Source organism: Thermomonas sp. S9, assembly GCF_024704365.1.
Lineage (GTDB): Bacteria > Pseudomonadota > Gammaproteobacteria > Xanthomonadales > Xanthomonadaceae > Thermomonas.
Genome location: NZ_JAJDFY010000001.1, coordinates 1969854 through 2025869 on the forward strand (window position 1 = coordinate 1969854; position 56016 = coordinate 2025869).

The window sequence follows — 56016 nt, forward strand, 5'->3', positions numbered from 1 at the left end:
ACTCCAGCGCGGCGAACGCAACGCCGCGCGGCGGCAGGTGCAGGATGCCGTCCCGCAGGTGGCCCGCCTCCGGGCCGGGAACCGCAAGCAGCTCGCCGGCGGCGAATGCCGGCCACGCCACCGGCGTGGACGACAGGTTGAACACTGCCAGCAGGCGCTGGCCGGCGTGCTCGCGCACGAACGCCAGCAACGGCGGCGGCGCGTCCAGGAAGCGGATCCCGCCTTCCACCAGTGCGGGCTGCTGGCGGCGCCAGTGCAGGAAGGCGCGGGTGGCGTGCAGCACCGAGCGCGGGTCCTGTTCCTGCGCGGCCACGCTACGCGCGCGGTGGGCCGCGGGAATCGGCAGCCACGGCGTGCCGGTGGTGAAGCCGGCCTGCGCGCTGGCATCCCACGGCAGCGGCGTGCGGCAGCCGTCGCGGCCCTTGAAGTTCGGCCAGAACGCCTTGCCGTAGGGGTCCTGCAGCGCCTCGAACGGTACTTCGGCCTCGGGCAGGCCCAGCTCCTCGCCCTGGTACAGGCAGACGCTGCCACGCAGCGCGCACACCAACGCCACCAGCTGCTTGGCCAGGGCGTCATCCGCATCGACACCGCCCCAGCGCGTCACCGCGCGCTGCACGTCGTGGTTGGAGATCGCCCAGCACGGCCAGCCCGCGCCCAGCTTCGCTTCCAGCGCTTCCACCGTGGCCCGGATATAGGCCGGGCTGGCGTCCTCGGTCAGCAGCTCGAAGCTGTAGCCCATGTGCAGCCGGCCGGGCGCGCAGTACTCGGCCATGGTCGCCAGCGAATCCTCGGAGGAAATCTCGCCCAGCGCGCCCACGTCCGGGTAGCGGTCCATCAGCGCGCGCAGCTCGTGCAGGAAGCCGAGGTTTTCCGGCTGGGTGTTGTTGTACCAGTGGTACTGGAAGGCGTACGGGTTGTCGGGGCTGAACCCGCGCCCGGTGCGCAGCGCCGCCGGCTTGGGCGGGTTGTCGCGCAGCTGCGCATCGTGGAAGCAGAAGTTGATCGCGTCCAGGCGCAGGCCGTCCACACCGCGGTCGAGCCAGAACTTCACGTTGTCCAGCTGCGCCGCGCGCACTGCGGGATTGTGGAAGTTGAGGTCCGGCTGCGATGCGAGGAAGTTGTGCAGGTAGTACTGCCCGCGCCGCGGCTCCCACTGCCAGGCCACGCCGCCGAAGATCGACAGCCAGTTGTTGGGCGGCGTGCCGTCGGGCTTCGGATCCGCCCACACGAACCAGTCGGCCTTGGGGTTGTCGCGGCTCTGGCGGCTTTCCTGGAACCAGGGGTGCGCGATCGAGCAGTGGCTGAGGACCTGATCGATCATCACCTTCAGGCCCAACGCGTGGGCCTTGGCCAGCACGCGGTCGAAATCGGCCAGGGTGCCGAACAGCGGATCGACATTGCGGTAGTCGGCGATGTCGTAGCCGAAGTCGGCCATCGGCGAGGTGAAGAACGGCGAGATCCAGATCGCGTCCACCCCGAGGCTGGCGATGTGGTCCAGGCGCGCCAGCAGCCCCGGCAGGTCGCCCACGCCATCGCCGTTGCTGTCGCTGAAGCTGCGCGGGTAGACCTGATAGATCACCGCGCCGCGCCACCCGTTGCCTGCTGCCATCCCTGCCACCCGTGCTGTCGTCGCCTGCGACTATGCCGGCTGCCGCGTGAGGATGCGGAAAGCCGGCGCGCTGAATACGTTTACACGGCGAAGCACGCCATGCCTGCGCTATATGTACGCAGGATGTACGCAGGCCGCGCACGGGTGGCCGGAATCGCCACCGCCATCGGGGATGCCATGCACGCTGCCATCGCAAGGGACAAACCGCCGCTTTCGTTCTGGCAGATCTGGAACATGTGCTTTGGCTTTCTCGGCATCCAGTTCGGGTTCGCGCTGCAGAACGCCAACGTCAGCCGCATCTTCCAGACCCTGGGCGCGGACATGGACGCGCTGCCGGGGCTGTGGATCGCCGCGCCGCTGACGGGGCTGCTGGTGCAGCCGGTGATCGGCTATCTGTCCGACCGCACCTGGACCGGGCTCGGCCGCCGCCGCCCCTACTTCCTGGCCGGCGCCCTGCTGGCCTCGCTGGCGCTGGTGCTCATGCCGGCCTCGCCAGCCCTGTGGGTGGCCGCCGGCCTGCTGTGGGTGCTGGACGCTTCGATCAACGTCTCGATGGAACCCTTCCGCGCCTTCGTCGGCGACCAGCTGCCGATGTCACAGCGCGCCAAGGGCTATGCGATGCAGAGCTTCTTCATCGGCATCGGCTCGGTGACCGCCAGCCTGCTGCCGTGGCTGCTGGAGAAATGGGGTGTGACCAACACCGCCGGGCCCGGCGAAGTGCCGGACACCGTGCGCTATGCCTTCTATACCGGCGCAGGCGTGCTGCTGGGCGCAATCGCCTGGACAGTACTGCGCACCCGCGAATACCCGCCCGGGCAGCTTGCCGCGTTCGACCAGGCCGCTCCGTTGGACCGCACGCTGCTGGATCGCACGCGCGCCGCCCGTTTCGGCCTGCTGTGGTTGCTGCTGGGTGCGCTGGGCCTGGCCGGCGTGGCCTGGCAGGACCTGCCGCGCGAGCTGTACCTGCTGGGCGCACTGCTGGCCGCCTACGGCGTGGCGCTGCTGGCGCTGACCGTGGTCGGCCGCGACAGCGGCTTCGCCCAGGTGATGGGCGACATCTACGCCATGCCGCTGGCGATGCGGCGGCTGGCAGTGGTCCAGTTCTTCTCGTGGTTCGCGCTGTTCGCGATGTGGATCTACACCACCGCCACCGTCACCCGCGTGTATTACGGCAGCAGCGACACTGCCTCGGCCGCCTACAACACCGGCGCCAACTGGGTGGGCGTCCTGTTCGCGGCCTACAACGGCTTCGCCGCGCTGGCCGCGATCGCGATTCCGTGGATGGCGCGCCGCTTCGGCCTGCGCGGCAGCCATCTGCTCAATCTCATCCTGGGCGGGATCGGACTGGCTTCGATTCCGTTCCTGCCCGACGCGAACTGGCTGCTGCTGTCGATGGTCGGCATCGGCATCGCCTGGGCCTCGATCCTGTCGCTGCCCTACACGCTGCTGTCCGACAGCGTGCCCGCCGCCAAGATGGGCGTGTACATGGGCATCTTCAATTTTTTCATCGTCATCCCGCAACTGGTGGCGGTGGCCACGCTGGGCTATATCCTCAAGCACCTGTTCGCCGACGACCCGGCGAAGATCCTGGTGCTGGGCGGTGCCAGCATGCTCGTCGCCGGGCTGTGCGCGCTGCGCGTGCCCGAACCTGCCGCCCACGCCTGAGACAGAGACCGACCATGCATCCGCTCCGCACCGCCATTGCATCCTGCCTGCTGGCCGTCACCACCAGTGTCTGCGCGGGCCACACGCCCGCACCAGCGGCCTCCGCGACCGACTACTACGGCACGCTGGAGCCGTTCGCGCGCGAGGCGGTGTATTTCGTGATGACCGACCGCTTCGTCAACGGCGATCCCGGCAACGACCACCGCGACCAGGGTGGCAAGTACCGCACCTTCGACATCCCGGAGCCTCCTTGCGCAGGCGTATCCGGGAACGTCGGCTATCTCGGCGGCGACTTCAAGGGCCTGGCCGATCATCTGGACTACATCCGCGGCATGGGGTTCACCGCGGTGTGGATCACCCCGATCGTGGACAACCCCGACCAGCACTTCACCGGCGGGAAACCGGCGACCTGCGGCAGCGTTCTGACCGATCACGGCATGGCCGGCTACCACGGCTACTGGGGGGTGAACTTCTACAAGGTGGACGAGCACCTGCCCAGCCCCGGCATGGACTTCCAGGACCTGGCCGCGGCGATGCATGCCAAAGGCATGAAGCTGGTGCTGGACATCGTGGCCAACCACGGCTCGCCGGCCTGGGGCATGGCCTTCGACCAGCCCAAGTTCGGCAAGGTGTACGATCGCGACGGCCATTTGATCGCCGACCACCAGAACCTGCCGCCGCAGAAGCTCGACCCGGCGCACAACCCGCTGCACCGCTTCTACAACACGCGCGGTCCAGTCGAGGACGGCAAGGGGTCGATCTTCGACGGCAACCTGGCCCAGCTCTCGGATTTCAACGAGAACAATCCGGCGGTGCTGGAGTACCTGGCCGGTGCCTACGCGCAGTGGATCGAGCAGGGCGCGGACGCCTTCCGCATCGACACCATCGCCTGGATGCCGGACAGCTTCTGGGAGAAGTTCACCCAGCGCATCCGCGCCAGGCATCCGGGCTTCTTCATGTTCGGCGAGGATTTCAACTTCGACGCCAACGCCATCGCCCACCACACCCTGCCCGGCCACGGCCAGACCAGCGTGCTCGACTTCCCGTTGCAGCAGGCGATGCGGGAAGTGTTCGGCCGCCAGCAGGCCGGATTCGAACGGCTCGCCCCGGCGCTGCATCTTACGGGCGGGCCCTACGCCAACCCCTACGAGCTGGCCATCTTCTACGACAATCACGACATGGCGCGGCTGGACGCCAGCGACGCCGGCTTCATCGACGCCCACAACTGGCTGTTCACCGCGCGCGGCATCCCGGTGGTCTATTACGGCTCGGAGATGGGCTTCATGCGCGGGCGCCCGGAACACAACGGCAACCGCAACTACTTCGGGGTGGAAGGCATCCGCGCCGCGCAGGCCAGCCCGATCTTTGCTGCGCTCACCCGCATCGCCAACGTGCGCAAGGCCTCGCCCGCTCTGCAGCATGGACTGCAGCTGAATCTCGAACTGGCCGGCGCCCGCGCCGCGTTCTACCGCGTGTACCAGCACGCCGGGCAACACCAGATCGCGCTGGTGCTGCTGAACAAGGGCGATGCGCCGGAACGCTTCCACATCGACCGTCTTCTGCAGCCTGGCCATTGGGTCTCCGCGCTGGACGGCAGCACCCGCGACATCGCCGCTGGCGACGCGCTCACAGCCGAAGTGCCGGCGCACGGCGTGCAGGTGTTCCTGCTGGATGCGCAGGCGACGCAGCCCGCGCTGGTGGCCGCATTGGACGAGGCGATGGCTGGCGCGCGGCGGCCGCGCTGAGGCTCAGCCGCCGCTGGAGGCGCGGACCTCGAGGACCGGTTCCAGCATCACGCTGTGGGCCGGCTGGTCGCGCACCTGCTTGAGCAGGGTCTCCACCAGCAGCCCGCCGGCGCGCGAGGTGTCCTGCACCACGGTGGTCAGCGGTGGATCAGCGAAGCGCGCCATCGGGGTGCCGTCGAAACCGACCACCGCTACGTCCTGCGGCACCCGTAAACCGGCCTCTTTCAGCGCATGCAGCGCGCCGATCGCGATCAGGTCGCTGGCAGCGAACAGCGCGTCGAACGCCTGTCCGCGTGCCAGCAGGGCGCGGGTGGCGGCGTAACCGGCTTCCTCGGTGCTGTCGGCATCCACCTGCAGCGCGCGCAGCATGCACAAGCCGGCTTCGCGTAGCGCGGCATCGCACCCCTGGTAGCGGGCGAAGAACTCCGGGAACCGCGAGGACGCATGCCCGATGAAGGCGATCCGGCGGCGGCCGCACTCCAGCAGGTGGCGGCCGGCCAGCATCCCCCGGCGGCGTTGTCGCAGCCGATCGAGATCCCCGGCTGGTCGGGCTGCACCTGGCCCCAGCGCACGAAATGGGTGCCCTGCTCCACCAGCTTTTCCAGCGTGCTCTCGTAGGCCAGGTAGTCGCCGTAGCCAAGCAGGATCAGCCCGTCGGCCTTCATGCTGTCCTCGTAATCGGCATGCCAGTCGTCCGAGAGCTGCTGGAACGACACCAGCAGGTCGTGCCCGTGGCGCGCGCAGGCGCGGGTGATCGAGCCCAGCATGGACAGAAAGAACGGGTTGATGTGGGAATCGTCGGGCGTCGGATCCTCGAACAGCAGCAGCGCCAGGGTGCCGGCGCGTTGGGTGCGCAGGCTGGAGGCGTGCCGGTCCACCTTGTAGTTCAACTCGCGCACCGCCTGTTCCACCCGGCGGCGGGTCTCGGCGTTCACCAGCGGGCTGCCGGCCAGCACGCGCGAGACGGTGGCCTGCGAGACCCCGGCCCGGTGCGCGATGTCCAGCGATGTCACCCGGGTCTTCTTGCGGGAGCGACGCGGCTCGGTCATCCCCGGAGTTTAACCAATGCGCCCCGCTGGCCGCCCCCGCTGCGCGCCGGCGTTGGCCGGCAGGCACCGGCGCGCACACGGTGCCGCCATGTCGCCGCAATCAATAGCAATAAACTATTGATTTCATTTAAAAATGAAACTTCACCTATCGATTGATGCGCACTACAGTCACGAAGTCGGCCGACGCTGGATTCCCGGTGCACCCAGGCCCACACCACCCAACCGACCATCGACCAACGGAGAGGACCATGGCTATGAACGAATCCAAGCACGGCGGCAAATGCCCGGTGATGCACGGCGCGATGACCGCCGCGGGCACCAGCAACACCAGCTGGTGGCCGAACGCGCTGAACCTGGACATCCTCCACCAGCACGACAGCAAGACCAACCCGCTGGACAAGGGGTTCAACTACCGGGAAGCGGTGAAGACGCTGGATGTGGCGGCGCTGAAGCGCGACCTGCGCGCGCTGATGACCGACAGCCAGGACTGGTGGCCGGCCGACTGGGGCCACTACGGCGGCCTGATGGTCCGCATGGCCTGGCACGCGGCCGGCACCTACCGCGTGGCCGACGGTCGCGGCGGCGGCGGCACCGGCAACCAGCGCTTCGCCCCGCTCAACAGCTGGCCGGACAACGTCGGCCTGGACAAGGCGCGGCGCCTGCTGTGGCCGATCAAGAAGAAGTACGGCAACAAGCTCAGCTGGGCCGACCTGATCATCCTGGCCGGCAACGTGGCCTATGAGTCGATGGGGCTGAAGACCTACGGCTTCGCCTTCGGCCGCGAGGACATCTGGCACCCTGAAAAAGACATCTACTGGGGCTCCGAGAAGGAATGGCTCGGCCGCGACCGCTACGCGAGCGACGATCAGCCGGAGTCACTGGAGAACCCGCTGGCCGCGGTGCAGATGGGCCTGATCTACGTCAATCCGGAAGGCGTGGGCGGCAAGCCCGATCCGGCCAGGACCGCACTGGAAGTGCGCGAGACGTTCAAGCGCATGGCCATGGACGACGAGGAAACCGCCGCCCTGACCGCCGGCGGCCACACCGTGGGCAAGATGCATGGCAACGGTCGCGCCGAACGCCTGGGTCCCGTGCCTGAAGCGGCCGACGTGGACAGTTCCAGGGGCTGGGCTGGGCCAACCCGGACATGCAGGGCAAGGCCGCCAATGCCATGTCGTCGGGTATCGAGGGCGCCTGGACCACGCATCCCACCCAGTTCGACATGGGCTACTTCGAGATGCTGTTCAACCACGAATGGGAGCTGCGCAAATCGCCCGCCGGCGCCTGGCAGTGGGAGCCGGTCGATATCAAGGAAGAGGACAAGCCGCTGGATGCCAGCGACCCGAGCAAACGCCACAACCCGGCGATGACCGATGCCGACATGGCGTTGAAGGTGGACCCCATCTACAACGCGATCTGCCGCAAGTTCATGGCCGATCCGGAGTACTTCAAGGACACCTTCGCGCGCGCCTGGTTCAAGCTGACCCACCGCGACATGGGGCCGAAGACACGCTACATCGGCCCGGAAGTGCCGCAGGAAGACCTGATCTGGCAGGACCCGGTGCCGGCCGGCCGCAAGGATTACGACGTGGCCGCGGTGAAGGCGAAGATCGCCGCCAGCGGGCTGTCGGTATCCGATCTGGTCAGCACCGCCTGGGACAGCGCGCGCACCTTCCGCCAGTCCGACTACCGCGGCGGCGCCAACGGCGCGCGCATCCGCCTGGCCCCGCAGAAGGACTGGGAAGGCAACGAGCCGGCGCGGCTGGCGCGGGTGCTGGCGGTGCTGGAACCGATCGCGCGTGAAACCGGCGCCTCCCTGGCCGACGTGATCGTGCTGGGCGGCAACGTCGGTCTGGAACAGGCGATCAAGGCCGCCGGCTTCGACGTGCCGGTGCCGTTCGCGCCCGGTCGCGGCGATGCCAGCCAGGCGCAGACCGACGTGGACTCCTTCGCCTATCTGGAACCGGTGGCGGACGGCTACCGCAACTGGCTGAAGAAGGACTATGCGGTGAGTCCGGAGGAACTGCTGCTGGATCGCACCCAGCTGATGGGTCTGACCGCGCCCGAGATGACGGTGCTGGTCGGCGGCATGCGCGTGCTGGGCACCAACCACGGTGGCACCAACCACGGCGTGTTCACCGACCGTGTCGGCGCGCTGACCAACGACTTCTTCGTCCATCTCACCGACATGGCCTACAGCTGGGTCAAGGCCGGTGACCACTACGAACTTCGCAACCGCAAGACCGGCGCAACGAAGTGGACCGCCACCCGGGTGGATCTGGTGTTCGGCTCCAACTCGATCCTGCGCGCCTACGCCGAGGTGTATGCCCAGGACGACAACCGCGAGAAGTTCGTGCGCGACTTCGTGGCGGCCTGGACCAAGGTCATGAACGCCGACCGCTTCGACCTGCACGCCTGATCCCCTCGCAGGCAGTCATGGCAACGGCCGCGCAAGCGGCCGTTGCCATTTGCCAGTCACGGCGCGCCAATCAATTCAGCCCCAAGCCGCCAGCGCCTGCGCGAGGTCGTCCCACAAGTCCTCGACGTCCTCGATGCCCACCGACAACCGCAGCAGGCCGGGGGTGATCCCGGTGGCCACCCTCACCGCGTCGTCCACCATGCGGTGGGTCAGGCCGGCCGGATGCTGGATCAGGGTGTCCACCGAACCGAGGCTGACCGCCGGCGTCATCACCTTCACCGCGGCCATCGCGGCCGCCGCCGCGGCGTGGCCGCCATGCAGTTCGAATGCCAGCAGACAGCCGGGGCCACGCATCTGCGGGCCGAGCAAATGCGCGCCGTGCGCGCCGGCCAGGCCGGGATAGAACACCCGCGCCACCGCCGGATGCTGCTGCAGCCGTTGCGCCAGCACCTGCGCGTTCGCCTGCGCCGCCTCCACCCGCAGTTTCAGGGTCGGCAGCCCGCGATGCAGCAGGTAGGCGGCCAGCGGATGCAGCAGCGCGCCGGTGGCCGCACGCACGGTGCGCAACGGCGCCGCATGGGCCTCGCCGCAGCAGATGACCCCGGCGATCACGTCGCCATGACCGCCGAGGAACTTGGTCGCGCTGTGCAGCACGTAGGTAGCGCCAAGCTCGGCCGGGCGCTGCAGCACCGGGGTGGCGAAGGTGGAATCCACCAGCACCGGCACGTCGCCGGCGGCCGCCACCACCGCGCGGATGTCCACCAGCTGCAGGGTCGGGTTGGCCGGGGTTTCGATCACCACCAGCGTGGTGTCGGCGCGGCGCCTGATGGCGATCTCGCTGGCCTGCACGAACTCGGCCTCGAGCCCGCACAGGCCGCTGGCCAGCAGGTGGTCGGAGGTGCCATACAGCGGTCGCACCACCAGCACGTGCCGGCCGTGCTGCGCGCGCGCCAGCAGCACCGCGGTCATCGCCGCCATCCCGGAGGCGTAGGCGACGCAGGCCTCGGTGCCCTCGAGCGCGGCGATCGCGGCCTCGGCGCGGGCCACGGTGGGGTTGCGCAGGCGCGCATAGATCGGGTTGGCGGCCGTCGCGCCGCCGCCGACCAGCGCATCGAAACTGGCGCTGCCCACCGCGAGGTCGGCGATCGGATAGGTGGTGGACAGGTCCAGCGGCGGGGCGTGCACGCACAGGGTGTCGAAGTCGTCGCGGCCGGCGTGGACGGCGGTGGTCTGGAAACGGTGCATGGCGGCCTCTCGTGCGATGGGTTGCCGCTATCCTAGAATCGACTTCGGTCATGATTACCGCAGCCGAACGATATTTCGATTTTCCGGAGAATCCGCATGCTCGACCGAATCGACTACGCGCTGCTGCGGCTGCTGCGGAAGAATGCGCGCCTGCCCAACAAGGATCTGGCTGAAAAAGACCGGGATCGCGCCGTCCACCGCACTGGAACGGGTGCGGCGGATGCGCGAGGCGAGGATCCTGCTGGGCTACCATGCCGAGATCGCACCCGAGGCCATCGGCATCGGTCTGCAGGCGATGGTGTCAGTGCGCCTGGCGCGCCATTCGCGGGCGCTGGTGGACGGCTTCCATCGCCATCTGCTGGGCCTGCCGGAAGTGCTGGCCTGCTACCACGTGGCCGGTGCCGACGACTTCCTCGCCCACGTCGGGGTGCGCGACAGCGAGCACCTGCGCCAGTTCACCCTGACTGCCTTCACCGAACGCGAGGAAGTGGCGCACATCGAGACGCGGCTGATCTTCGAGTTCCAGCGCAACGTGGACCTGCCGGCGTTGCCGCCGGCCACCGGCTGATCGCCACTGGAATCACTACTGGAACAGGCGGTAGGTGCGGGTGGAGACCTCGCTGATCCAGCGGTAGTAGCTGACGCGCCAGCGCCGGCCCACGTTCGGCTCCCACGGGTCGTACACCATCAACGTGGTGCCGCGCCCGCTGGGATCGTTGTCGCCGCGCACACCCACCACCAGGGTCATGTGCCCGGGACTGCCCTCGAAGCCGCCGGGAACGCGCTTGAGGTAGCCGCCCGCGTTCCACAGGGTATCCACCATCACCGGCCCCTGCCGCACCATCGCGGCGAACGCCTGCGGGGTCCACGACGCCGGGGGATAGAAGCGCAGCCCGTGCGCGCGCGCGTAGCGTTCGGTCAGCGGCAGCCAGTTGGCGAGATCGGAGGCGTTGTGCAGCCCGCCCGCGTCGTCCCACATGTCGGATGGCGTGGCGGCCTTGACTGCAGCCACACTGCTGCGCTTGAGCATCGCGGTGGACGCCGCCCAGCAGGTGGTATTGGTCGGCTGCGGGATGAATGGCCGCAGGTGCTGTACCGGCGGATAGGCCTCGGCATCGAACAGCGCGTTCTGGGTGCAGGGGCCGGCCTCGCCGTCCACCACCAGCCAGGCCTGGTCCTGGTAGCGGCGCACCGCCTCCTGCGTGCGCGGCCCGTAGCGGCCATCCGGCTGCAGGCTGCAGCCGGGCAGTTTGCGATTCAGCGCCTCCTGCAGGCGCCGCACCTCGGGCCCGCTGGCCCCGTTCCTGAGCACCGTCATCGGCTTCTCCACCGGCAATCTCGCGATGCCGCGCAGGATGCGGGGGCGTGGGCGCCGCCGCCATTCCCGAAACGGCCTATGCGCCCCTTGCGTTCGGCATATCGGCATGGGGAAGGCCGCTTGGCCGCGCGCGGTGACGGCGGCAGGCGGGCTACAGCGCGTCGATATCGCCCAGCGCGCGGATCAGGCGGCGGGCGCGCTTGTCCGGCTTGGTCCCGGGCGGCTGGAAGCCGGCGCGCTCGGCCGCATGCTGCGCGCGCGCGAGCTGGCGTGCCTGGCGCGAGGCCTCGGATTCGCGGTACAGGGCCTGGGCGACGCTGGCCGGGCCGCGCGTATCGCTGAGCGCCAGCACTTCGATCTCGAACCGCTCCTCCGCGCGCTGCACGATGAGCGCATCGCCCACCCGCACGCCGCGCGCGGGCTTGGCGCGCTGCCCGCCGACCTCCACCTTGCCGGTTTCGATGGCGTGCTTGGCCAGCGCGCGGGTCTTGAAGAAGCGCGCAGCCCACAGCCACAGGTCGAGGCGGACGCTGGCGGTATCGTCTGGGATCGGCATGCGGGGCGTTCCTGCGCGCCGGAAACGCAGACGGCCACCCGAAGGTGGCCGTCGCGGGGCGCCGTGAGGGTCGCGGAAACCGCCTTACTCGGCGGCGGAAGCGGCAGCGGCGGCCTTGGCCTTGGCGTTGCCGGCCAGGTCTTCCTTGATGCGCGCCTTCTTGCCTTCCAGGCCACGCAGGTAGTACAGCTTGCTGGCACGCACGTCGCCGCGGCGCTTCACCTCCACCGAGTCGATCGCGGCGCTGTGGGTCTGGAACACGCGCTCGACGCCGTAGCCGTGGGAAATCTTGCGCACGGTGAACGCGGAGTTCAGGCCGGCGTTCTTCTTGCCGATCACCACGCCCTCGTAGGCCTGCACGCGCTCGCGGTTGCCTTCCTTCACCTTGACGTTGACGATGACGGTGTCGCCGGGGCCGAAGTCGGGCAGCTTGCGCGCCCCCTGGGCGGCTTCGAAGTCCTGGACGAGAGTGTGGATCGAGGGCTTGTTCATGGGATCAACCTGTTGAATGTGTTGCGTGCACGGCACGCGCCTGTTGGAGTCGTTGTTGCGCGAGTGCACGTGGACCCGCGTCATGGCACTGGTGTGGCGGATGAATCTGTAGCAGCTGGAGCTAGGTCCAGCCGCGCATTATAGCGGGAAATTCCGTTGCGTGTCGCGCGCTTGCAGGCCCCGGCACGCGCCCGGCTCAGGCATCTCCGTCCGGCGGCTCACCGGCCGCCGCCAGCCACTGCGCCCGGAAGGCCTCCAGCAGGGCGCGGTCGGCCTTCGACAGCGCGGCCTCGTCCAGCAGGTCGGGGCGGCGCAGCCAGGTGCGGCCCAGCGCCTGCTGCCGGCGCCAGCGCGCGATTTCGGCGTGATTGCCGGACAGCAGCACCTCCGGCACCCGCCCCAGCGGGTGTTCCACCGGACGGGTGTAATGCGGGCAGTCCAGCAACCCGTCGCCCTCGAAGCTGTCCTGGGCCGCGGAGTCGGCATCGCCCAGCGCGCCCTCCAGCAGCCGCGCCACCGCATCGACCACCACCGCCGCACCCAGCTCACCGCCGGACAGCACGTAGTCGCCGATCGACACCTCCTCGTCCACCTCGGCCTGCAGCAGGCGCTCGTCCACGCCCTCGTAGCGGCCACACAGCAGGATCAGGCGCGGCAGCGCCGCCAGCGCGCGCACCTTGCGCTGGTCGAGCCGGCGGCCCTGCGGACTGAGGTACACCACCCGCGCCGGCGCCGGATCGGCCGCGCGCGCGGCAGCGATCGCGGCGCGCAGCGGATCGATCAGCATCACCATGCCCGGTCCGCCGCCGAACGGGCGGTCGTCCACCCGGCGGTAGCCGCCCTCGGCGAAGTCCCGCGGGTTCCAGCCGTGGATCGCCAGCAGCCCGCGCTCGCCGGCACGCCCGACCACGCCGTGCGCGGCGAGCTGGGCGACGAACTCGGGGAACAGGCTGATGATGTCGAAGCGCATGCCGGCAGGCCGCCTAGAAATCCGCGTCCCAGTCCACCGTCACCAGGCCGGAGGCGAAATCGATGCTGCGGATGAAATCCGGTTGCACGAACGGGATCATGCGCTCGCGCTCGCCCTGCGCCACCAGCACGTGGTTGGCGCCGTTGTCGAACAGGTAGGCCACGTGCCCGAAGTCCGCGCCTTCGACATTGACCACGCGCAGGCCCTCCAGATCCACCCAGTAGTACTCGCCGGGGGCCGGCGGCGGCAGCGCGCTGCGCGGCACCAGCACCTCGGTCCCGCGCAGGGCGTCGGCGGCATCGCGGTCGGCGATCCCCGGCAGGGAAGCGATCAGGCCCTTGGCGCCGGCACGCACTTTTGCACCCTCGCACACACGCTCGCCGCCGCGCGCATCGCGCAGGGTCCACGGCTGATAGCGGGCAATGGCGCGGGCCGGTTCGGTGTAGCTTTCCAGCTTGACCTCGCCACGCACGCCGAACGCACCGTGCAGTCGGCCCACGGCGATCATCCGCTGACCGGCTGACGGTGCGCTCATCGGGATCGTCGCATCCGGCGACGCCGCCGCACGGGCGTCGCTGCGGTGGATCAAGCCGCTTTGGCGGCCGCCTTGTACAGGTCGGCGACCTTGTCGGTCAGCTGGGCGCCGTTGTCCACCCAGTACTTCAGGCGCTCCAGGTTCAGCTCGACGCGCTTCTCCTGGCCCTGCGCCACCGGGTTGTAAAAGCCCAGGCGCTCGATGTTGCGGCCGTCGCGGGCGCTGCGGCTGTCGGTGACGATGATGTGGTAGAAGGGACGCTTCTTCGCGCCACCACGGGTGAGACGGATCTTGACCATAGCGTTTCGGTGTTGCCCAGCGGCCGGGATGGCCGGGTAAGCGGAGCATGATAACCGGTTTTCCATCCCAAACCAAGGCTCACAAGGCCGGCTGACGCCGCGGGATGGCGCGATCAGGCGCGCGCGAACACCAGCGCGGCGTTGGTGCCGCCGAACCCGAAGCTGTTCGACATCACCACGTCCAGGTGCGCATCGCGGCTCTCGCGCACGATCGGGAAGCCCTCCGCCTGCGGATCGAGGATCTCGATGTTGGCCGAGCCGGCGATGAAGCCGTCGCGCAGCATCAGCAGGCTGTAGATCGCCTCGTGCACGCTGGCCGCGCCCAGCGAATGGCCGCTCAGCGCCTTGGTGGACGACAGCAGCGGCACGGCATCGCCGAACACCTCGCGCACCGCTTTGAGCTCGACGATGTCGCCCAACGGGGTCGAGGTGCCGTGGGTATTGAGGTAATCCACCGGGCGATCGACGTGGGCCAGCGCCATCTGCATGCAGCGCACCGCGCCTTCCCCGCTGGGCGCGACCATGTCGGCGCCATCGCTGGTGACGCCGTAGCCGACCAGCTCGGCGTGGATGCGCGCGCCGCGCGCCACCGCGTGGTCCCAGTCCTCCAGCACCAGCATGCCGCCGCCGCTGCCGATCACGAAGCCGTCGCGGCCGGCGTCGTACGGGCGCGAGGCGCGCTCGGGCGTCGCGTTGTAGCCGGTGGACAGCGCGCCCATGGCGTCGAACATCACCGTCATCGTCCAGTCCAGGTCCTCGCCGCCGCCGGCGAACACGATGTCCTGCACGCCATGACGGATCAGGTCCGCGGCCGCACCGATGCAGTGCGCGGAGGTCGCGCAGGCGGCGCTGATCGAATAGCTGACGCCCTTGATGTGGAAGGCGGTGGCCAGGTTGGCCGAGACCGTGGAGCACATCGTGCGCGGCACCATGTACGGGCCGACCTTGCGCGCACCGCGGGTGCGGGCGATGTCGGCGGTCTCCACCTGCCAGCGGCTGGAGCCGCCGCCGGAGCCGGCGATCAGGCCGGTGCGCGGATGGCTCACCTGCCCCTCCTCCAGCCCCGCATCGGCGATCGCATCGCGCAGGGCCAGGTAGCTGTAGGCGGCGGCATCGCTCATGAAGCGCTTCAGTTTGCGGTCGATCGCGGCCTCGAGGTCGAGCTGGACCGCGCCGCCCACCTGGCTGCGCAGGCCGCGCTCGACCGCATCGGGCAGCGTGCGGATGCCGGAGATTCCCTCGCGCAGCGCGCGCGCGACGGTATCCAGGTCGTTGCCGAGGCAGGACGTGATGCCCATGCCGGTGATCGCGACGCGACGCATGTCAGAGGCTTTCCGTGGAGGTGAACAGGCCGACCCGCAGGTCCTTGGCGGTGTAGATCTCGCGGCCATCCACCAGCGTGCGCGCATCCGCCTGCGCCACCACCAGCTTGCGGTTGATGACGCGGGTGATGTCGATCTCGTAGCTCACCACCTGCGCAGTGGGCAGCACCTGGCCGCTGAACTTGACCTCGCCGCAACCGAGCGCGCGCCCGCGCCCCGGCGCGCCCAGCCAGGTCAGGTAGAAGCCGACCAGCTGCCACATCGCATCCAGCCCGAGGCAGCCCGGCATCACCGGGTCGCCGAGGAAATGGCACCGGAAGAACCAGAGGTCCGGGCGGATGTCCAGCTCGGCGCGGACGAAGCCCTTGCCATGCGCGCCGCCGTGGTCGTTGATCTCGACGATGCGGTCGAACATCAGCATCGGGTCGGCCGGCAGGCGGGCAACGCTGTTGGGGAACAACTCGCCGCGGGCGCTGGCCAGCAGCTGCTCGCGGGTGAAGGAAGACGCGCGGGTCATGGACCGGCCCAAGGGGAAAGGGTGTCGATTCTAAACACCGCCCCGCCACATACCTAGACGTATGCGCCCGCGCGCGGCGCTGGACGCCGGCACCGGCATCGAGACCGGCACTGAAATCGTGTGCACCGCAATCCCACCGCCGAAGCGTATTAAGCTCGGACCCCCAAGGCTGGAACCGATGTCCGTGACGCTTGCCACGCCCGCTTCGCTGTTGACCGTGTTCGGCGCCACCGGCGACCTCGCGCGGCGCATGCTGCTGCCCTCGCTGTACAGCCTGCAGGCCGAACGCCTGCTGCCGGAGGGCATGCGCATCCTCGGCACCGCGCGCAGCGAGCTGGACCGCGCGGGCTTCGCGCAGCTGGTGGCCGACAGCATCCAGCAGCGCATCCCGGGGCACGAACGCCGCGAGGACGCCCTGCGCGGCCTGCTGGAGCGGCTGGACTACCTGCCCGCCAGCGCCGACGACGATGCCTCGATGGCGGCGCTGGCCACGCGCGTGCAGGCCCTGCGCGCGGGCGACGTGCTCTACCACATGAGCACCGCGCCGAAGTTCTACGGCCCCGCCTGCCAGGCGCTGGCCGCACACGGCGTCGCCGGCCCCGGCACCCGGGTGATGCTGGAAAAACCCATCGGCAGGGACCTGGCCAGCGCGATCGCGATCAACGACGCGGTCGCGCGCGCATTCGACGAGGCGCGCGTATACCGGGTCGACCACTACCTCGGCAAGGAGGGCGTGCAGAACCTGATCGCGCTGCGCTTCGGCAATGCGCTGTTCGAGCCGCTATGGAACGCCCGTCATATCGAACAGGTGCAGATCACGGTGGCGGAGACCGTCGGCGTGGAAGGCCGCGGCGACTATTACGACGAGGCCGGCGCGCTGCGCGACATGCTGCAGAACCACCTGCTGCAGCTGCTGTGCCTGGTCGCGATGGAGCCGCCGGCGCGGTTCGATCCGAGCGCAGTGCGCAACGAGAAGATCAAGGTGCTGCGCTCGCTGCGGCCGATCGACGCCGGCAACGTCGCCACCGAATCGGTGGCCGGCCAGTACACCGCCGGCGCGATCGACGGCGTGGCGGTGCCCGGCTACGCGGACGAGCTGGGCCGCCCCAGCCGCACCGAGACCTTCGTGGCGCTCCGCGCGCAGGTGGACAACTGGCGCTGGTCGGGGGTGCCGTTCTACCTGCGCACCGGCAAGCGCCTGGCCGCGCGCAGCACCGAGATCTTCATCCAGTTCCGCAAGGTGCCCTACTCGATCTTCGGCGGGCGCGCCGCCGCCGACATGCGCCCGAACGGGCTGCTGATCCGGCTGCAGCCGGAGGAACGCATCGAGCTGCAGCTGATGAGCAAGACCCCGGGCCTGGACCGCAGTGGCCTGCGCCTGTCGCAGGTCGCGCTGGACCTGGATTTCCACCAGGAGTTTTCCAGCGCGCGCCGGCGCATCGCCTACGAGCGCCTCTACCTCGATGCGATCGAGGGCAACGGCACCCTGTTCGTGCGCCGCGACGAGACCGAGGCCGCCTGGCAGTGGGTGGACGCGATCGCCGCCGGCTGGCGCAATACCGGCATGCTGCCGCGCCCCTATCCCGCCGGCACCTGGGGGCCGGGCGCCGCGATCTCGCTGGTGGACCGCTCGGGCCACGGCTGGCGCGAATGAGCGGACGCGCGGCGATGGCAGGCATCGAGCACCTCTATCCCGACACCCCCGCGCTGGTCGCCGGGGTCGCCGCTGCATTCACGCAGGCCTGCCGCGACGCCATCGCCCGCCGCGGCCACGCCTGGCTGGCGCTGGCCGGCGGGCGCACGCCGCTGCCGGTGTATGCGCAGCTGGCGCAGGCGCTCCGCGGCGCGCGGATCGACGCCGTGCCCACCGACGAGCGCTGCGTCCCGCACGACCACCCGGCCTGCAACCTGCGCCAACTGCGCGTGGCTTTCCCCGCCGCGCTCCCGCTCACCGCCGCGGATGGCGCCATCGACGCCTCGCTGGCACAGGCGCGCGCACTGCTCGCCGCGCATCCTGCGCCGTTCGATGCGGTGCTGCTCGGGATGGGCGCGGACGGCCACATCGCCTCGCTGTTCCCGGGCGCCGCCAACCTGGCCGACGGCCTGGCGCTGGACAGCGGCGTGGACGCCATCGCCACCCTGCCCGACCCGCTGCCGCCGGAGGCGCCGTTCGCGCGCATCAGCCTGACCCTGCCGCGCCTGCTGCGCGCAGACGGCGTGCACCTGGTCGTGACCGGCCACGACAAGCGGGCGGTGCTGGACCAGGCCCGCCGCGATCCGCATGCGCCTTTCCCGGTCGCCGCGCTGCTGCATGCCGGCGCGCCGATCCACCTCCACTGGAGCCCCTGATGACCCCCCACTGCACCCCGTCGTCGAACGCGTGACCGCCCGCATCGCCGGGCGCAGCCGCGCCACCCGCGCCGAGTATCTGGCGCAGATGGAGGCGGCGCGCGCCCAGGGCCCTTACCGCCACCGGCTTTCCTGCGGCAACCTCGCGCACGCCTTCGCGGCGGCCGGCGAGGACAAGCCGGCCCTGCGCGCCGGCCGCGGCCCCCACATCGGGATCGTCACCGCCTACAACGACATGCTCAGCGCGCACCAGCCGCTGGAACACTACCCGGCGCTGATCCGGATGGCCGCGCGCAACGCCGGCGGCAGCGCGCAGGTGGCCGGCGGAGTGCCGGCGATGTGCGACGGCATCACCCAGGGCCGCGCCGGCATGGAGCTGTCGCTGTTCTCGCGCGACGTGATCGCCATGGCCACCGCGGTGGCGCTGTCGCACGACTGTTTCGACGCCGTGCTGTGCCTGGGCGTGTGCGACAAGATCGTGCCGGGCCTGCTGATCGGTGCGCTCCGCTTCGGCCACCTGCCGGTGATCTTCGTGCCGGCCGGTCCGATGCCTTCGGGCATTCCCAACAAGCAGAAGGCGGAAGTGCGCCAGCGCTATGCGCTCGGGCAGGCCAGCCGCGAGGAGCTGCTGGACGCCGAGGCTGCCTCCTACCACGCGCCCGGCACCTGCACCTTCTACGGCACCGCCAACTCCAACCAGATGCTGATGGAAGTGATGGGCCTGCACCTGCCCGGCAGCGCCTTCGTGCCGCCGAACACGCCGCTGCGCGATGCGCTGACCGTGGCCGCCACCGAACAGGCGCTGCGCATCACCGCGCTGGGGCAGGAGTACCGGCCGCTGGCGCACACCATCGACGAAAAGGCCATCGTCAACGCACTGGTCGGGCTGGCCGCCACCGGCGGGTCCACCAACCACACCCTGCATCTGGTCGCCATCGCGCGCGCGGCCGGGCTGCTGATCGACTGGGACGATTTCGACGCGCTTTCACGCGCCACCCCGCTGCTGGCGCGCATCTATCCCAACGGCGCGGCCGACGTGAACCAGTTCGAAGCCGCCGGCGGCATCGGCTTCGTCATTTCCCAGCTGCTCGACGCCGGGCTGCTGCACGAGGACATCGCCTGCGTGCACGGCGGCAGCCTGCGCCGACAGGCGATGCAGCCGTATCTGGAGGACCTGGCCCTGCGCTGGCGCGCCTCTCCCGCGCAATCGCGCGACCCCGACATCGTGCGCCCGGCCGCCGCGCCGTTCGACGCCGAGGGCGGGCTGCGCCGGCTGCAGGGCAACCTCGGGCGCGCGGTGGTCAAGATTTCCGCGGTCGCGCCGGAATTCCGCCGCATCCAGGCCCCGGCGCGCATCTTCGACTCCCAGGACGCCCTGCTGGCCGCCTTCCAGGCCGGCGCACTGGAGGGCGATTTCGTCGCGGTGGTGCGCGGCCAGGGCCCGCGTGCCAACGGCATGCCCGAGCTGCACAAGCTCACCCCGACCCTGGCGGCGCTGCAGGATCGTGGCCAGCGCGTGGCCCTGCTCACCGACGGGCGCATGTCCGGCGCCTCGGGCAAGGTGCTGGCGGCGATCCATCTCACCCCGGAGGCCGCCGACGGCGGGCCGCTGGCGAAGCTGCGCGAGGGCGACCCGGTGCGCATCGACGCCGAGGCCGGAACCCTGGAGGCGCTGGTCGATGCCGGCGAGTGGCAGGCGCGCGCGCCCGCCGCGCTGGCGCTGGACGGCAACCGCCGCGGCGTCGGCCGCGAGCTGTTCGGGCTGCTGCGCGGCCACGTCGGCCCCGCCGAGGAGGGCGCCTGCAGCCTGTTCGGAGCCGACGCATGAGCGCGGATTCGCTGGCCCTGGTGGGCGATATCGGCGGCACCAACGCGCGCTTCGCGCTGGTGGATCTGGCGGCGCCGGCCATCGAACTGCACGCCTCGAAATCACTGCCGAACGCCGGGTTCGCCAGCCTGCAGCACGCGATCGAACACTACCTGGCCGAGGTGCGGGAAGCCCCGGCGCGCGCCGCGCTGGCGGTGGCCTGTCCGGTGGGCAGCGACGAGATCCGGCTGACCAACCGCGCCTGGTCGTTCTCGCGCTCCGAGCTGCAGGCCGCGCTGGGGCTGGTCGAGCTGCGCATGCTCAACGATTTCGGCGCGGTCGCCTGGGCGGTGCCGGCATTGTCGGACGAGCATCTGGTGACCCTGCATGGCGATGCGCGTGCACCGCTACGTGGGCCGATCAGCGTGCTCGGCCCCGGCACCGGGCTGGGCGTGGCGCTGCTGGTGGGCGATCCCGCGCGCGGCTGGCAGGTGGTGGAAACCGAGGGCGGCCACGTCGGCTTCGCCCCGATCGGCGACGAGGAACGCGTGATCGCCGCCTGGCGACCGCCCAGCACGGACGCACCTCCACCGAGCGCCTGCTGTGCGGGAAGGGCCTGTCCGAGATCGACCTGGTGCTGCGCGGCGCGGCGGTGCTGCCCGCGGTGCATCTGCTGCCGGGCGAAAGCAGCCTGCAGCGCCCGGCCCTGCGCGATCCGGCGGAGATCGTGGCGGCTGCGCTGGACGGCCACGACCAGGCCGCGCGGCGCGCGCTGGCGCGCTTCTGCGCGGTGCTGGGCAGCGTGGCCGGCGACTGCGCGCTGATCCACGGCGCGCGCCGGGTGGTGATCGCCGGCGGCATCGTGCCGCGTTTCTTGCCGTTCCTGCGCAGCAGCGCCTTCCGCGAACGCTTCCTCGCCAAGGGCCGCATGGCCACCCTGCTGGAATCGGTGCCGATCCAGGTCATCACCCATCCCCATCCCGGCCTGCTCGGCGCCGCCTGCGCGCTGCGCGCCCCGGAGTCCTAGCCATGTTCGATCCCGTCCAACTGCGCGAGCGCATCGATGCCGTGTTCGCACGCGCGCCGGTGATCCCGGTGATCACCCTGCAGCGGCTGGAGGATGCCCTGCCGCTGGGCCGCGCGCTGGTCGAGAACGGCCTGCCGGTGCTGGAGGTGACCCTGCGCACGGCGTGCGCGCTGGAGGCCATCGCCCTGCTCGCGCGCGAACTCCCCAAGGCCTGCGTCGGCGCCGGCACGGTGCTGTCGTCCGCGGATCTGACGCGCGTGGCGCAAGCCGGCGCCGCCTTCGCGATCTCGCCTGGCGCCACCAACGCGCTATATGCGGCCGGCAAAGACTGCGGCATTCCGCTGATCCCCGGCATCGCCACCGCCAGCGAGCTGATGCGCGGGCTGGAACATGGCTGGCAGCGCTTCAAGTTCTTCCCGGCCGAGGCCAGCGGCGGCGTGGCCGCGCTCAAGGGCCTGGGCGGGCCGCTGCCGCAGGCGCGCTTTTGCCCCACCGGTGGGATCGACGCGGCCAGGGCCCCGACCTATCTCGCGCTGCCCAACGTGGCCTGCGTGGGCGGTTCGTGGATGCTGCCGGACGACGCCCTGCGTACGCGTGACTGGGCGCGCATCGGCCAGCTCGCGCGCGCCGCGGCTGGCCTGCGCGGCTGAGGGGCGGGCACGCTCAGTCGCAGCCGCTGCAGCCGCCGCACTCCTTGCCGCCGCCCTGCACCGGCGGCGCGATCCGGCGCGCCAGCGCATGCATCCACTTCGGCCGCCCCGGACGCGCCAGCGGCAGCGCCAACATCAGCCGCAGGCGGCGGGTGGCATTCGGAAACTGCTTGCGCATGACCACCGCCGCGCTGGCCAGCACCGCCAGCGCGACCAGCAGGTATTGCAGCCATAGCGGCAACGCGATCATCCCGCCCCCAGCATCAGCGCGATGCGATAGGTCAGCAACGACGCCAGGTACGCCAGCGCGAACAGATAGCCGGCCGCAAACGCGGTCTGCCGCCAGGAATGCGTCTCGCGGCGGATCGTCACCAGCGTCGACAGGCACTGCGGCGCGTAGATGTACCAGACCAGCAGCGACAGCCCGGTGGCCAGCGACCATTGCGACTGGATCAACGGGGCCAGCGCCTGCGCGGCGGCATCGTCGCTGCCGGCCGACAGCGCATACACGGTCGCCAGCGAGGACACCACCACCTCGCGCGCGGCCAGCCCGGGGATCAGCGCGATGCAGATCTGCCAGTTGAAGCCGATCGGCGCGAACACATACGTCAGCGCATGCCCGATGCGGCCGGCCAGGCTGTAGTCGATCGCCGGCCCCGTGGCACCCGGCGGCGGCGCGGGGAAACTCAAGAGAAACCAGAGCAGGACGGTCAGCGCCAGGATGATGCCGCCCACCCGCTTCAGGAAGATCAGCGCGCGCTCCCACAGCCCGATCAGCAAATCGCGCGGGTGCGGCAGGCGATAGGACGGCAGCTCCATCAGCAGCGGATGCTCGCCGGCATCGCGGCGCCATGTCTTCATCGCGAAGGACACCAGCAGCGCGCTGAGGATGCCCGCCATGTACAGCGCAAACAGCACCAGCCCCTGCAGGTTCAGACCTGTGAACACCTCCCGCCGCGGCACGAACGCGCCGATCAGCAGGGTGTAGATGGGCAGTCGCGCCGAGCAGGTCATCAGCGGCGCCACCAGGATCGTGGTCAGACGGTCGCGCGGATCCTGGATCGAGCGCGTGGCCATGATGCCGGGCACCGCGCAGGCGAAGCTGGACAGCAGCGGGATGAAGCTGCGTCCGGACAGGCCCGCCGCCGCCATCGGCCGGTCCAGCAGGAACGCCGCGCGCGGCAGGTAGCCGGATTCCTCCAGCGCCAGGATGAACAGGAACAGGATCAGGATCTGCGGCAGGAACACGATCACGCTACCGGCGCCGGCGATCACGCCGTCCACCAGCAGGCTGCGCAGCGGCCCCTCCGGCAGGACCTGGCCGACATGCAGGCCGACCCAGGCCGTGGCCGCCTCGATCCCGTCCATCAGCGGCGCGGCCCAGGCATACACCGCCTGGAAAATCAGGAACATCACCAGCGCCAGCACCAGCCCTCCGATCACCGGGTGCAGCAGCCAGCGGTCGAGCGCATCGTCGATCGCCGCCGTCCGTCGCGGCATGCGCACCGCCAGATCCAGCAGGCGGCGCACCTCGGCATGCAGCGCCGCGTCTTCGGGCAGCTGGTGCGCGGCCGGCGCCGCCGCCGGTACCTGCTGCAAGGCCTGCACCAGCGCCTGCGCGCCATCGCGGCGAACCGCCACGGTTTCCACCACCGGCACGCCGAGCTCCCGCGCCAGCGTCGCCACATCGATATGGATACCGCGGCGGCGCGCCACGTCCATCATGTTCAGCGCCACCAGCATCGGCCGCCCCAGCGCGCGCAGCTCCAGCACGAAGCGCAGATGCAGGCGCAGGTTAGTGGCATCGACCACGCACACCAAGAGATCCGGCGCCGGCTCGCCCGGGTAGAAACCGCGGATCAAATCGCGCGTCACCGCCTCGTCCAGGCTGGCCGCATGCAGGCTGTAGGCGCCCGGCAAGTCCAGCACCGAGCAGCGCCGCCCGGACGGCAGCGTGAACCAGCCCTCCTTGCGCTCGACGGTGACGCCGGCATAGTTGGCCACCTTCTGGCGGCTGCCGGTGAGCAGATTGAACAGCGCGGTCTTGCCGCAGTTGGGATTACCGGCCAGGGCGATGCGCGCAGGAGGGGCCAGCGGGCTCATGCCCCGGCTCCGCTGCCGCTGCGCAGGCGCACCCGCGCCGCCTCGATCCGGCGCAGTGCAAAACGGGTGAAGCCCACCTGCACCAGCAGCGGCTCGCGGCCCAGCGGCCCGGCGGCCACCACCTCCACCGGCTCGCCGGCGACGAACCCCAGCTCGCGCAGACGGCGCGCCACCGGGTCGTTGGGCGTACGCGCATCGACCGCAGCAACGACTGCGGCCTGCCGCAGCGGAAGTTCGGAGAGCACCATATGGGCATCACACAAATAGGAATTGTTCGCAATTCTAGCACCACGCCCCGGCGCGGCATTGATCCTGCTCAAGCCCCGCGCCGGCGGCGTTTATCATTCGTCATGGATTTCCAGGATGCCTGCCCCATGCCTATTGCCCTGCGTGTGCACCGCGACGGCCCGCTCGCCCGCCTGTGCCTGGCCCGCCCCGGCGTGCGCAATGCCTTCGACGCCGCCCTGATCGCGGAGCTGACCGCCACGCTGGAGGCGCTGGGCGGGGATCCCGGCGTGCGCATGGTGGTGCTGGAAGGCGAAGGCCCCGCGTTCTCGGCCGGGGCCGACCTGAACTGGATGCGCGCCATGGCCGCCGCCAGCGAAGAGGAAAACCGCCAGGATTCGCTCGCCCTCGCGCGCCTGATGCGCACCCTGGACGAACTGCCGAAGCCGACCATCGCCCGCGTCCACGGCGATGCCTACGGCGGCGGCGTGGGCCTGGTGGCCTGCTGCGACATCGCCATCGGCGTTCCCACGGCCAGGTTCGGCCTGACCGAGAGCAGGCTGGGCCTGCTGCCGGCGGTGATCTCGCCGTATGTCATCGCCGCGATCGGCGCGCGCCAGGCCCGCCGCTATTTCGCCAGCGCCGAAGTCTTCGATGCCGCCGAGGCGCTGCGCCTCGGTCTGCTGCATCAGGTGGTCGAGCCGGGGCAGCTGGACGCTGCGGTGCAACGGCAGGTGGACCTGCTGCTGAAGGCCGGACCGGCGGCGAGCGCTGGCGCGAAGGCGCTGGTGCGCGCCGTCACGGCGCATGCGGACGCCGCCCGCCACGATGCCGACAACGCCGCCCTGATCGCCCGCCTGCGCGTTTCGCCGGAAGGCCAGGAAGGCATCGCCGCTTTCCTCGAAAAACGCCCGCCGAACTGGATGCCACGCTGATGTTCGATCGCCTCCTCATCGCCAACCGCGGCGAAATCGCCTGCCGCGTGATCCGCACCGCGCGCAAGCTCGGCATCCGCACCATCGCGGTGTTCTCCGAGGCCGACATCGACGCCCAGCACGTGCGCCTGGCCGACGAAGCGCACTGCATCGGCGGGCCGCGCCCGCAGGACAGCTACCTGCGCGGCGACGCCATCCTGGAGGTCGCGAAGAAGACCGGCGCGCAGGCCATCCACCCGGGCTACGGCTTCCTATCCGAGAACGCCGACTTCGCCGACGCGGTGCAGGCCGCCGGGCTGGTGTTCGTGGGCCCGTCCGGCGCCTCCATGCGCAAGATGGGCAGCAAGGCCGGCGCCAAGGACCTGATGGCCGCCGCCGGCGTGCCGGTGGTGCCGGGCTACACCGGCGAGGACCAGTCGCCCGGACGGTTGCAGCGCGAGGCCGACCGCATCGGCTATCCGCTGATGATCAAGGCCGCGCACGGCGGCGGCGGCAAGGGCATGCGCATCGTGCGCGAATCCGGCGAGTTCGCCGCGCACCTGGAAAGCTGCCAGCGCGAGGCCAAGAACGCCTTCGGCCGCGACCGCGTGCTGCTGGAGCGCTACATCGAGCAGCCGCGCCATATCGAGATCCAGGTGTTCGCCGACCATCACGGGCATGCGCTGCATCTGGGCGAGCGCGAATGCTCGGCGCAGCGCCGCTACCAGAAGGTGCTGGAGGAATCGCCCTCGCCGTTCGTCACCCCCGAGCTGCGCGCCGCGATGGGCGCCGCGGCGGTGCAGGCCGCGCGCGCGATCGACTATGCCAACGCCGGCACGGTGGAGTTCATCGTGGCCCCAAGCGGCGAGTTCTACTTCATGGAGATCAATACCCGCCTGCAGGTCGAGCATCCGGTGACCGAGCTGGTCACCGGGCTGGACCTGGTGGAGTGGCAGCTGCGGATCGCCGCCGGCCAGCCGCTGCCGCTGACGCAGGAGGCCATCGCCCAGCGCGGCCACGCGATCGAGGTGCGGCTGTACGCGGAAGACCCGGATGCCGGCTTCCTGCCCGGCTCCGGCACCCTCACCCGGCTGCGCTTGCCGCCGCCATCGCGGCATGTGCGGATCGACGCCGGCGTGGTCGAGGGCGACACCGTCACCATCTTCTACGACCCGATGATCGCCAAGCTGATCGTGTGGGACGAGGACCGCCCGCGCGCGCTGGCGCGCCTGCGCGAGGCGCTGGCGGCGTGCGCGATCGACGGGCCGAAGTCGAACGTGGCGTTCCTGGAGCGGCTGGTGCGGCACCCGGCGGTGGTGGAAGGCCGCATCGACACCGGCTATCTCGACCGCCATCTCGACGAATTCCTCGCCCCGGCCGTCCCGGAAACGGCCGCGGTGCTCGCCGCCGCCTGCGCCTGCCTGCTGGCGCAGGAAGCGGCGGCAGGCGCGGCCGCCGCCGCCTCGCCCGACCCGACCTCGCCGTGGGCGCTGGCCGACGGCTGGCGCCTGGGCCATGCCGGCGCGCGCCGGCTGCACCTGCGGCACGGCGAGGCCAGGATCGAACTGCGCGCGCACGGCCATGCCGGCCAGTACCGCCTGCTGCACGCCGGGCAACCCCACGCCATCGACGGCGCGCGCTGGCAGGACGGTGTGCTGAGCCTGCGGATCGACGGCGCGATGCGCCGCGTCCGCGCCGCCGTCGATCTCGCCGCCGGCCTGGTGCAGGTGCACGATGGCCAGTCCCGGCTGTCGCTGCGCATCGACAGCGGCCATCGCAGCGGCGCCGCCGATGCCTCCAGCGGCGATCACCGCATCCGCGCGCCGATGCCCGGCCGGGTGGTGCTGGTGCAGGCCGCTGCCGGGCAGGCCGTGCAGGCCGGCGAGGTGGTGCTGGTGCTGGAGGCGATGAAGATGGAACTGGCCCTGAAAGCCCCGCGCGCCGGCAGGCTGGCGGAAATCCGCGCCGCCGCCGGCGATTTCGTCGAGGCCGATGCCGTGCTGGCCGTACTGGAGGATTGACGCCATGTCCACAGCCGCCACCGCATCCGCTGCCATGCCCGCCGCTGTCCGCATCGTGGAAGTCGGCCCGCGCGATGGGCTGCAGAACGAAAAAACCGACATCGGCACCGCCGCCAAGATCGAACTGATCGACCGTCTGTCGCGCACCGGCCTGCGCAGCATCGAAGCCACCGCATTCGTCAGCCCCAAGTGGGTGCCGCAGATGGCCGATGCCGCCGACGTATTGGCCGGCATCACCCGCGCGCCCGGCGTGTCCTACCCGGTGCTGGTGCCGAATCTGCAGGGCTATGAGCGCGCCCGCGCCGCCGGCGCGCAGGAGGTGGCGGTGTTCACCGCGGCCTCCGAGGCGTTCAACCGCAGGAATACCAATGCCGGGGTCGAGGAATCACTGCAGCGCTTCCAGCCTGTGCTGGAGCGCGCCCGCGCCGATGGCGTCAAGGTCCGCGGCTATGTCTCCACCGTGCTCGGCTGCCCGTACCAGGGCGAGGTACCGCTGGCCGACGTGGTGCGCGTGGCGCGCGCCCTGTATCAGATGGGTTGCTACGAAATCTCGCTCGGCGACACCATCGGCGTCGGCACCCCGGGCAAGGCGCGGGCGATGCTGCGCGCGGTTGCCGGCGAGGTGCCGATGGGCGCGCTCGCCATCCATTTCCACGACACCTACGGGCAGGCGCTGGCGAACGTGCTGGCCTGCCTGGAGGAAGGCGTGGCGGTGGTGGACAGCGCGGTGGCCGGCGCCGGCGGCTGCCCGTATGCGAAAGGCGCCAGCGGCAACCTGGCCAGCGAGGACCTGGTGTACATGCTGCACGGGCTGGGCATCAAGACCGGCATCGACCTCGACCTGCTGGCCGAAACCGGGCGCTGGCTGGCCGGCCTGCTCGGACGCGAGACCGGCAGCAAGGTCGGCCGCGCGCTGTCCTCCTGATCCTCTCTCCTGCTGCCTGCCCGCTCCCACATGCATCCATTTCGCCTGCGCCCGATCCAGCCCAGTGACGATGCGGCCATCGCCACCATCATCCGCAGCGTGATGCCCGAGTTCGGCGCGGTGGGCAGCGGCTTTGCCATCGCCGACCCCGAAGTGGACTGGATGAGCCGCGCCTACGCCGCGCCGCGGCATGCCTATTTCGTGGTCGAGCGCGGCGGGCGCGTGGTCGGCGGCGGCGGTATCGCGCCCCTGGCCGGCGGCGATCCCGATACCTGCGAATTGCGCAAGATGTATTTCCTGCCCGAGGCGCGCGGGCTTGGCGCCGGCACGGCGCTGATGGCGCGCTGCCTGGACGCCGCGCGCGGCTTCGGCTTCACCCGCTGCTACCTGGAAACCCTGACCGGCATGGACGCGGCGATGCGCCTGTACGAACGCAGCGGCTTCCGCCGTCTCGATGCCCCGCTGGGCGCCACCGGGCACGGCGGCTGCAACCGCTTCTACCTGCTGGACCTCGCTTCGGCATAGCCCGCGTCGGGTCTGCCGCCGGGAGGCTGTGCAGAGTGCGCCATGGATGGCGCATGTCGGCGACATCGAACAGGATGTTCGCATCGAGCCGCAAGCAGTCCCCGGCGGCAGACCCGGCACTCATCGCAATTGGCTAAAATCGCGGTTTTCCGCCCGCAGGATTCCCCCATGCAACTCGCTTCCGTTCGCGCCGTGGTCACCGGCGGCGTCTCCGGCCTCGGCCTGGCCGTGGCCCGGCATCTGGTCGCCCACGGCGGCAAGGCCGCCCTGTTCGACCTCAACGACGAGAAGGGCGCGGCCGCGGTCGCCGAACTCGGCGAGGCCAACGCCCGCTACTTCAACACCAACGTCACCGACGAAGCCCAGGTCGCGGCCAACGTCGGCGCGGCGCAGGCCTTCCTCGGCGGGCTGAACGCCTGCATCAACTGCGCCGGCATCCTCGGCGCCGGCCGCGTGCTGGGCAAGACCGGGCCGATGCCGCTCGCGCACTTCCAGACCACGGTAATGGTGAACCTGGTCGGCAGTTTCAACGTGGCGAAGGCCTGCGCCGACAGGATGCAGCACAACGACGCCGGCCCCGACGGCGAACGCGGCGTGATCGTCAATACCGCCTCGGTCGCCGCCTACGAAGGCCAGATCGGGCAGGCCGCCTACTCGGCATCGAAGGGCGGCGTGGTCGGCATGACGTTGCCGATGGCGCGCGAGCTGGCGCGCTTCGGCATCCGCGTCAACACCGTCGCTCCGGGCGTGTTCTGGACCCCGATGGTGGACGGCATGCCGGAGGAGGTGCAGAAATCGCTGGCCGCCACCATCCCATTCCCGTCGCGCCTGGGCAAGCCGGAGGAGTTCGCGGACCTGGTCGGCCACATTCTGACCAACGCCTACCTCAACGGCGAAACCATCCGCCTGGATGGCGCCACCCGGCTGGCGCCGAAGTAAGCCGCCCATACGTATCGCTCCGCTCACCACCGGCCAATCACCCATGAAGGCTTACGACATCAAGAAGGGCAACGTCGTCGAACACAACGGCGGCGTGTACCAGATCCGCGACATCGAGCGCAGCAGCCCGCAGGGGCGCGGCGGCAACGTGCGCTACCGCTTCACCATGTATGCCATCCCCGGCGGCAACAAGCTGGATGCCAGCTTCGACGGCGACGACGACCTGCGCGAAGTGGACATGAGCCGCCGCCAGTGCACCTATTCCTACAAGGACGGCGACGCCTTCGTGTTCCTCGATGACGAGGACTACACCCCGTACACCCTGGATGCCGACGCGGTGGGCGACGCCGCCGGCTACATCGTGGACGATCTCGCCGGCATCTACGTGCAGCTGATCGAGGACGCCCCGGTGGCGATCCAGCTGCCGCAGTCGGTGGCGATCGAGGTGGTGGACACCCCGCCGGAGCTGAAGGGCGGCACCGCCACCAAGCGCCCGAAGCCGGCCAGGCTGTCCACCGGCATCGAGATCATGGTGCCGGAGTACATCGGCATCGGCGAGAAGGTGTGGGTCAACACCACCACCGGCGAGTTCGCCGGGCGCGCGGAGTGATGCTATGCCGTCATCCCCGCCAAAGCGGGGATCCGGTCGTTCTGGTTCCCGCGGAACATGGCGCTGGATACACGGGCATCCGTCAGTGAACGATGTCCTCTTTCGCGGTAATGACGAGCGAAAAAGCATGAGCGAAGCCCTCGCTCCCGTCGCCCTCGCCGGCCACGGCATCCGCCTGGAGCCGCTGGCGCGCACGCACATCCCCGCGCTGCAGGACGCGGTGGACGACGGCGACGTCGGCGCGCTGGCCTACGCCAGCGTGCCGCCGCGCGAGGGCATGGCGGCATGGGTCGAGCACGCGCTGGCGATGCGCGAAGCGGGGCGCGAGCTGCCGTTCGCCATCCTCGCCGGCGGCCGCGTGGTCGGCAGCACGCGCTTCTACGACATCGACCTGTCGGTGCCGACGCTGGCGATCGGCTACACCTTCCACGCCGCCTCGATCTGGCGCACCCATGTCAACACCGCAGGCAAGCGGTTGCTGCTGGGCCACGCCTTTGACACCCTCGGCGCGCAGTCGGTGCATTTCCACACCAGCCACCTCAACCTGCGCTCGCAGGCGGCGATCGAGCGGCTGGGCGCACGCAAGGACGGGATCCTGCGCGCGCACAAGCGGCACAAGGACGGCAGCCTGCGCGACACCTACGTGTATTCGATCCTCGCCGCCGAATGGCCGGCGATCCGTGCCCGGCTGGACGCACGCCTGGCCAGGGGCTGAGCTCAGAATGGCCGCTCAGTCCAGCAATTTGCCTGGATTCATGATCCCCTTCGGATCCAGCGCCGCCTTGATGCCGCGCATCGCCGCGATTTCCGCCGCACTGCGCGTGCACCACAGGTAGGGCTTCTTCACCAGGCCGATGCCGTGCTCGGCGGAGATGCTGCCGCCATGCCGCTGCAACAGCTCGGCCAGCAATCGGGTCACGCGCTCGCAGTCGGCCACGAACTCCGCCTGCGCGGCGGCCTCCGGCTTGAGGATGTTGATGTGCAGGTTGCCGTCGCCGATGTGGCCGAACCAGACCACCTCGAACTGCGGGTACTCGCGCGCCAGCAGCGCCTGCGCCTCGGCCAGGAACGCCGGCATCGCCGCGACCCGCACCGACACGTCGTTCTTGTACGGCAGGTATTTCGCCAGACTTTCGGTGATGCCCTCGCGCAGGCGCCACAGCTGGGCCGCCTGCGCCTGGCTACCAGCGATCACGCCGTCGCTGGCCAGCCCCTGCGCGAGGCACTGCTCGAATGCGGCTAGCGCCGCGGCCTCGCTGGCCTCGTCCGCGGCGAACTCGGTGACGACGTAGAACGGGTGGACCGTATCGAACGGCGCCTGCGCGCCGTGGGCCAGCACGTGCCGCAGCGCGACGTCGGTGAAGAATTCGAACGCCTGCAGCGGCAGGCGGTGGCGGAAGGCCGAAAACACCTGCATCAGGGCGTCGAAGCCGGGCAGCGCCAGCAGCATCACCCGGGTCGGCGGCGGCGGGTCGGTGAGCCGCAAGGTCGCCTCCACCACGATCCCCAGGGTGCCCTCCGCACCGATCATGAGGTGGCGCAGGTCATAGCCGCTGGAATTCTTCACCAGGGCGCGGCCGAGCTCCAGCACCTCGCCACTGGCCACCACCACTTTCAGGCCGGCGATCCAGTCGCGGGTGTTGCCATAGCGCACCACCCGGATGCCGCCGGCATTGGTCGAAATAGTGCCGCCGATGGTGCACGAGCCGCGCGCGGCGAAATCCACCGGGTACTGCAGGCCCTGCGCGCGCGCCGCCTCCTGCGCCAGCTGCAGCGGAATGCCGGCCTGCACGGTGAGGGTGCGGTCCACCGGGTCGAAGCCCAGCACCTGGTTCATGCGTTCGAGGCTGACCACCAGCTCGCCGCTGGCGGCAACCGCGCCCCCCGACAGCCCGGTGCGCCCGCCCGAGGGCACTAGCGCCACGCCTTCGGCGTTCGCCCAGCGCACGATTGCCTGCACCTGCTCCACGCTGGCCGGCTGCGCGATGGCCAGCGGTGCCGGCGTCCAGCGCCGGGTCCAGTCGCGGCCATAGTGCGCCAGGTCGGCGGGATCGGTGAGCAGGCGCAGCGCAGGCGCGGCGGCACGCAGCGAGGCAAGGCGGGCGTCGGTCATGGCGGGCGCGAAGCCGTGTGGACGAGGCCGGACCATAGCATGCCGCAGCGCAACAACGCGGCCGGTTTCTGGCTATAGTCGGCGCTCGTTTCCCCATCGCTCCGCCCGCACCCCGCCATGCCGCCGAAGAGCAAAACCTCGTTCCCGAAACAGGACATCCGCGTGCTGCTACTGGAGGGCATCAGCGCCAGCGCGGTGGAGGCCTTCCGCGCGGCCGGCTACACCCAGATCGAAACCCATTCCAAGGCGCTGCCAGCCGACAAGCTCAAGGAGCGTATCGCCCATGCGCACATCCTCGGCATCCGCTCACGCACGCAGCTGACCGCCGAGGTACTGGCCGAGGCCAGGCGCCTGATCGCGATCGGCTGTTTCTGCATCGGCACCAACCAGGTGGACCTGGACGCGGCCGAACTGGCCGGCATCCCGGTGTTCAACGCGCCCTACTCCAACACCCGCAGCGTGGCCGAACTGGTGGTGGCGCAGGCGGTGATGCTGATGCGCGGGATCCCGCAGAAGAACGCGCAGTGCCACCGCGGGATCTGGGACAAATCCGCTTCCGGCAGCCACGAGGTGCGCGGCAAGACGCTGGGGATCATCGGCTACGGCCACATCGGCACCCAGGTCGGTGTGCTGGCGGAAGCGCTCGGAATGCGGGTGATCTTCCATGACATCCAGACCAAGCTGGCGCTGGGCAACGCGCAGCCGGCCGCGGGGCTGGATGATCTGCTCACGCAGGCAGACGTGGTGACGCTGCACGTGCCGGAGACCCCGGCGACGCAGTGGATGATCGACTCCGAAAAGCTGGACCTGATGAAGCCGGGCGCGCATCTGATCAACGCTTCGCGCGGCAGCGTGGTGGTGATCGACGCGCTGGTCGCGGCGCTGGGCGCGGGCCACCTGGCCGGGGCCGCGGTGGACGTGTTCCCGGCCGAGCCGGAGGCCAACGGGCCCGGCTTCGAGTCGCGCCTGCGCGGCTTCGACAACGTGCTGCTCACTCCGCACGTGGGCGGCAGCACGCTGGAGGCGCAGGACAACATCGGCACCGAGGTCGCCGCCAAGCTGATCCGCTACAGCGACAACGGCAGCACCCTGTCGGCGGTGAACTTCCCAGAAGTGGCGCTGCCCGAGCACGCCGGCAGCCGGCGGTTGCTGCACATCCACCGCAACGTGCCGGGCATGCTCTCGCAGGTCAACGAGGTGTTCGGCCGGCATGCGATCAACATCGACGGCCAGTTCCTGCGCACCCACCCGAAGGTGGGCTACGTGGTGATCGACGTGGCCGCCAGCAAGGCGCAGGCCAGCGCGCTGCGCGAGGAGCTGGCGGCGATTCCCGGCACCCTGCGCACGCGCGTGCTGTACTGACCGCTACCGCGCGTCCTGCCGTCGCGCTCTCCACTTGCCCGCCATGCGCCGCAGCGAGGTATCCGCCGCCGGATCGATCGCCAGTGCATCGATACCGCGCCAGGCCAGATCCAGCGACTCGGGGCTGACCACGAAGTCCTCGCGCTCGCCAGCATGCGCCACATAGCGCACGTCGTAATGCCAGTGACCCGGCACGCCCTTGTGCTCGGGGATCCAGTGGCGATCCAGATCGAAAATGTCCGGGGCGATGTGTAATCCCGCAAGCCCCGACTCCTCCTCGGCCTCGCGCAGCGCCACCTGCACCAGGTCGTGTTCGCCATCCGCATGCCCACCGAGCTGCAGCCACATGCCCAGCTTGCGGTGGTGGGTCAGCAGCACGCGCTCACCAGTGCGATCCACCAGCCAGCACGAGGCGGTGAAATGCCCGGCCAGGCGCTCGCGCCGGAACGGATCCCCGGTATCCGCCAGCAGTTCGCGGAACAGCGCCACCGTCTCCTGCTCGCCGGGATGGCGAGAGGCGTAATCGTCCAGTGCGGCAGAAAACCCGGCATCTTCGGCGCGCATCGCTCTCTCCCTGAAAATGAATGCGCCGCATTATCCCGCGCCCTGACCGCCGGCGCTTGTGCCGGCGCCCCTTCAGCGTATAAGGTCGGCGGCTTGTGACTGCCCGCGCGGCGGTCATCCATGCACCAGCCAGAGAGGGGAGCCACCTGATGCTGTTCCAGCGAGTCAAACCGCTCGACAAGATCCTCGAGACCGCCGAAAAGAAATCCCTCACCCGCCAGCTCGGCGCCTTCCAGCTGACCATGCTCGGCATCGGCGCGATCATCGGCACCGGCATCTTCGTGCTCACCGCCGCGGCGGCACAGAAGGCCGGCCCCGGCATGATGTGGAGCTTCGTGATCGCCGGCGCGGTGTGCGCGGTCGCGGCGCTGTGCTACTCGGAAATCGCGGCGATGGTGCCGGTGTCCGGTTCCGCCTACACCTACACCTACGCGGTGATGGGCGAGCTGCTGGCGTGGATGGTGGGCTGGGCGCTGATCCTGGAATACGCGGTCGCTGCCTCCGCGGTCTCGGTCGGCTGGTCCGGCTATTTCATGGGGCTGGTGAAAAGCGCGACCGGGTTCGAACTGCCCGCCGCGCTGGCCGCGGGCCCGGCGTGGTCGTTCGCCAACGGCATCCCGCACGTCGATTTCAGCCACGGCATGTTCAACCTGCCGGCGGTGGTGATCGCGCTGGCGGTCACCGGCCTGCTGGTGATCGGCACCACCGAGAGCGCGCGCGTCAACGCGATCCTGGTGGCGATCAAGATCACCGCGCTGACCGCGTTCATCGCGCTGACCCTGCCGGTCATCAACGGTGCCCACTTCGAGCCGTTCGCGCCCAACGGGTGGTTCGGCAACGGCAACGGCGCGGGGCTGGGGATCGTCGGCGCCGCCGCCTCGATCTTCTTCGCCTACGTCGGGTTCGACGCGGTCTCCACCGCGGCCGAGGAAACCAGGAACCCGCAGCGCAACGTGCCGATCGGCCTGATCGGCAGCCTGGCGGTGTGCACCATCTTCTACCTGCTGGTGGCCGCCGGTGCGGTGGGCGCGATCGGCGCCCAGCCGACCGCCCCCGGCGTGCAGCCCGGCACGCCGGAGTTCGTCGCCCAGTGCCAGGCGCTGCTGGCACAGGGCCAGCAGCCGCTGGTCTGCTCCAACGAGGCGCTGGCGCACGTGCTGCGCATGCTGAACCACCCGCGCGTGGGCGACATGGTGGGTCTGGCCGCCAACCTGGCGCTGCCTTCGGTGATCCTGATGATGCTCTACGGGCAGACCCGCATCTTCTTCGTGATGGCGCGCGACGGCCTGCTGCCCGAGGCCCTGTCGGACGTGCATCCCAAGTGGAAGACCCCGCACAAGGTCACCCTCATCACCGGCGTGTTCGTGGCGATCGCCGCGGCGCTGTTCCCGGTGGGCCAGCTGGCCGACATCTCCAACTCCGGCACCCTGTTCGCCTTCTTCATGGTGGCACTGGCAGTGCTGATGCTGCGGGTCAAGGATCCGGGCCGCCACCGTCCTTTCCGCACCCCGCTGGTGTGGATCGTGGCGCCGCTGGCCGCGGCCGGCACCGTGTTCCTGTTCGTCAACCTGCCGTTCGAGGCGAAGATGGTGCTGCCGGTCTGGGGTGGCATCGGGCTGGTGCTGTACTTCCTCTACGGCTTCCGCAAGAGCCACCTCGGCCGCGGCGTGGTGGAGGTGCACGAGGGCGATGCCGGCATCCCGCCGAAGCCGGTGCCGCCGATCGAGGACTGAACCGTCCTGCCAGCCAGGCAGTCCGGCAGCCACCAAAACGAACGGCGCCCTGCGGCGCCGTTCGCTTATGCAGGAAGCGCGGCGAAAACACCGCAAGCGGCGAAGGATGCCGCCGCCGTGCTCAGACCTTCTTCGCCCAGGCGCTGCACCAGCCCTTGGCCGCCACACTGTTCTTCGGGAACAGCTGGCAGGGGCCATAGGCCGCACCAGCGGCGCCTTTGTAGAAATTGCAGTTGGCGCAGTGGCTGCCCGGCTTGAACGCCGGATGCTTGACTGCGGCGGCATCCTCGGTATAGGCCAGCGCCTTGGCGGCAGGGTCGGCCGGGGTCAGCTTCGGCAGGTCGGCCGCCTGCGCCGAGAGGGTGCGCAGCACCAGCGGGGCCGCGGCGGCAGCAGCAGCGAGTGTCACGAAACGGCGGCGGGAACGATCGAACGTCATGGCGAGCCTCGAGGCGTGGCGGGATATGCGGGCAGCTTACGCCAGCGGGAGGCGCCGGCACTGATCCTGGTCAAACCGCGGCGATGGCCTCCTGCATTATCCTATTTCACTTACCTGCCCTGCCCCCTGCATGCACGACCACGAACGCGCCGCCCGCCAGTCGCTGATCGACCACTGCCGGGCGATGAACGCCAGCGGGCTGTCGCTGCACAAGTCCGGCAACGCCAGCCTGCGCTGGGGCAAGGGGCTGCTGATCACGCCCACCGGACGCGCCTATGACCGCCTGCTGCCGGAGGACATCGTGTATCTCGACGCGGATGGCACCTGCCCGCCTGGGCAGTTGCTCCCGTCCAGCGAATGGCGCTTTCACGTCGATATCCTGAACGCGTTTCCGGACATGAACGCGGTGGTGCACGTGCATTCCACCCATGCCACCGCGCTGGCCTGCCTGGGCGAGGGGATCCCGGCCTTCCATTACATGGTCGCGGTGGCCGGCGGCGACCGCATCCCCTGCGCCGAGTACGCCACCTTCGGCACCGCCGCGCTGTCGGACAACGTGCTGCGCGCGCTGGATGGCGGCCTGCGCGCCTGCCTGATGGCCAACCACGGCCAGGTGGCGACCGGCAAGACCCTGGCCGACGCCTATGCCCTGGCGGAAGAAGTCGAAAACCTGGCCCGCCAGTACCTGCTGGCGCGCAGCCTGGGCCCGACGCGCAACCTGCCGCCGGAGGAAATGGCCGTGGTGCTGGAGAAGTTCAAGTACTACGGCCAGCAGCGCACGCCAGAACGCGGCTGACCGTCCTGCTGCCGAATCGTCATATGGATGCGGCACCGCAGCCGCTACACTGCGCGCATGGATACCCCCGCCTTCGACCACACCCTGTTCGCCGGCTGCGCCGCGCAGATCATCCAGCACACCCGCGAGCTGGCCGCGCGCGGCTGGACCCCGGCCACCGCCGGCAATTTCTCGATCCGGATGAGCCCGGAGCACGCGGCCATCACCATTTCCGGCAAGGACAAGGGGCGCCTGACCGAGGCCGACATCATGGTGGTGGACATGGCCAACAATCCGGTCGCCACCCACCACCGGCCATCGGCGGAAGCCGCGCTGCACACGCACCTGTACCGCAAGTTCCCGGACGTGGGCGCGGTGCTGCATACCCACTCGCCCACCCAGACCATCGCCGGCCTGCTGTACGCCGACCAGGGCCGGGTGCGCCTGCACGGCTACGAGCTGTTCAAGGCCCTGCGCGGGCACACCACCCACGAGGCCGAGGTGGACCTGCCGGTGGTGCCGAACGCGCAGGACATGGACGTGCTGACCGCCAGCGTGGACGCCGTGCTGGAGCATCCCGGCACCTGGGGCTACCTGATCGCCGGCCACGGTCTGTACGCCTGGGGCCGCGACATCAACGAGGCGCGCCGGCATCTGGACGCGTTCGAGTTCATGCTCGGCTGCGAGCTGGAAATGCGCCGCCTGGGCGCACGCTGATTTGCGGAGGACGATGGCGATGAGCCGTTTGCGCATCTTCGACGAACACACCCCCGACTCCCCGCTGCTGGCCACCACCGCGTTCGAGGCCATGGCGGCCGAGCTGGCCCGCATCGGGGTGCAGCTGGAGCGCTGGCAGCCGGCGCGTGCGGTGCGGCCGGGCGATCCGCCCGAAACGATCATGGCCGCCTACCGCACCGACATCGACCGCTTGGTCGCCGCACGCGGCTTCCAGAGCGTGGACGTGGTCAGCATCGCCCCGGACAATCCGCAGAAGGACGCGCTGCGCGCCAAGTTCCTCGACGAGCACTTCCACAAGGAAGACGAAGTGCGCTTCTTCGTGGCCGGCAGCGGGCTGTTCACCCTGCACGTGGGCGACAGGGTGTACGAGGTGCTGTGCGAGGCCGGCGACCTGATCGCGGTGCCGGACGGCATGACCCACTGGTTCGACATGGGCCCGATGCCCAGCTTCGTGGCGATCCGCTTCTTCACCACCCCGGACGGCTGGGTCGGCCACTTCACCGGCACCGACATCGCGCAGCGGTTCCCGCGCTACGAAGTGGGACAAGCGGCGTGACGACGGCCATCCTCACCGACATCGAAGGGACCACCTCCAGCATCTCCTTCGTGCGCGAGGTGCTGTTTCCGTATGCGCGCGACCGCCTGCCGGAGTTCATCCGCGCGCACGGGCGTACGCCGGAGGTACGCCGCTGGCTGGACGCGGTGGCCATCGAGATCGCCGCCGGCGCCTGCGACGATGGCGTGATCGCCGAGACGATGCAGGGCTGGATCGACCAGGACCGCAAGCACACCGCGCTGAAGGCGCTGCAGGGGATGATCTGGGAGGCCGGGTACCGCGAGGGCGATTTCACCGCCCCGCTCTACCCCGACGTGCTGCCCGCGCTGCAGGCCTGGCACGCGGCCGGGCACCGGCTGGCGGTGTATTCCTCCGGTTCGGTGCCAGCACAGAAGCTGCTGTTTTCGCATACCGAGGCCGGCGATCTCACCCCGCTGTTTTCCGGCTTTTTCGACACCGAGATTGGCGGCAAGCGCGAGGCCGCCAGCTACCGCGCGATCGCGGACCGTCTCGGGCAGGCGCCGGAGACGGTCCTGTTCCTGTCCGACGTGGTGGAGGAGCTGGACGCCGCGCGCGCGGCCGGGCTGCGCACCACCCTGCTCGACCGCGCGCAGGACTACCCGCAACCGCGGCTGGGCGAAGCCATCCACGGGCACCCGCGCGCGGAATCGTTCGCGCAGATCGCGCCCTGAGGCAGGCCGCCGGTGCCGCGGCCGTTCCCGTTCGCGGCACGCCTGTCGAACCACGCATGGGCCATCACGCGCCACCCAACCTCCACAGGCGCATGACGAACCGCGGGCCTTTACATCCCGTTCGTGGTGAGCCTGTCGAACCACGGCCGGGGATGCGAACGAAGCGCGAACGCCGCGCGCCGGCGGGAAATGGGCTCGCCTACGGGGCGGCCTCGTCGAGGCGATAGGTCGTGCTGGCCTGCACCACCCCGCGCCAGCGGTCGAACGCGCGCACATCGACGCGGTGCTCGCCCGCCGCCAGCGTGGTCGGCAGTGCGCCGCGCCAGAGGTGCATCGAAATCTCCGCTTCCGGCGAACGGTCGTAGCCGCGCAGCGCGGCCGCCTCGTCGTCGCGCCGGTTCTCCGCCTGCAACCGCGGATCCGGCAGCAGTACTTTCTTCATCGGCCGCCAGCCGCCGCCGTCCACGCGGTACTCGACGCGGGTGGCGTCATCGCCCATGTACACGTTGGCGAACACGCCCCAGGCCGGATACGCGCCGCGTCGCAGCACCTTCGGTGCCCACAGGCCGATCTGGGCATCCTCGGGATCGCGCGCGGCGTGCCAGGCCAGCGCGTAGTCGCCGCCCGGCTTCAGGGTGAGCACCGCGTAGCCGTTCGGCGTGCCGTCGGCCATGGTCGCGTCCGGGATTCCGGCGGCGTCCTTCACGCCCGACCAGTACGCGCCGCAGGCCGCGCCCAGGTTGAACTCGTGCAGCGGCGCCGCGCCCTGCCAGCCGTCGGCCGCGGTGTGCCAGTAGTGGCGCTGGGTGTGGGTGTGTGCGCTCAGCACCAGCACGTGCGGGAACGGCGCCAGCAGCGCGAACAGGCGGGCGCGGTCGGCGTCGCGGAAGTTCTTCTTGCCGGGCTGGTCGAACAGCGGGATGTGCATCGCCAGCACCAGCAGCCGGTCCTTGGGCAGGGTCGGCAGCCAGCGTTCGAGGAATGCGAACTGATCCTCGCGCAGGCCGCCGATATAGGCCGGCGACTGGCCGGGCAGCGGGATCACGTCGTCCAGCACCACCACGTTCGCCAGCGCCGCCTGGCGCGCCTGGGTGTCCGGGCCGATCGCCGCGCGGAATGCGGCGCTGGCCGCCTGGCCCGCCGCAAGGTCCAGGTCGTGATTGCCCGGCGCGTACATCCACGGCACCCCGAGCGACTCGGTGACCCGGCGCACCGCCGGCAGCAGCGCCGGCACATCGTCCACCAGATCGCCCAGGGTCAACCCCAAGCGTGCCGGCACCCGCCCCTGCAGGGGCTGCACGATATCGCGCCGGAAATAGCCCACGTCGGCGTCCGATTTCACCTGCGGATCGCCGAACACCAGCACCTGCGCGGCCGCCCCGGCCAGCGTCGCGGGCGCGCGGTGATAGTCGATGCAGCCCGGGCCGCGCCCGCCATCCGCGGCCGGCAGCGGCAGCGGGGCTTCCACAGCCACCGGAACGCAGACGGACGCGCCAGCGCCGGCCTGCAAGGCCGCCGCGGGAGGCAGAACCGCCGCCAGCGGCAGCAGGCAACACAGCAGGAGACTCTTGCGCATGGCCCATTATGCGCAGGCCGCCGACGGCCGGCCAGCCGCGCCGCTGCAGCTCACGCCCGCCCTGCCCTAGAATGCCGGCATGGGGATGCAGCGGGGGACAGGGCGCCGGCGCGCCCGCACGTCGTGGCTGGCCGCGCTGGCGCTGCTGGTGCTGCACATCTGCGCGTTCGCCAGCGCGGCGACCGCGCAGGCACCGCTGCGGCTGACGCCCGGTGATTCCAGCTTTCCGCTTTCACCCAGCCTGACCTACTGGCACGACGCCCAGGCCAGCGCCGGCGTCACCCAGGCCTTCCAGCGCGCCGAGGCCGGGCAGTTCGCACCGCTACCAGACGGCAACCCGGCATTTGGCTTCCAGACCGGCGCCTACTGGTTCTACCTGCCGATCGAAAACGCGCAGCCCGACGAGACCCGCTGGCTGCTGGTGCAGGAATACGCCCTCAGCGACAGCCTCGACCTGTTCCTGCGCTATCCCGACGGCCACATCGAGCACCAGGCGGGCGGCGATCACGTGCCGTTCGAGGACCGCTTCATCCGCTACCGCTACCCGAACTTCCGCCTCGACCTGCCGCCCGGCCAACGGGTGGAGCTACTGTTCCGCGTGCAGAGCGAGAGCTCGATGCAGGTGCCGCTGGTGCTGTACACGCCGAAGGCCTTCGCCGAGCTGATGCGCGACGCGCAGTTCTCGACCGGCCTGTACTACGGCATCGTGCTGGCGCTGCTGTGCTACAACTTCGTGCTGTGGGTGATGCTGCGCGATGCCGGCTACTTCTGGTATCTGCTGCACACCGCTGCGTTCGGGCTGGTGCTGTTCACCCTCAACGGCTACGGCTTCGAATACTTCTGGCCGAACTGGCCATGGATGGCCGACGCTGCGGTGCCGCTGTCGATCTGCCTGGCGCTGATCGGCATGCAGCAGTTCTCGCGCAGCTTCCTCGACCTGCGCGAGCGCTGGCCGGTCGGCAACCGGGTAAGCCTGGCCCTGATCGGCTTGTTCGTGCTGCTCGGAATCGCTTCGGTCTGGCTGCCCTACAGCACCTCGACACCACTTGCCTCGCGCATGGTCCTGCTCGGCGTGCTGTGGATCATCGTCTCCGCCATCGTGATGCTGCGCCGTGGCTACCGCCCCGCGCGCCTGTTCCTGCTCGCCTGGTCGCTGTTTCTGGCCGGCACCGCGGCCTTCACCCTGCTGGCGTTCGGGATCCTCCCGCGCAACTTCTGGACTCACAACGGCGTGCAGATCGGCTCGGCGCTGGAGATGCTGCTGCTCTCGCTGGCGCTGGGCTCGCGCTATGCAGGCCTGCGCAATGAGAACATCCGGATCGTGCAGGAAACCAACGAGAAGCTGGAACGCAGCGTCATCGACCGCACCCGCCAGCTGCGCACGGCGATGGCGCAACTTGGCGAAGCCAACGTGCAGCTGCGCGAGTACAGCCGGCGCGACCCGCTCACCGGCGTGTTCAACCGTCGCCACTTCCACGAGGCCCTGCGCGAGGCAATGCAGGCGCGCGGCATCGACGGCAAGCCGCTGGCGCTGCTGCTGCTGGATCTTGACCACTTCAAGCAGATCAACGACGCATACGGCCATCTGGCCGGCGACGACTGCCTGAACGCGGTGGCACGCTGCCTGGAGGAGGTCGCGCAGCCGCGCGGCGGGCTGGCGGCGCGCTTCGGCGGCGAGGAGTTCGTGCTGGTGCTGCCGGGGGCCGATGCGCAAGCCGCGCTGCAGGCGGCGGAAGCGGTGCGCCTGCGCATCCAGCAGCAGTGCGTCGAAAGCCAGGGCCACAGCATCCGGCTGAGTGCCAGCATCGGCGTGCATACCATCGATGGCGGGCAAAACGTGTCGCCGGAGGATGCGATCCGGCTGGCCGACGAGGCGCTGTACCGCGCCAAGCACGAGGGCCGCAACTGCGTGCGGCACTCCATCAGCGTGGCCTGAGCCGGCTCAGTTCCGCCGCGCGGCGAGCACGCGCCGGACATCGTCCAGCCCCAGCCCGCGCGCGCGCAGCAACACCAGCAGGTGATACAGCAGGTCCGAAGCCTCGCCCAGCAGCGCGTCGTCGTCCTGCGCCACCGCGGCCAGCGCGGTTTCCACGCCCTCTTCGCCCACCTTCTGCGCGATCCGGCGGATGCCGGCCTCGAACAGCCGGGTGGTGTAGCTGCCCTGCGGACGCTCCTGCGCGCGGCGGGCGATGAGGGCGTCCAGCGCGGACAGCACGTCGCCCGGCGCTTCGGGGAAGCAGCTGGCGCGCCCGAGGTGGCAGGTCGGGCCATGCGGGCGGGCCTGCACCAGCAGCGTATCGGCATCGCAATCGGCGTCCACCGACACCAGCGCCAGCACGTGGCCGGAGGATTCGCCCTTGGTCCACAGCCGCTGCCTGCTACGGCTGTAGAACGTCACCCGGCCGCTGGCCAGCGTGGCCAGCAATGCCGCGCGGTCCATGTAGCCCAGCATCAGCACGCGCAGGGTGTCGGCATCCTGCACGATGGCCGGCAGCAGGCCGCCCTGCCTGTCCCAGGCCAGCGCGTCGATGTCGAATCCGGTCTTGCTCACAGCCGCACCTCGATCCCCTGTCCGCGCAGGAATTGCTTGAGCGCGGGAATCTCCACCGCGCCGGAATGGAACACGCTGGCCGCCAGTGCGGCATCCACGTCCGCCTCGCGGAAAGCCTGCGCGAAGTGCGCGGGCGCGCCGGCCCCGCCGGAGGCCACCAGCGGCACGTGGCAGACGGCGCGCGCCGCCTTGAGCTGCGCGACGTCGTAGCCGGCGCGCACACCGTCGCTGCCCATGCAGTTCAGCACGATCTCGCCGGCGCCCAGCCGCTGCGCTTCCTCGATCCAGTCCAGCGTGCGCTTGCCGGGCGCGCGCATCGCACCGGGGCTGCCGGTATGGCTGCGCACGCGCCATTCGCCGTCGGCCTCGCGCACCGAGTCGATGCCGACCACCACGCACTGCACGCCGAAGGCCCCGGCCAATTCGGCGACCAGTGCCGGCCGCTCCAGCGCCGGGGTGTTGACGGAAATCTTGTCGGCGCCAGCGTGCAGCACCGCGCGCGCGTCCTCCACGCTGCGGATGCCACCGGCGACGCAGAACGGAATGTCGATCAGCCGCGCCACCCGCTCCACCCAGCCGCGGTCCACGCTTCGCCCTTCGGGGCTGGCGGCGATGTCGTAGAACACCAGCTCGTCGGCGCCGGCATCGCGGTAGCGCAGCGCCAGTTCCACGATATCGCCCATGTCCACGTGGTCGCGGAAGCGCACGCCCTTGACCACGCGGCCGTCGCGCACGTCCAGGCAGGGAATCAGCCGTCGGCTCAGCATGCCAGCGCCTCCGAAAGCACCAGCCGCCCGTCCAGCAACGCCTTGCCCAGCACCGCGCCGGCGCAGCCGGCGGCGCGCGCCGCGGCCACGTCGGCCACGTCGCGCACCCCGCCGCTGGCCTGCACGCGCACGCCCGGATGGGTCGCGCACAGGCGACGGTAGAGGTCGATGTTCGGCCCCGCCAGCATGCCGTCGCGGGCGATGTCGGTGCACAGCAGATGCACCAGCCCGGCATCCGCATAGCGCGCCAACAGGCCGTCCAGCGTCTCGGCGGCGACCTGCGTCCAGCCGTGCACCGGCAGGCGCCACGTGCCCGCCTCGTCCTGCCGCGCATCCAGCGCAACGGTGATCCGCTCGCTGCCGAACGTGGCCAGCCAGCCCATCACGGTGTCGGGTGCGGTCACTGCGAGCGAGCCCACCACCACGCGCGCCGCGCCGGCCTCCAGCAGCGCGACCACGTCGGCCTCGCTGCGCACGCCGCCGCCGGTCTGTACCTGCAACCCGGTGTGCGTGCGCACCTCGCGCAGCAGCGGCAGCAGGGTGTAGCCGCCGGCCTTGGCGGCGTCCAGGTCGACCAGGTGCAGCCACCCCGCGCCGGCTCCGGCGTAGCGCAACGCGAACGCCAGCGGATCGTCGCCGTAGCGGGTTTCGTCCGCGTAGTCGCCCTGGCGCAGGCGCACCACCCTGCCGGCGCGGATGTCGAGGGCGGGATAGACGGTGAAGCTCATGCGGGCGTCCAGCGCAGGAAGTTGGCGAGCAGGCGCGCGCCGACACTGGCGGAGCGCTCGGGGTGGAACTGGGCGCCGGCGACGGCGCCACGCGCGACCATCGCGGCGAAACGCTCGCCGTGGGTGCACGCGGCGATGCAGTCGGCGGTCACCGGCGCGGCATAACCGTGCACGAAATAGGCGCTGGCACCCGCCGCGATGCCGTCCAGCAGCGGCGAATCCACGCACGGCTCCAGCGTGTTCCAGCCCATGTGCGGCACGCGCAGGCCGGGACCGCCCTGCAGCCTGCGCACGAGGCCGGGCAACAGGCCGAGGCAGGCCACATCGCCCTCCTCCGAGCCGTCGAACAGCAACTGCATGCCAAGGCAGATGCCCAGCAGCGGCACCTCCAACTGCGGCAGCACCTCGGCGAAACCGCGCTGATGCAGCAGCGCCATCGCCGGTGCCGCAGCGCCGACGCCCGGCAGCAGCACGCGCGGCATGCCGCGCAGGCCGTCGGCATCGCGCACGATGTACGGGCGTGCGCCCAGCCGCTCCAGCGCGTAGCAGACGGAGCCGAAGTTGGCCCCGCCGGCATCGATGACCGCCACCTCCATCACAGCACGCCCTTGGTGGACGGCAGCTCCGCGCCCTCGCGGCGGATCGCCTGGCGCAGCGCGCGCGCCACCACCTTGAAGCAGGCCTCCACCTGGTGGTGGTCGTTCTCGCCCTGCACCTGCAGGTGTAGGTTGAGGCCGGCTGCATCGCACAGCGAGCGGAAGAAATGCGGCACCAGCTCGGTTGGCAGGTCGCCCACGCGCTCGCGATGGAAGGCACCGGTGAACACGAAGTACGGCCGTCCGCTGAAATCCAGCGCGGCGCTGGCCAGGGTCTCGTCCATCGGCAGGGTGAAGCCGTAGCGGCCGATCCCGCGCTTGTCGCCCAGCGCCTCGCGCAGCGCCTGACCCAGGGCCAGCGCGGTGTCCTCGACGGTGTGGTGCTCGTCGATGTGCAAATCGCCCTCGGCGCGGATCGTGAGCGCCAGCCCGCCGTGCTTGCCGAGCTGGTCGAGCATGTGGTCGAAGAAGGCAAGGCCGGTCGTGACCTGCGGCTCGGCGGCGCGGTCCAGATCCAGCTCGACGCGGATCTTCGTTTCCTTCGTGTTGCGCACCACCGTCGCCTGTCGCGGCGCATCCGCCAGCGCGTGGGCGATGCCGGCCCAGTCCCACTCCCCGCCGAACTGTGGGGTGGCCAACTGGAAGCCGCGGATGCGCAGGTTGTCGGCGAACTGCAGGTCGGTCGGTCGGTCGCCCACCATCGCGCTGCGCGCCCAGTCGATGCTGCGATCCTGCAGGTAGGCGGTCATCATGCCGATGCCGGGCTTGCGGTTGGGGCTGTTGTCGGCCGGCAGGCTGCAGTCGATCAGCTCATCCCGGAACACGATGCCCTGGCTTTCGAACACCTGCCGCATCAGCGCGTGCGGGCCGTCGAAGGCAGCGCGCGGGAAGGCGGCGCTACCGAGGCCGTCCTGGTTGCTGACGATGACGAACTCGTAGCCGGCATCGCGCAGCTTCAGCAGCGCCGGAATGACGCCGCGCACGAAGCGCAGTTTTTCAAAGGCATCGATCTGGAAATCGGCCGGCTCCTCGATCAGGGTGCCGTCGCGGTCCACGAACAGGATCGGACGCAGGCTCATGCTGCCGCCTCCACGCGCCGTGTCGCGAGCACGGCCAGCACCCGCCGGCACTCCTCCATGGTGCCCACGCTGATGCGCAGGGCATCGCCCAGCTGCGGCAGCGCGCGCATGTCGCGCACCACCACCCCGGCGGCCAGCAGGGCGTTGAACGCATCTTGTGCATCGGCAAAGCGCACCAGCAGGAAATTGCCCGCCGAGGGATAGACCCGGCGCACGGCCGGCAGCGCGCGCAGGCCATCGGCCAGCCGCGCGCGCGCCTCGCGCACGGCCTGCATGCGACTACGGGTCAGCGCCAGCGCCTGCGGCGCGAGCGCCGCCAGCGCCGCCTGCGCCACCGGCTGCGGCACCGGATACGGGGCCTGGCAGCGGCGTAGCGCCTCGATCAGCGCGGGAGTGCCAATCACGCAGCCCACCCGCGCCGCGGCCAGCGCGTGCGCCTTGGACAGGGTGCGCAGCACCGCGATGTTGTCGTGCCCGGCCAGCAGCGTGCTGGCGGACGGCGCATCCGCATATTCGAGATAGGCCTCGTCCACCACCACCAGGCAGCGGCCGCGCAGGCGCGCGGCCAGCGCGGCGATGGCATCGAGGGCAAGTAGTTCACCGGACGGATTGCCGGGCGTGCACAGAAACAGCAAGCTCGCACCGCGCTCCAGCGCGGCATCGCCCAGCGCCGGAAGATCGGCGCACAGCCCGGCCTCGCCATCGCGCAGCGGCACCTCGATGACCTCCGCCCCTGCAGGCGCGCGCACACCGCGTACATGCCGAATACCGGCGGTGCGATGACGATGCGGCCGCGTCCTGGCGCACAGAACGCGCGCACCAGAAGATCGATCGCCTCGTCGCTGCCGCGGCCGATCAGCAACTGTGCCGGGGCCACGCCATAGAGCTGGGCCAGGCGCTCGCGCAGCGCCTGCGGCTGCGGCGCCGGATAGCGGCGCAGGGCCGCGTCCGGATCGGACGCATTGGCCCAGGCGGATTCGTTGGCATTGAGCCAGACCGAGCCGGACAGCGCCTCGCTGCGCGCCGACCTGTAGCCGCCGAAGTCGCGCAGGTCCTCGCGCAGCAGCGCGTTCACCGTGGTGCTCATGCCGCGTGCTCCAATCGCAGTTCGACCGCGTGCGCGTGCGCCTGCAGACCCTCGGCATGCGCGAGGATGGCCGCGCACGGCCCGGCGCTGGCGATCCCGGCGCGGCTGGCTTCCTGCACGGCGATGGCTTTCTGGAAACTGGCCACGGACAGTCCGCTCCACGCGCGCGCCGCGCCGCCGGTGGGCAGCACGTGGTTGCTGCCGCTGCAGTAGTCGCCCAGCGCCTCCGGCGTCCAGTCGCCGAGGAAGATGCTGCCGGCACTGTCGACGCGGTCCAGCCACGCGCGCGGCTCGCGCAGCGCCAGGATCAGGTGTTCCGGTGCGTAGACATTGCTGATGGCGATGGCCTGTTCGATGTCGCGCACCCGCACCAGCCGCGACGCCTCCAGCGCACGCCGGGCGATGTCGGCGCGCGGCAGCCGCGCCAGCTGGGCCTCGACCTCCGTGGCCACGGCGTCCAGCAGCGTGGTGCTATCGGTCAACAGCAGCACCTGCGAATCGGGCCCGTGTTCGGCCTGCGACAGCAGGTCGGCGGCGACGAACGCGGGGTTGGCGCCGCTATCTGCGATCACCAGCACTTCCGACGGGCCGGCCGGCATGTCGATGGCGATGCCGCCCGGGCGCTGCGCGGCCTGCCGCTTGGCTTCGTCCACCCACGCATTGCCCGGGCCGAACAGCTTGTCGCAGCGCGGCACGCGGGCGGTGCCGAGGGCCATCGCCGCGATCGCCTGGGCGCCGCCGAGCTTGAACACGCGCACGCCCGGCGCCTGCCGCGCCGCCAGCAGCACCGCCGGATCGGCGCTGCCGTCCGCGCGCGGCGGCGTGCACAGGATGACCTCGGCGCAGCCGGCCAGCCGCGCCGGCACGCACAGCATCAGCGCGGTCGAGGGCAGCGGCGCGCTGCCCGCGGGCACGTACAGCCCCACCCGGCGGATGGGCCGCTGCACGCGCTGGCAGGTCAGGCCCGGCGCGGTTTCCACTGCGTAAGGCGGCGCGATGCCGGCCTGGTGGAAGGCCTCGATCCGCGCGGCCGCCTCGGCGATCGCCGCCTGCACCTCGGCCGGCACCGCCTCGGCGGCGCGGGCGAACTCACCCGCATCTACTTCGAACTCCTCGAGCATCACGCCGTCGAACCGCGAGGTGAAGTCGCGCAAGGCATCGTCGCCGCGATCCGCAACCGCCTCGAAGATCGCCTGCACGCCGCTGCGCACGGCATCGGACACCGCCTGCACCGGCCGCTGCAGCATCGCCGCGCGCGCAGGGTCATCCAGCTGGTTCCAGTCGATGCGCTTCATGCCAGCATCCGCTCCACCGGCAGCACCATCAGCCCGCGCGCACCGGCGTGCTTGAGGTCTTCCAGCCGCTGCCAGGTCATCGCACCGTGGCACAGCGCCTGCAGCGCCAGCATGTCGGCGCCGTCCACCGGGCACATCGTCGGCGGCTCGGCGTCCGGCAGCAGCTGCAGCACCTGCGGCAGCGCCTCGCGCGGGGCCTGGAACAGCAGCAGCTTGCTGTCGCGGATGCGCAGCACGCCGTCCATGCGCCGCAGCAGCAGGTCCGCCAGCTCGGCGCGCACGTCGGAAAACGGCTGTACCGGCCCGGCCAGCACCGCTTCGCTCTGCAGGATGTCCAGCACCGGCTTGAGCTGGTTGGCGGCCAGGGGTAGCACCGCTGGACACCAGGTCGCAGATGACATCGGCCTGGCCGAGGCGCGGTGCGATTTCCACCGAGCCGTTGAGCACCACGATATCGGCCTCCACCTGCTGCGCCCGCAGCCAGGCGCGCAGCTGGTTGGGATAGGTGGTGGCGATGCGCTTGCCGGCCAGCTGCGCCGGCCCCTGCCAGTCCCAGCCGTCGGGCACCGCGATCGACAGCCGGCAGGTGCCGAAGCCGAGCGCGCGCCATTCGCGGAACGCCGGTGGCAATCCGGTTTCGCTGCGCTCGCCCGCCTGTTCCAGCAGGACGTTGCGGCCGACCACGCCGAGATCGCACACCCCGTCGGTGATCAGCCCGGGGATGTCATCGTCGCGTACCAGCAGCAGGTCGATCGGCAGCGATTCGCCATAGCAGAACAGGCGGTCACGGCTTTCGCGCCAGCTCAGGCCGGCAGAGGCCAACAGGGCGCGGGCCGGTTCACTGAGGCGGCCGGATTTCTGGATGGCGATGCGCAAACGGTCGCGCACCGCCGATGTGGCGGGAGGGCTCATGGCGGGGCTGTTCAGTGAGAGTCGTGAGGAAGCCCGAGACGGCGGGCGGCGGTTCGGTAGCCGCCGGTACCGCGCTCCAGGCAGCGGGCGACGCGGCCGATGGTAGTGACGCTGACCTTGGTGCGTTCGTGGATCTCGCGATACGGCATACCCTGCAGCAGCTGCGGCACCACCCGCCAGCGGTCGCCCATCGCCTCCAGCTCGGCTGGCGTGCACAGGTCATCCAGGAACGCGCGCACCTCGGCTGCGCCCTGCAGCGAGGCCAGCGCATAGGCCAGCGCGTCGATGGCGACGGCGGCATCGTAGGGCGGCAGGGGCTCGGGGCGTTGCTTCATCGGAAGGCCATCGAAAGGTCTGGACTGCGGGATCCCGCCGGGTTGGGATGGGTTTGGGCTGTTGCGCCGGGCTTGCTTCGGGCTTGCTCCGGGCAGGAAAATCGAATGCACTAATGTATTAACGCACTAACACATTAATTGACGAAAAAGGGCGCGTCAACCGCGCCCTGCTCGTTCCGTGCGTCCGGCTGGGGTGGCGTTCAGCCGGCAGCGCCCCTTGCACGCCCCTGCCGGCCGAACCGAAGGCCTATCCCTCCGCCAGCGCGCGCCGCGCGGCGGCCAGCAGGCTGCCGTCGGCCACCATCGCCACCGCCGCCGCGACCTCGCCGTCCAGCGCGCGGTCGCGCTCCAGATACGGAATGCGCACGCGCAGCGCCGCATGCGCCGCGGCCACGGCCCGCCCCGGACGGAACTCGGCGGCGTCGGCCAACTGCGCGCGCAGCGCCTCCACTTCCTGTAGAAACACCGATCGCTCCGGCGATTCCGGCGGCGGCCCGCCCTGCACCTTGCCGGCAAAGCCTTCGGCATCGACCCGGCGCGCCAGCGCGCGTGCGGCGTTGATCATGTCGCGCCGCAGGTCCAGCGCCTGTGCGGCGGTATACAGCTCCAGCGCGAGCACCTTGCCGAGGTCGCTGGCCATCGCCAGCACGTGGCGCGCCTCGTTGGCGCCCATCGAGACGTGGTCCTCGGCGTTCGCGGAGGTCGGGATGGAATAGACCGCGGCCGGCATCGCCCGGCTGGCGAGGTCGTTGACGATCGCCGCCGCGGTGTACTGCACGATCATGTGGCCCGACTCGGTGCCATCCTCATTACCGATCAAAAACGGCGGCAGGCCGTCGCTGGTCGCCGGGTCCACCAGCTTGTTGAGACGGCGCTCGCTGATCGAGGCCAGCACCGGGATGGCCGCCTTCAGGTAGCTCATCGCCAGCGCCAGTGGCATGCCGTGGAAGTGGCCGGCGGAAATCACCTGCTCTTCCACATGCGCGGCATCGGCCTTGTCGGGGAACACCAGCGGGTTGTCGGTGACCGCGTTCAGCTCGATGTCCAGCACGCGCTTGGCCTGCTCCAGCGCATCGCGCACCGCACCGTGCACCTGCGGGATGCAGCGCAGCGAATAGCTGTCCTGCGGCTGGTGCTTCTTGCCACCGCGGAACGGCAGGAAGCGCTGATAGAACTTTTCGCGCCCATGACGCTGATTGAGCGGCACCCAGTCCCAGCTCAATATCGAAGCCCAGCGCCTGCGCGTCCGGGGTATCCCAACTGGACGGCTGCCACGACCGGAACTTCGGCACCAGGTGATAGGCAATCCCGGCCAGCGTGGAGCCATCCAGCAGGCGCCGCAGGTTTGCCGCGGTCGCCACCTGGCCCGGATGTGGACGCAGCGCGTGGACCTCCGGCGCGAACGCGCCGAGGCGGCCGGCGAAGGCGTCCAGCGTCATCGCCGCGGCCAGATCGGCGACGTCCAGCAACTCCTCCAGGCGCTGCACCGCCAGCACGCCGGTCGCCAGCATCTGCGCGGTGCCGTTGTTCAGCGCCAGGCCCTCCTTGTAGGACAGCGTGGCCGGCGCCAGGCCCTTGCGCGCCAGCGCATCCGCGCCGGGCAGGCGCTGGCCGTCCACGAAGGCCTCGCCGCCGCCCAGCAGCACGATGGCCAGGTGTGACAGCGGCGCCAGATCACCGGAAGCGCCCACTGAGCCCAGCTGCGGCACTACCGGCACGATCCCGGCATTGAGCATCGCCGCCAGCGCCTGCAGGGTCTGCACGCGGATCCCGGAATGCCCGCGCAGCAGCGTGTTGATGCGGATGCACAGCATCGCCCGCACCACCTCCGGCGCGAACGGCTCGCCGACGCAGACCGCGTGGGTGACGATCAGGTTGCGCTGCAGTTCGATGTGCGGCGACTCGCCCGAGGGCGTTGCACCCGGCAACTCATCGCGCAGGCGATGCGCGCCCAGCAGCTTGTCGGCATTGCTGCCGAAGCCGGTGGAGACGCCGTAGATCGGCTCCTGCCTCTCCACCTGCGCGGCGAGAAAGTCGGCGGCATGCGCCACCCGCGCCAGCGCATCGGCGTCCAGCGTAACGCTTGCACCGCGCGCCACCGCCACCAGCTGCGCGCGCGTCAGCGAGCACCCATCGAGGCGGATCGCCGCCGTCATCGCGCACTCCCCGCGCCGCTGCGCAGCTGCTCGCGCTCCACCAGCAGCGCCGCCGCCAGTTCCGCCTCGACGACCTCGAACTGCTCGCCGCGGCGCAGATCCTTCACCGCCACCGCCCCGCGCGCCGCCTCGTCCTCGCCACGCAGCACCACGAAGCGGATGCCGGCCTTGTCCGCGTACTCCAGCTGCTTCTTCAGCTTGCGCGGCTCCAGCTGGGTCTCCACGTTCAACCCCGCCGCCCGCAAGCGCTGCGACAGCGCCAGCGCGTGTTCCAGCCCGGCGTCGTCCAGCAGCGCCACCAGCACGTCCACCGAACTGTCGGCGGTCTGCACCAGCCCGGCGTCCTGCAACTGGAAGAACAGCCGGGTCAGGCCGATGGAGATGCCCACGCCCGGCAGCTTCGACTTGGTGTAGTGCCCGGCCAGGTTTTCGTAGCGCCCGCCCGAGCAGATCGAGCCGATCTGCGGACAGGCATCCAGCGTGGTCTCATAGACCACGCCGGTGTAGTAGTCCAGCCCGCGCGCGATCGACAGGTTCAACGCGTAGCGCGACTCCGCCACGCCCAACGCGCGGATCTGCTGGAGAATCGCACGCAGCTCGGCGCGTCCCTCTTCGAACAGCGGCGAGCCCGACCCGAGTGCGTCCAGCTTGGCCAGCGCGTCGGCATGGCCCTGCGAGCGCACCTGCGAGAACGCCATCAGGCGGTCGATGACATCGGGGGCCAAACCGAAGCCCTCGCCCGCCAGGGTCGCGCGCACGGCATCGCCGCCGCGCTTGTCCAGCTTGTCCAGCTCGCGCAGCACCCGCATCTGCGCCTCACCGATGATGCCCAGGCCTTCGAAATAGCCGCGCAGTAGCTTGCGGTGATTGAGCTGGATGGTGAACTCGCCGATCGCCAGGCGCTCGAACACGGCCGCGATCACCGCCGGCAGCTCGGCATCGAAGCGCGGCGACAGCGTGTCCTTGCCGATCACGTCGATGTCGCACTGGTAGAACTCGCGGAAACGCCCGCGCTGGGCGCGCTCGCCGCGGTACACGCGCTGCATCTGGTAGCGCCGGAACGGAAACGCGAGGTCATGCTCGTGCTCTGCGACATAGCGCGCCAGCGGCACGGTCAGGTCGAAGCGCAGCGCCAGCTCGGGCAGGCCCTCGCCGCCCTTCTCCAGCGCGCCGGTGGACTGCACGAAATAGACCTGCCGCTCGGTCTCGCCGCCGGACTTGGTCAGCAGCACCTCCGACAGTTCCATCACCGGCGTTTCCACCGGCAGGAAGCCGAAACGCTCGAAGGTCTGGCGGATGATGTCCAGCATGCGCTGGAACGCGATCTGGTCGCGCGGCAGCAGTTCCATCACCCCGGCGGGGGTACGCGGCTTGATCAAGGCAAAGCTCCGGGCGTCGTGGAAAGCCGTTAGTTTAGCGGGCACGGCCGCCTTGCCACGGCCGCCGATGCCGACAGGCGCCGGAAAAATCGCCCACCCCCTTGCCGTCGACGCGGCATGCCCCTAAAATGCGCGGCTCTGCCGTCGGGGTGTAGCTCAGCCTGGTAGAGCGCTACGTTCGGGACGTAGAAGTCGCAGGTTCAAATCCTGTCTCCCCGACCAATTCCCATCCCGGATGGGGTGCAAGAAACCGCCGCGAGGCGGTTTTTTCATGCCCGCAGGCATGGCCTGCCTCCCGGCCGGCACAGGACCGCAGTGACCCGCCACCGCCTGATTTTGCGTTGCCTGAAGGCAACCGCAGCGCAGGCATCCCCGTGCAGGCATCCCTCCCGTTCCTCCCCGGCTGTACCGCGCCTCGCTGCTGCGCCAGTGGACCTTGCGGGTGGTGGTGCCACTGGCGCTGGCCACGCTGATCGCATTCGCGCTGCTGGCGTATGCGGCGTGGCCGGAGGGTGCGCCGCCGCTGGCGCTCTGGCGCGGCGGGCTGTTGCTGCTGGCGGCCCTGGCCTGGGTGGTGGCCCTGAGCTGGGGCATCGCGGTGCGGGTGGCCAAACCGCTGGCGGAACTGACCGAGGCCGTCGAGCGCCTCGGTCGCGGCGAGCGGGTGTTCCTGCAACCGGTCTCCCAGGGCGGCGCCATCGCGCGTCTGCAAATCGGCATCAACCAGGCATCACAGACGCTCGCCAATGCCCGCAACCGGATGCAGAGCGAGTTGGGACGCACCAGCATCGAACTGGCCGACAAGCACGCCAAGCTGGAAGCCGCCAGCCGTGCACGCTCCCGGCTGCTGGCGGCCGCCAGCCATGACCTGCGCCAGCCGCTGTACGCGCTGACGCTGTTCTCCTCCACCCTGCGCGCCGGCGAGACCGATCCCACGCGCCTGGAACGGATCCGCCACATCGAAGAATGCGCGGCCTCGCTGGACCAGCTGTTCTCGGAACTGCTGGACCTGTCCCGGCTGGAAGCCGGCAGCATGCGCGCACAGCCGGCCGCCGTGCGGCTGGACGAGGTCTTCGACGAAGCCAGCCGCAACTTCCGCATGCTGGCGGAAGCGCGCGGCCTGCGGCTGGTGGTGCGCAAGACCGATGCCTGGGTGTACTGCGACCGCACCATGCTGGCGCGCATCCTCAACAACCTGATCAGCAACGCGCTGCGCTACACCGACAGCGGCGGCGTGCTGGTGGGCGTGCGCCACCAGGCCAGCAGACAGGTCCGCATCGATGTCTGGGACACCGGCTGCGGGATCGCCCCGGAGCATCAGCAGCAGGTGTTCGAGGAGTTCTACCAGGTGCGGGCGCCGGTGGGGCGCACCGGCGAGGGCGCGCGCGGACTGGGGCTGGGGCTGGCGACCGTGCGCCGTCTGGTGGATCTCATCGGCGGCCGTATCGCGCTGGCTTCCCGGCCCGGCAAAGGCACCCGGGTCGCGCTCTGGCTGGACGCCTGCACTCCGGCGCAGCGCACCCCCGCGCCGGCACTGGATGCCCCGCTCGACATCAGCGGCCTGCGCGTGCTGGCGATCGATGACGAGCCGGGCATCCTGCAAGGCCTGCGCACCCTGCTCGCGGAATGGGGCTGCGACGTGCGCGCGGCCGCCAGTCCGGCCGAGGCGCTGGAGCAGCTGCACGGCTGGTTCGGGCCGCCTGACCTGGTGATCAGCGACCTCCATCTGGGCGATGGCCCGGACGGACTGGAAGCCTTGCATGCGATCGCCCGCCAACTCGGCGAAGACCCGCACTGCCCCGGCTTCGCCCGCCTGCTGGTGACCGGCGAAACCCGGCGCGACCGGGTGGACGCGATCGCCGCCCGCCAGGTCCCGGTGCTGTTCAAGCCGGTCCCGCCGCAGCGCCTGCGCGAAGCCATGCTGGCCGCGGTGCTGGCGGTACGCGCACGTCGCGACACGCCCCCAATGGAGCACGCATGAGCCAGACCTTCAGCTACGACGCGGTGGAATACCCGGCGCACGTCTACCCTCAGCTGCATCCATCGCGGCTGGCGGCGATCGCCCGTCTGCACGGCGTGGAGGCGGCATCCCCGGCCGGCTGCCGGCTGCTGGAAATCGGCTGCGGCGACGGGCTGCAGCTGCTCACGCTGGCGCTGGCCTATCCACGCGCGCGCTTCGTGGGGATCGACCTGTCGACCACGGCCATCACCCGCGGCGAGGCGCTGCGCCAGGCGCTGGGGCTGGACAACCTGCAGCTCGTGGCAGGCGATCTGCTGGCCTGGTCGCCTGCGCCGCCCGGGTTCGACTACATCATCGCCCACGGCTTCTATTCCTGGGTGCCGGATGCCGTGCGCCAGCACCTGCTGGAATTATGTCGCGACCATCTCGCCCCCGCCGGCATCGCCTGCATCAGCTACAACGCCCTGCCCGGCTGCCACCTGCGGCGGATGCTGTGGGACGTGCTGAAGTTCCACGCCGGCACCGACTCCGATCCGGCCACACGCATTGCCCGCGCGAAGGAGTGCCTGGAGCTGCTGCAAGCCGGTCTGCCGGCAGACAACCGCTATGCCACCGCGCTGGCCGGCGAGATCGAGGAGTTGCAGGACCGGCTCAACCCCAGCGTGCTGTTCCATGACGATCTGGCCGAACTCAACCAGCCCTTCACCCTGGATGCGTTCATGCGCGAAGCGCGCGCGCACGGGCTGGAGTTCGTGGCGGAAGCCTCGTACCACGAGATGTCGCTGCG

General features: G+C 70.4%; 49 protein-coding genes, 1 tRNA gene and 7 pseudogenes (2 of these 57 running past the window's edge). 28 read left to right on the forward strand and 29 right to left on the reverse strand.

The features are described 5' to 3' along the window. Positions 1-1609, reverse strand: the 5' portion of a protein-coding gene (locus tag LJB71_RS09785) for an alpha-glucosidase family protein (RefSeq protein ID WP_259304039.1). The gene continues 2 nt to the left of window position 1, outside the view; the window shows 1609 of its 1611 coding nt (coding positions 1-1609); it begins with the start codon at positions 1607-1609; its stop codon straddles the left edge of the window (only 1 of its three bases is visible, at position 1). Positions 1610-1786: 177 nt separating this feature from the next. Between LJB71_RS09785 and LJB71_RS09790 the strand changes: the two genes are divergently transcribed. Together LJB71_RS09790 and LJB71_RS09795 are read left to right on the forward strand one after the other, a co-directional pair. Continuing rightward, positions 1787-3274, forward strand: a complete 1488-nt coding sequence (locus tag LJB71_RS09790; RefSeq protein ID WP_259304040.1) for an MFS transporter — start codon at positions 1787-1789, stop codon at positions 3272-3274. Positions 3275-3288: 14 nt separating this feature from the next. Further along, positions 3289-5019 carry an alpha-amylase family glycosyl hydrolase gene (locus tag LJB71_RS09795; protein ID WP_259304041.1) on the forward strand — a complete coding sequence of 577 codons (1731 nt, stop codon included), beginning with the start codon at positions 3289-3291 and terminating at the stop codon, positions 5017-5019. 3 nt (positions 5020-5022) lie between these two features. Here LJB71_RS09795 and LJB71_RS09800 read toward each other — a convergent pair. After that, positions 5023-6068, reverse strand: a pseudogene (locus LJB71_RS09800) (LacI family DNA-binding transcriptional regulator). Positions 6069-6322: 254 nt separating this feature from the next. On the opposite strand from LJB71_RS09800, the pseudogene katG reads away from it, so the two are divergent. After that, a pseudogene (katG, locus tag LJB71_RS09805) lies at positions 6323-8487 on the forward strand (catalase/peroxidase HPI). 75 nt (positions 8488-8562) lie between these two features. On the opposite strand, the gene LJB71_RS09810 reads toward katG, so the two are convergent. Next, on the reverse strand, positions 8563-9732 hold the full coding sequence (locus tag LJB71_RS09810; protein WP_259304042.1) for a PLP-dependent transferase: 1170 nt from the start codon (positions 9730-9732) through the stop codon (positions 8563-8565). Positions 9733-9828: 96 nt separating this feature from the next. Here LJB71_RS09810 and LJB71_RS09815 point away from each other — a divergent pair. Then, a pseudogene (locus LJB71_RS09815) lies at positions 9829-9873 on the forward strand (hypothetical protein); the annotation flags it as partial. A gap of 79 nt (positions 9874-9952) precedes the next feature. Next, positions 9953-10300: an Lrp/AsnC family transcriptional regulator gene (locus tag LJB71_RS09820; RefSeq protein ID WP_259304043.1), complete on the forward strand. Its 348-nt coding sequence runs from the start codon at positions 9953-9955 to the stop codon at positions 10298-10300. Positions 10301-10315: 15 nt separating this feature from the next. Here the strand turns inward: LJB71_RS09820 and LJB71_RS09825 are convergent, their stop codons facing one another. The 8 genes from LJB71_RS09825 to fabA form a co-directional block, all read right to left on the reverse strand. Next, the gene (locus LJB71_RS09825; protein WP_259304044.1) at positions 10316-11050 is read right to left on the reverse strand and encodes a peptidoglycan-binding protein; all 735 of its coding nucleotides are present in this window, start codon (positions 11048-11050) and stop codon (positions 10316-10318) included. Positions 11051-11201: 151 nt separating this feature from the next. Further along, positions 11202-11606, reverse strand: coding sequence for an RNA-binding S4 domain-containing protein (locus LJB71_RS09830; protein WP_259304045.1), 405 nt, complete (start codon positions 11604-11606; stop codon positions 11202-11204). A gap of 84 nt (positions 11607-11690) precedes the next feature. Continuing rightward, on the reverse strand, positions 11691-12098 hold the full coding sequence (rplS, locus tag LJB71_RS09835; RefSeq protein ID WP_259304046.1) for a 50S ribosomal protein L19: 408 nt from the start codon (positions 12096-12098) through the stop codon (positions 11691-11693). A 196-nt stretch (positions 12099-12294) separates the two neighbouring features. Continuing rightward, a complete protein-coding gene (gene trmD / locus LJB71_RS09840; protein WP_259304047.1) occupies positions 12295-13068 on the reverse strand; it encodes a tRNA (guanosine(37)-N1)-methyltransferase TrmD in 774 nt (257 codons plus the stop codon). Positions 13069-13081: 13 nt separating this feature from the next. Continuing rightward, positions 13082-13603 (reverse strand): ribosome maturation factor RimM, encoded by a 522-nt coding sequence (rimM, locus tag LJB71_RS09845; RefSeq protein ID WP_259304048.1) that lies wholly within the window; start codon positions 13601-13603, stop codon positions 13082-13084. A 50-nt stretch (positions 13604-13653) separates the two neighbouring features. Continuing rightward, positions 13654-13902, reverse strand: coding sequence for a 30S ribosomal protein S16 (gene rpsP / locus LJB71_RS09850; RefSeq protein WP_259304049.1), 249 nt, complete (start codon positions 13900-13902; stop codon positions 13654-13656). A gap of 113 nt (positions 13903-14015) precedes the next feature. Continuing rightward, positions 14016-15224: a beta-ketoacyl-ACP synthase I gene (fabB, locus tag LJB71_RS09855; protein WP_259304050.1), complete on the reverse strand. Its 1209-nt coding sequence runs from the start codon at positions 15222-15224 to the stop codon at positions 14016-14018. Position 15225: 1 nt separating this feature from the next. Further along, positions 15226-15741: a 3-hydroxyacyl-[acyl-carrier-protein] dehydratase FabA gene (gene fabA / locus LJB71_RS09860; protein ID WP_259304051.1), complete on the reverse strand. Its 516-nt coding sequence runs from the start codon at positions 15739-15741 to the stop codon at positions 15226-15228. A gap of 178 nt (positions 15742-15919) precedes the next feature. On the opposite strand from fabA, the gene zwf reads away from it, so the two are divergent. From zwf to LJB71_RS09885, 6 genes and pseudogenes are all read left to right on the forward strand, one after another. Further along, complete coding sequence (gene zwf, locus LJB71_RS09865) at positions 15920-17395, forward strand: glucose-6-phosphate dehydrogenase (RefSeq protein WP_259304052.1); 1476 nt, start codon at positions 15920-15922, stop codon at positions 17393-17395. After that, entirely contained in the window at positions 17392-18090 is a 699-nt protein-coding gene (gene pgl / locus LJB71_RS09870; RefSeq protein ID WP_259304053.1) for a 6-phosphogluconolactonase, read from the forward strand. Before zwf ends, pgl begins: the two co-directional genes overlap by 4 nt. Next, positions 18053-19918: a phosphogluconate dehydratase gene (gene edd / locus LJB71_RS09875; protein WP_259304054.1), complete on the forward strand. Its 1866-nt coding sequence runs from the start codon at positions 18053-18055 to the stop codon at positions 19916-19918. Before pgl ends, edd begins: the two co-directional genes overlap by 38 nt. Then, a pseudogene (locus LJB71_RS14660) lies at positions 19915-20442 on the forward strand (glucokinase); the annotation flags it as partial. The gene edd and the pseudogene LJB71_RS14660, both read left to right, overlap by 4 nt. Before the next feature lie 71 nt (positions 20443-20513). Continuing rightward, the gene (locus LJB71_RS14665) at positions 20514-20924 is read left to right on the forward strand and encodes a glucokinase (protein ID WP_345779465.1); all 411 of its coding nucleotides are present in this window, start codon (positions 20514-20516) and stop codon (positions 20922-20924) included. 2 nt (positions 20925-20926) lie between these two features. After that, positions 20927-21574, forward strand: coding sequence for a bifunctional 4-hydroxy-2-oxoglutarate aldolase/2-dehydro-3-deoxy-phosphogluconate aldolase (locus LJB71_RS09885; RefSeq protein ID WP_259304055.1), 648 nt, complete (start codon positions 20927-20929; stop codon positions 21572-21574). Between the two features lie 13 nt (positions 21575-21587). Here LJB71_RS09885 and LJB71_RS09890 read toward each other — a convergent pair whose 3' ends face one another. Genes LJB71_RS09890 through LJB71_RS09900 form a run of 3 tightly spaced genes read right to left on the reverse strand, consistent with a single transcriptional unit; the run spans position 21588 to position 23925 of the window. Beyond that, the gene (locus LJB71_RS09890; protein ID WP_259304786.1) at positions 21588-21821 is read right to left on the reverse strand and encodes a DUF6587 family protein; all 234 of its coding nucleotides are present in this window, start codon (positions 21819-21821) and stop codon (positions 21588-21590) included. Continuing rightward, positions 21821-23677, reverse strand: coding sequence for a ferrous iron transporter B (locus LJB71_RS09895; RefSeq protein WP_259304056.1), 1857 nt, complete (start codon positions 23675-23677; stop codon positions 21821-21823). Before LJB71_RS09895 ends, LJB71_RS09890 begins: the two co-directional genes overlap by 1 nt. Continuing rightward, entirely contained in the window at positions 23674-23925 is a 252-nt protein-coding gene (locus LJB71_RS09900) for a FeoA domain-containing protein (protein ID WP_259304057.1), read from the reverse strand. The genes LJB71_RS09895 and LJB71_RS09900 overlap by 4 nt, the downstream gene beginning before the upstream one ends. A gap of 126 nt (positions 23926-24051) precedes the next feature. Between LJB71_RS09900 and LJB71_RS09905 the strand changes: the two genes are divergently transcribed. The 7 genes from LJB71_RS09905 (at position 24052) to LJB71_RS09935 (ending at position 30551) form a co-directional block, all read left to right on the forward strand. Next, on the forward strand, positions 24052-24837 hold the full coding sequence (locus LJB71_RS09905) for an enoyl-CoA hydratase/isomerase family protein (protein WP_259304058.1): 786 nt from the start codon (positions 24052-24054) through the stop codon (positions 24835-24837). Next, the gene (locus LJB71_RS09910; protein WP_259304059.1) at positions 24837-26837 is read left to right on the forward strand and encodes an acetyl-CoA carboxylase biotin carboxylase subunit; all 2001 of its coding nucleotides are present in this window, start codon (positions 24837-24839) and stop codon (positions 26835-26837) included. The genes LJB71_RS09905 and LJB71_RS09910 overlap by 1 nt, the downstream gene beginning before the upstream one ends. 34 nt (positions 26838-26871) lie before the next feature. Then, positions 26872-27762: a hydroxymethylglutaryl-CoA lyase gene (locus tag LJB71_RS09915; RefSeq protein WP_259304787.1), complete on the forward strand. Its 891-nt coding sequence runs from the start codon at positions 26872-26874 to the stop codon at positions 27760-27762. Between the two features lie 30 nt (positions 27763-27792). Further along, positions 27793-28287, forward strand: coding sequence for a GNAT family N-acetyltransferase (locus LJB71_RS09920; RefSeq protein WP_259304060.1), 495 nt, complete (start codon positions 27793-27795; stop codon positions 28285-28287). A 168-nt stretch (positions 28288-28455) separates the two neighbouring features. Beyond that, positions 28456-29226, forward strand: a complete 771-nt coding sequence (locus LJB71_RS09925; RefSeq protein WP_259304061.1) for an SDR family NAD(P)-dependent oxidoreductase — start codon at positions 28456-28458, stop codon at positions 29224-29226. A 43-nt stretch (positions 29227-29269) separates the two neighbouring features. Then, entirely contained in the window at positions 29270-29836 is a 567-nt protein-coding gene (yeiP, locus tag LJB71_RS09930) for an elongation factor P-like protein YeiP (RefSeq protein WP_259304062.1), read from the forward strand. A 127-nt stretch (positions 29837-29963) separates the two neighbouring features. Further along, a complete protein-coding gene (locus LJB71_RS09935; protein WP_259304063.1) occupies positions 29964-30551 on the forward strand; it encodes a GNAT family protein in 588 nt (195 codons plus the stop codon). A 15-nt stretch (positions 30552-30566) separates the two neighbouring features. Here the strand turns inward: LJB71_RS09935 and LJB71_RS09940 are convergent, their stop codons facing one another. After that, on the reverse strand, positions 30567-31949 hold the full coding sequence (locus tag LJB71_RS09940) for an FAD-binding oxidoreductase (RefSeq protein WP_259304064.1): 1383 nt from the start codon (positions 31947-31949) through the stop codon (positions 30567-30569). Between the two features lie 117 nt (positions 31950-32066). Between LJB71_RS09940 and serA the strand changes: the two genes are divergently transcribed. Beyond that, a complete protein-coding gene (gene serA / locus LJB71_RS09945; protein WP_259304065.1) occupies positions 32067-33311 on the forward strand; it encodes a phosphoglycerate dehydrogenase in 1245 nt (414 codons plus the stop codon). Between the two features lie 3 nt (positions 33312-33314). Here the strand turns inward: serA and LJB71_RS09950 are convergent, their stop codons facing one another. After that, positions 33315-33875 carry an NUDIX hydrolase gene (locus LJB71_RS09950; protein ID WP_259304066.1) on the reverse strand — a complete coding sequence of 187 codons (561 nt, stop codon included), beginning with the start codon at positions 33873-33875 and terminating at the stop codon, positions 33315-33317. A gap of 149 nt (positions 33876-34024) precedes the next feature. Here LJB71_RS09950 and LJB71_RS09955 point away from each other — a divergent pair, with 149 nt between their 5' ends. Further along, positions 34025-35608: an amino acid permease gene (locus LJB71_RS09955; protein WP_259304067.1), complete on the forward strand. Its 1584-nt coding sequence runs from the start codon at positions 34025-34027 to the stop codon at positions 35606-35608. A 121-nt stretch (positions 35609-35729) separates the two neighbouring features. On the opposite strand, the gene LJB71_RS09960 is transcribed toward LJB71_RS09955, so the two are convergent. Then, a complete protein-coding gene (locus LJB71_RS09960; RefSeq protein ID WP_259304068.1) occupies positions 35730-36047 on the reverse strand; it encodes a high-potential iron-sulfur protein in 318 nt (105 codons plus the stop codon). 130 nt (positions 36048-36177) lie between these two features. Between LJB71_RS09960 and LJB71_RS09965 the strand changes: the two genes are divergently transcribed. Genes LJB71_RS09965 through mtnC form a run of 4 tightly spaced genes read left to right on the forward strand, consistent with a single transcriptional unit; the run spans position 36178 to position 38808 of the window. Continuing rightward, positions 36178-36843, forward strand: a complete 666-nt coding sequence (locus LJB71_RS09965) for a class II aldolase/adducin family protein (protein WP_259304069.1) — start codon at positions 36178-36180, stop codon at positions 36841-36843. Positions 36844-36900: 57 nt separating this feature from the next. Continuing rightward, positions 36901-37539: a methylthioribulose 1-phosphate dehydratase gene (locus LJB71_RS09970; RefSeq protein ID WP_259304070.1), complete on the forward strand. Its 639-nt coding sequence runs from the start codon at positions 36901-36903 to the stop codon at positions 37537-37539. 19 nt (positions 37540-37558) lie between these two features. Next, a complete protein-coding gene (locus LJB71_RS09975) occupies positions 37559-38116 on the forward strand; it encodes an acireductone dioxygenase (protein WP_259304071.1) in 558 nt (185 codons plus the stop codon). Beyond that, positions 38113-38808, forward strand: coding sequence for an acireductone synthase (mtnC, locus tag LJB71_RS09980; protein ID WP_259304072.1), 696 nt, complete (start codon positions 38113-38115; stop codon positions 38806-38808). The genes LJB71_RS09975 and mtnC overlap by 4 nt, the downstream gene beginning before the upstream one ends. Before the next feature lie 199 nt (positions 38809-39007). Here mtnC and LJB71_RS09985 read toward each other — a convergent pair whose 3' ends face one another. Further along, positions 39008-40384, reverse strand: coding sequence for a calcineurin-like phosphoesterase C-terminal domain-containing protein (locus LJB71_RS09985; protein WP_259304073.1), 1377 nt, complete (start codon positions 40382-40384; stop codon positions 39008-39010). Positions 40385-40463: 79 nt separating this feature from the next. On the opposite strand from LJB71_RS09985, the gene LJB71_RS09990 reads away from it, so the two are divergent. Beyond that, positions 40464-42320, forward strand: coding sequence for a 7TM diverse intracellular signaling domain-containing protein (locus LJB71_RS09990; RefSeq protein WP_259304074.1), 1857 nt, complete (start codon positions 40464-40466; stop codon positions 42318-42320). Positions 42321-42326: 6 nt separating this feature from the next. On the opposite strand, the gene hisIE is transcribed toward LJB71_RS09990, so the two are convergent. From hisIE to hisS, 11 genes and pseudogenes are all read right to left on the reverse strand, one after another. Further along, positions 42327-42935: a bifunctional phosphoribosyl-AMP cyclohydrolase/phosphoribosyl-ATP diphosphatase HisIE gene (hisIE, locus tag LJB71_RS09995; RefSeq protein ID WP_259304075.1), complete on the reverse strand. Its 609-nt coding sequence runs from the start codon at positions 42933-42935 to the stop codon at positions 42327-42329. Beyond that, positions 42932-43702, reverse strand: coding sequence for an imidazole glycerol phosphate synthase subunit HisF (hisF, locus tag LJB71_RS10000; RefSeq protein WP_259304076.1), 771 nt, complete (start codon positions 43700-43702; stop codon positions 42932-42934). The genes hisIE and hisF overlap by 4 nt, the downstream gene beginning before the upstream one ends. Further along, positions 43696-44430 carry a 1-(5-phosphoribosyl)-5-[(5-phosphoribosylamino)methylideneamino]imidazole-4-carboxamide isomerase gene (hisA, locus tag LJB71_RS10005; protein ID WP_259304077.1) on the reverse strand — a complete coding sequence of 245 codons (735 nt, stop codon included), beginning with the start codon at positions 44428-44430 and terminating at the stop codon, positions 43696-43698. Before hisA ends, hisF begins: the two co-directional genes overlap by 7 nt. Continuing rightward, positions 44427-45029 carry an imidazole glycerol phosphate synthase subunit HisH gene (gene hisH, locus LJB71_RS10010; protein ID WP_259304078.1) on the reverse strand — a complete coding sequence of 201 codons (603 nt, stop codon included), beginning with the start codon at positions 45027-45029 and terminating at the stop codon, positions 44427-44429. Before hisH ends, hisA begins: the two co-directional genes overlap by 4 nt. Beyond that, the gene (hisB, locus tag LJB71_RS10015; RefSeq protein ID WP_259304788.1) at positions 45026-46099 is read right to left on the reverse strand and encodes a bifunctional histidinol-phosphatase/imidazoleglycerol-phosphate dehydratase HisB; all 1074 of its coding nucleotides are present in this window, start codon (positions 46097-46099) and stop codon (positions 45026-45028) included. The genes hisH and hisB overlap by 4 nt, the downstream gene beginning before the upstream one ends. 2 nt (positions 46100-46101) lie before the next feature. Beyond that, a pseudogene (hisC, locus tag LJB71_RS10020) lies at positions 46102-47192 on the reverse strand (histidinol-phosphate transaminase). Next, positions 47189-48487 (reverse strand): histidinol dehydrogenase, encoded by a 1299-nt coding sequence (gene hisD, locus LJB71_RS10025; protein WP_259304079.1) that lies wholly within the window; start codon positions 48485-48487, stop codon positions 47189-47191. The pseudogene hisC and the gene hisD overlap by 4 nt, the downstream one beginning before the upstream one ends. Then, a pseudogene (hisG, locus tag LJB71_RS10030) lies at positions 48484-49399 on the reverse strand (ATP phosphoribosyltransferase). Before hisG ends, hisD begins: the two are co-directional and overlap by 4 nt. 11 nt (positions 49400-49410) lie before the next feature. Continuing rightward, complete coding sequence (locus LJB71_RS10035; RefSeq protein WP_259304080.1) at positions 49411-49734, reverse strand: YerC/YecD family TrpR-related protein; 324 nt, start codon at positions 49732-49734, stop codon at positions 49411-49413. Between the two features lie 247 nt (positions 49735-49981). After that, positions 49982-51890: pseudogene (locus LJB71_RS10040) on the reverse strand (aromatic amino acid ammonia-lyase). Then, the gene (gene hisS, locus LJB71_RS10045; protein ID WP_259304081.1) at positions 51887-53269 is read right to left on the reverse strand and encodes a histidine--tRNA ligase; all 1383 of its coding nucleotides are present in this window, start codon (positions 53267-53269) and stop codon (positions 51887-51889) included. The pseudogene LJB71_RS10040 and the gene hisS overlap by 4 nt, the downstream one beginning before the upstream one ends. A 145-nt stretch (positions 53270-53414) precedes the next feature. On the opposite strand from hisS, the gene LJB71_RS10050 reads away from it, so the two are divergent. From LJB71_RS10050 to LJB71_RS10060, 3 genes are all read left to right on the forward strand, one after another. Beyond that, positions 53415-53491 (forward strand) — tRNA-Pro (locus LJB71_RS10050). A 220-nt stretch (positions 53492-53711) separates the two neighbouring features. After that, positions 53712-55250 carry a hybrid sensor histidine kinase/response regulator gene (locus LJB71_RS10055; RefSeq protein ID WP_259304082.1) on the forward strand — a complete coding sequence of 513 codons (1539 nt, stop codon included), beginning with the start codon at positions 53712-53714 and terminating at the stop codon, positions 55248-55250. Beyond that, a protein-coding gene (locus tag LJB71_RS10060; RefSeq protein ID WP_259304083.1) for a class I SAM-dependent methyltransferase crosses the window boundary here: on the forward strand, positions 55247-56016 show its 5' portion. The gene runs 385 nt beyond the window's last position; only the first 770 of its 1155 coding nucleotides appear in the window; the start codon lies at positions 55247-55249; the stop codon falls past the right edge of the window. Before LJB71_RS10055 ends, LJB71_RS10060 begins: the two co-directional genes overlap by 4 nt.

Bases quoted from the DNA above. Each gene is read 5' to 3' on its own strand.
- LJB71_RS09920 (WP_259304060.1), top strand. From the start codon at position 27,793: ATGCATCCATTTCGCCTGCGCCCGATCCAGCCCAGTGACGATGCGGCC.
- LJB71_RS09885 (WP_259304055.1), top strand. From the start codon at position 20,927: ATGTTCGATCCCGTCCAACTGCGCGAGCGCATCGATGCCGTGTTCGCA.
- yeiP (WP_259304062.1), top strand. From the start codon at position 29,270: ATGAAGGCTTACGACATCAAGAAGGGCAACGTCGTCGAACACAACGGC.
- LJB71_RS09985 (WP_259304073.1), bottom strand. From the start codon at position 40,384: ATGCGCAAGAGTCTCCTGCTGTGTTGCCTGCTGCCGCTGGCGGCGGTT.
- LJB71_RS09965 (WP_259304069.1), top strand. From the start codon at position 36,178: ATGCACGACCACGAACGCGCCGCCCGCCAGTCGCTGATCGACCACTGC.
- fabB (WP_259304050.1), bottom strand. From the start codon at position 15,224: ATGCGTCGCGTCGCGATCACCGGCATGGGCATCACGTCCTGCCTCGGC.
- LJB71_RS09790 (WP_259304040.1), top strand. From the start codon at position 1,787: ATGCACGCTGCCATCGCAAGGGACAAACCGCCGCTTTCGTTCTGGCAG.
- rimM (WP_259304048.1), bottom strand. From the start codon at position 13,603: ATGAGCGCACCGTCAGCCGGTCAGCGGATGATCGCCGTGGGCCGACTG.
- LJB71_RS09970 (WP_259304070.1), top strand. From the start codon at position 36,901: ATGGATACCCCCGCCTTCGACCACACCCTGTTCGCCGGCTGCGCCGCG.
- rplS (WP_259304046.1), bottom strand. From the start codon at position 12,098: ATGAACAAGCCCTCGATCCACACTCTCGTCCAGGACTTCGAAGCCGCC.
- LJB71_RS09810 (WP_259304042.1), bottom strand. From the start codon at position 9,732: ATGCACCGTTTCCAGACCACCGCCGTCCACGCCGGCCGCGACGACTTC.
- pgl (WP_259304053.1), top strand. From the start codon at position 17,392: ATGAGCGGACGCGCGGCGATGGCAGGCATCGAGCACCTCTATCCCGAC.
- LJB71_RS09940 (WP_259304064.1), bottom strand. From the start codon at position 31,949: ATGACCGACGCCCGCCTTGCCTCGCTGCGTGCCGCCGCGCCTGCGCTG.
- LJB71_RS09935 (WP_259304063.1), top strand. From the start codon at position 29,964: ATGAGCGAAGCCCTCGCTCCCGTCGCCCTCGCCGGCCACGGCATCCGC.
- fabA (WP_259304051.1), bottom strand. From the start codon at position 15,741: ATGACCCGCGCGTCTTCCTTCACCCGCGAGCAGCTGCTGGCCAGCGCC.
- hisD (WP_259304079.1), bottom strand. From the start codon at position 48,487: ATGAAGCGCATCGACTGGAACCAGCTGGATGACCCTGCGCGCGCGGCG.
- LJB71_RS09990 (WP_259304074.1), top strand. From the start codon at position 40,464: ATGGGGATGCAGCGGGGGACAGGGCGCCGGCGCGCCCGCACGTCGTGG.
- LJB71_RS09905 (WP_259304058.1), top strand. From the start codon at position 24,052: ATGCCTATTGCCCTGCGTGTGCACCGCGACGGCCCGCTCGCCCGCCTG.
- zwf (WP_259304052.1), top strand. From the start codon at position 15,920: ATGTCCGTGACGCTTGCCACGCCCGCTTCGCTGTTGACCGTGTTCGGC.
- LJB71_RS09915 (WP_259304787.1), top strand. From the start codon at position 26,872: ATGCCCGCCGCTGTCCGCATCGTGGAAGTCGGCCCGCGCGATGGGCTG.
- LJB71_RS09960 (WP_259304068.1), bottom strand. From the start codon at position 36,047: ATGACGTTCGATCGTTCCCGCCGCCGTTTCGTGACACTCGCTGCTGCT.
- LJB71_RS09900 (WP_259304057.1), bottom strand. From the start codon at position 23,925: ATGGTGCTCTCCGAACTTCCGCTGCGGCAGGCCGCAGTCGTTGCTGCG.
- LJB71_RS10035 (WP_259304080.1), bottom strand. From the start codon at position 49,734: ATGAAGCAACGCCCCGAGCCCCTGCCGCCCTACGATGCCGCCGTCGCC.
- LJB71_RS09955 (WP_259304067.1), top strand. From the start codon at position 34,025: ATGCTGTTCCAGCGAGTCAAACCGCTCGACAAGATCCTCGAGACCGCC.
- hisA (WP_259304077.1), bottom strand. From the start codon at position 44,430: ATGAGCTTCACCGTCTATCCCGCCCTCGACATCCGCGCCGGCAGGGTG.
- LJB71_RS09795 (WP_259304041.1), top strand. From the start codon at position 3,289: ATGCATCCGCTCCGCACCGCCATTGCATCCTGCCTGCTGGCCGTCACC.
- LJB71_RS09830 (WP_259304045.1), bottom strand. From the start codon at position 11,606: ATGCCGATCCCAGACGATACCGCCAGCGTCCGCCTCGACCTGTGGCTG.
- hisF (WP_259304076.1), bottom strand. From the start codon at position 43,702: ATGCTGAGCCGACGGCTGATTCCCTGCCTGGACGTGCGCGACGGCCGC.
- serA (WP_259304065.1), top strand. From the start codon at position 32,067: ATGCCGCCGAAGAGCAAAACCTCGTTCCCGAAACAGGACATCCGCGTG.
- LJB71_RS09975 (WP_259304071.1), top strand. From the start codon at position 37,559: ATGAGCCGTTTGCGCATCTTCGACGAACACACCCCCGACTCCCCGCTG.
- LJB71_RS09825 (WP_259304044.1), bottom strand. From the start codon at position 11,050: ATGACGGTGCTCAGGAACGGGGCCAGCGGGCCCGAGGTGCGGCGCCTG.
- LJB71_RS09910 (WP_259304059.1), top strand. From the start codon at position 24,837: ATGTTCGATCGCCTCCTCATCGCCAACCGCGGCGAAATCGCCTGCCGC.
- LJB71_RS09820 (WP_259304043.1), top strand. From the start codon at position 9,953: ATGCGCGAGGCGAGGATCCTGCTGGGCTACCATGCCGAGATCGCACCC.
- LJB71_RS09895 (WP_259304056.1), bottom strand. From the start codon at position 23,677: ATGAGCCCGCTGGCCCCTCCTGCGCGCATCGCCCTGGCCGGTAATCCC.
- LJB71_RS09950 (WP_259304066.1), bottom strand. From the start codon at position 33,875: ATGCGCGCCGAAGATGCCGGGTTTTCTGCCGCACTGGACGATTACGCC.
- rpsP (WP_259304049.1), bottom strand. From the start codon at position 13,902: ATGGTCAAGATCCGTCTCACCCGTGGTGGCGCGAAGAAGCGTCCCTTC.
- trmD (WP_259304047.1), bottom strand. From the start codon at position 13,068: ATGCGCTTCGACATCATCAGCCTGTTCCCCGAGTTCGTCGCCCAGCTC.
- edd (WP_259304054.1), top strand. From the start codon at position 18,053: ATGCCGGCGCGCCGATCCACCTCCACTGGAGCCCCTGATGACCCCCCA.
- LJB71_RS09925 (WP_259304061.1), top strand. From the start codon at position 28,456: ATGCAACTCGCTTCCGTTCGCGCCGTGGTCACCGGCGGCGTCTCCGGC.